The 55646-nt window shown below is 71.2% G+C and carries 59 protein-coding genes (1 of these 59 running past the window's edge); 30 read left to right on the top strand and 29 right to left on the bottom strand.

From position 1 onward, the window contains the following. A protein-coding gene (locus tag IEZ03_RS30030; protein ID WP_184879477.1) for a pyruvate dehydrogenase crosses the window boundary here: on the bottom strand, positions 1-503 show its start. Its footprint begins 1231 nt before the window's first position; only the first 503 of its 1734 coding nucleotides appear in the window; the start codon lies at positions 501-503; its stop codon lies off the left edge, out of view. Between the two features lie 151 nt (positions 504-654). Here IEZ03_RS30030 and IEZ03_RS30025 point away from each other — a divergent pair, with 151 nt between their 5' ends. The 4 genes from IEZ03_RS30025 to fahA all read left to right on the top strand — a co-directional run bounded on the left by IEZ03_RS30025 (position 655) and on the right by fahA (position 4505). Next, entirely contained in the window at positions 655-1179 is a 525-nt protein-coding gene (locus tag IEZ03_RS30025) for a MarR family winged helix-turn-helix transcriptional regulator (protein ID WP_184879475.1), read from the top strand. A gap of 121 nt (positions 1180-1300) precedes the next feature. Beyond that, positions 1301-2509, top strand: a complete 1209-nt coding sequence (locus tag IEZ03_RS30020) for a homogentisate 1,2-dioxygenase (protein ID WP_184879473.1) — start codon at positions 1301-1303, stop codon at positions 2507-2509. Next, positions 2506-3348: a hypothetical protein gene (locus tag IEZ03_RS30015; protein ID WP_184879471.1), complete on the top strand. Its 843-nt coding sequence runs from the start codon at positions 2506-2508 to the stop codon at positions 3346-3348. Before IEZ03_RS30020 ends, IEZ03_RS30015 begins: the two co-directional genes overlap by 4 nt. Then, positions 3345-4505: a fumarylacetoacetase gene (fahA, locus tag IEZ03_RS30010; RefSeq protein WP_184879468.1), complete on the top strand. Its 1161-nt coding sequence runs from the start codon at positions 3345-3347 to the stop codon at positions 4503-4505. Before IEZ03_RS30015 ends, fahA begins: the two co-directional genes overlap by 4 nt. Before the next feature lie 4 nt (positions 4506-4509). On the opposite strand, the gene IEZ03_RS30005 is transcribed toward fahA, so the two are convergent. Beyond that, complete coding sequence (locus IEZ03_RS30005; RefSeq protein WP_184879465.1) at positions 4510-5547, bottom strand: LacI family DNA-binding transcriptional regulator; 1038 nt, start codon at positions 5545-5547, stop codon at positions 4510-4512. Between the two features lie 33 nt (positions 5548-5580). Here IEZ03_RS30005 and IEZ03_RS30000 point away from each other — a divergent pair, with 33 nt between their 5' ends. Both IEZ03_RS30000 and IEZ03_RS29990 read left to right on the top strand, forming a co-directional pair. Continuing rightward, on the top strand, positions 5581-7314 hold the full coding sequence (locus IEZ03_RS30000) for an MFS transporter (RefSeq protein WP_229808680.1): 1734 nt from the start codon (positions 5581-5583) through the stop codon (positions 7312-7314). Positions 7315-7347: 33 nt separating this feature from the next. Then, entirely contained in the window at positions 7348-8265 is a 918-nt protein-coding gene (locus IEZ03_RS29990) for an alpha/beta hydrolase (protein ID WP_184879462.1), read from the top strand. Positions 8266-8352: 87 nt separating this feature from the next. On the opposite strand, the gene IEZ03_RS29985 is transcribed toward IEZ03_RS29990, so the two are convergent. The 3 genes from IEZ03_RS29985 to IEZ03_RS29975 all read right to left on the bottom strand — a co-directional run bounded on the left by IEZ03_RS29985 (position 8353) and on the right by IEZ03_RS29975 (position 9746). Beyond that, entirely contained in the window at positions 8353-8742 is a 390-nt protein-coding gene (locus tag IEZ03_RS29985) for a RidA family protein (RefSeq protein WP_184879459.1), read from the bottom strand. Positions 8743-8753: 11 nt separating this feature from the next. Next, positions 8754-9197 (bottom strand): carboxymuconolactone decarboxylase family protein, encoded by a 444-nt coding sequence (locus tag IEZ03_RS29980; RefSeq protein ID WP_184879455.1) that lies wholly within the window; start codon positions 9195-9197, stop codon positions 8754-8756. 78 nt (positions 9198-9275) lie between these two features. After that, on the bottom strand, positions 9276-9746 hold the full coding sequence (locus tag IEZ03_RS29975) for an RrF2 family transcriptional regulator (RefSeq protein ID WP_184879452.1): 471 nt from the start codon (positions 9744-9746) through the stop codon (positions 9276-9278). A gap of 101 nt (positions 9747-9847) precedes the next feature. On the opposite strand from IEZ03_RS29975, the gene IEZ03_RS29970 reads away from it, so the two are divergent. Then, complete coding sequence (locus IEZ03_RS29970; RefSeq protein ID WP_184879449.1) at positions 9848-10381, top strand: GNAT family N-acetyltransferase; 534 nt, start codon at positions 9848-9850, stop codon at positions 10379-10381. Positions 10382-10435: 54 nt separating this feature from the next. Here the strand turns inward: IEZ03_RS29970 and IEZ03_RS29965 are convergent, their stop codons facing one another. Next, positions 10436-10651 carry a hypothetical protein gene (locus tag IEZ03_RS29965; protein ID WP_184879447.1) on the bottom strand — a complete coding sequence of 72 codons (216 nt, stop codon included), beginning with the start codon at positions 10649-10651 and terminating at the stop codon, positions 10436-10438. 55 nt (positions 10652-10706) lie between these two features. Here IEZ03_RS29965 and IEZ03_RS29960 point away from each other — a divergent pair, with 55 nt between their 5' ends. From IEZ03_RS29960 to IEZ03_RS29950, 3 genes are all read left to right on the top strand, one after another. Beyond that, positions 10707-10973, top strand: a complete 267-nt coding sequence (locus IEZ03_RS29960; RefSeq protein ID WP_184879444.1) for a hypothetical protein — start codon at positions 10707-10709, stop codon at positions 10971-10973. A gap of 77 nt (positions 10974-11050) precedes the next feature. Beyond that, on the top strand, positions 11051-11551 hold the full coding sequence (locus IEZ03_RS29955; protein WP_184879441.1) for an ArsR/SmtB family transcription factor: 501 nt from the start codon (positions 11051-11053) through the stop codon (positions 11549-11551). 18 nt (positions 11552-11569) lie between these two features. Then, the gene (locus tag IEZ03_RS29950; RefSeq protein ID WP_184879438.1) at positions 11570-12424 is read left to right on the top strand and encodes a M23 family metallopeptidase; all 855 of its coding nucleotides are present in this window, start codon (positions 11570-11572) and stop codon (positions 12422-12424) included. 25 nt (positions 12425-12449) lie between these two features. Here the strand turns inward: IEZ03_RS29950 and IEZ03_RS29945 are convergent, their stop codons facing one another. Next, positions 12450-13040: a TIGR03086 family metal-binding protein gene (locus IEZ03_RS29945; protein ID WP_184879435.1), complete on the bottom strand. Its 591-nt coding sequence runs from the start codon at positions 13038-13040 to the stop codon at positions 12450-12452. Between the two features lie 74 nt (positions 13041-13114). Here IEZ03_RS29945 and IEZ03_RS29940 point away from each other — a divergent pair, with 74 nt between their 5' ends. Then, a complete protein-coding gene (locus tag IEZ03_RS29940) occupies positions 13115-13885 on the top strand; it encodes a DUF6597 domain-containing transcriptional factor (RefSeq protein ID WP_184890284.1) in 771 nt (256 codons plus the stop codon). A 5-nt stretch (positions 13886-13890) separates the two neighbouring features. Here IEZ03_RS29940 and IEZ03_RS29935 read toward each other — a convergent pair whose 3' ends face one another. After that, positions 13891-14571: a class I SAM-dependent methyltransferase gene (locus tag IEZ03_RS29935; RefSeq protein ID WP_184879432.1), complete on the bottom strand. Its 681-nt coding sequence runs from the start codon at positions 14569-14571 to the stop codon at positions 13891-13893. 416 nt (positions 14572-14987) lie between these two features. Between IEZ03_RS29935 and IEZ03_RS29930 the strand changes: the two genes are divergently transcribed. Continuing rightward, positions 14988-16148 carry a hypothetical protein gene (locus IEZ03_RS29930; protein WP_184879430.1) on the top strand — a complete coding sequence of 387 codons (1161 nt, stop codon included), beginning with the start codon at positions 14988-14990 and terminating at the stop codon, positions 16146-16148. Positions 16149-16216: 68 nt separating this feature from the next. Here the strand turns inward: IEZ03_RS29930 and IEZ03_RS29925 are convergent, their stop codons facing one another. Continuing rightward, entirely contained in the window at positions 16217-16417 is a 201-nt protein-coding gene (locus IEZ03_RS29925) for a DUF6243 family protein (protein WP_184891026.1), read from the bottom strand. A 243-nt stretch (positions 16418-16660) separates the two neighbouring features. Between IEZ03_RS29925 and IEZ03_RS29920 the strand changes: the two genes are divergently transcribed. Both IEZ03_RS29920 and IEZ03_RS29915 read left to right on the top strand, forming a co-directional pair. Further along, entirely contained in the window at positions 16661-17731 is a 1071-nt protein-coding gene (locus IEZ03_RS29920; RefSeq protein WP_184879427.1) for a quinone-dependent dihydroorotate dehydrogenase, read from the top strand. Between the two features lie 81 nt (positions 17732-17812). Beyond that, the gene (locus IEZ03_RS29915) at positions 17813-19096 is read left to right on the top strand and encodes a calcium:cation antiporter family protein (protein WP_184879424.1); all 1284 of its coding nucleotides are present in this window, start codon (positions 17813-17815) and stop codon (positions 19094-19096) included. On the opposite strand, the gene IEZ03_RS29910 is transcribed toward IEZ03_RS29915, so the two are convergent. The 4 genes from IEZ03_RS29910 to IEZ03_RS29895 form a co-directional block, all read right to left on the bottom strand. Next, complete coding sequence (locus IEZ03_RS29910; RefSeq protein ID WP_184879421.1) at positions 19093-20547, bottom strand: DUF7059 domain-containing protein; 1455 nt, start codon at positions 20545-20547, stop codon at positions 19093-19095. The two genes, IEZ03_RS29915 and IEZ03_RS29910, sit on opposite strands and share 4 nt — an antisense overlap. Positions 20548-20628: 81 nt before the next feature. Next, positions 20629-21468: an N-acetylmuramoyl-L-alanine amidase gene (locus tag IEZ03_RS29905; protein WP_229808679.1), complete on the bottom strand. Its 840-nt coding sequence runs from the start codon at positions 21466-21468 to the stop codon at positions 20629-20631. An 89-nt stretch (positions 21469-21557) separates the two neighbouring features. Continuing rightward, complete coding sequence (locus IEZ03_RS29900) at positions 21558-21794, bottom strand: hypothetical protein (protein WP_131956627.1); 237 nt, start codon at positions 21792-21794, stop codon at positions 21558-21560. Positions 21795-22083: 289 nt separating this feature from the next. Next, positions 22084-23190: a LacI family DNA-binding transcriptional regulator gene (locus IEZ03_RS29895; RefSeq protein ID WP_229808678.1), complete on the bottom strand. Its 1107-nt coding sequence runs from the start codon at positions 23188-23190 to the stop codon at positions 22084-22086. 269 nt (positions 23191-23459) lie between these two features. Between IEZ03_RS29895 and IEZ03_RS29890 the strand changes: the two genes are divergently transcribed. Beyond that, entirely contained in the window at positions 23460-24149 is a 690-nt protein-coding gene (locus IEZ03_RS29890; protein WP_229808677.1) for a TetR/AcrR family transcriptional regulator, read from the top strand. A gap of 195 nt (positions 24150-24344) precedes the next feature. On the opposite strand, the gene bldC is transcribed toward IEZ03_RS29890, so the two are convergent. Then, positions 24345-24548 (bottom strand): developmental transcriptional regulator BldC, encoded by a 204-nt coding sequence (bldC, locus tag IEZ03_RS29885; RefSeq protein ID WP_012850682.1) that lies wholly within the window; start codon positions 24546-24548, stop codon positions 24345-24347. A 273-nt stretch (positions 24549-24821) separates the two neighbouring features. Then, complete coding sequence (locus tag IEZ03_RS29880) at positions 24822-25772, bottom strand: DUF8083 family protein (protein WP_221480526.1); 951 nt, start codon at positions 25770-25772, stop codon at positions 24822-24824. 83 nt (positions 25773-25855) lie between these two features. On the opposite strand from IEZ03_RS29880, the gene IEZ03_RS29875 reads away from it, so the two are divergent. Together IEZ03_RS29875 and IEZ03_RS29870 are read left to right on the top strand one after the other, a co-directional pair. Next, entirely contained in the window at positions 25856-26989 is a 1134-nt protein-coding gene (locus tag IEZ03_RS29875; protein WP_308428008.1) for a Leu/Phe/Val dehydrogenase, read from the top strand. Between the two features lie 323 nt (positions 26990-27312). Continuing rightward, positions 27313-27519: a DUF3073 domain-containing protein gene (locus IEZ03_RS29870; protein WP_131987069.1), complete on the top strand. Its 207-nt coding sequence runs from the start codon at positions 27313-27315 to the stop codon at positions 27517-27519. A 359-nt stretch (positions 27520-27878) separates the two neighbouring features. Here the strand turns inward: IEZ03_RS29870 and purM are convergent, their stop codons facing one another. Together purM and purF are read right to left on the bottom strand one after the other, a co-directional pair. Continuing rightward, positions 27879-28922, bottom strand: a complete 1044-nt coding sequence (purM, locus tag IEZ03_RS29865; protein ID WP_184879413.1) for a phosphoribosylformylglycinamidine cyclo-ligase — start codon at positions 28920-28922, stop codon at positions 27879-27881. Next, the gene (gene purF, locus IEZ03_RS29860; protein ID WP_184879411.1) at positions 28922-30373 is read right to left on the bottom strand and encodes an amidophosphoribosyltransferase; all 1452 of its coding nucleotides are present in this window, start codon (positions 30371-30373) and stop codon (positions 28922-28924) included. The genes purM and purF overlap by 1 nt, the downstream gene beginning before the upstream one ends. A 128-nt stretch (positions 30374-30501) precedes the next feature. Between purF and IEZ03_RS29855 the strand changes: the two genes are divergently transcribed. Beyond that, positions 30502-30891: a DUF4190 domain-containing protein gene (locus IEZ03_RS29855; protein WP_132053404.1), complete on the top strand. Its 390-nt coding sequence runs from the start codon at positions 30502-30504 to the stop codon at positions 30889-30891. 6 nt (positions 30892-30897) lie between these two features. Here the strand turns inward: IEZ03_RS29855 and IEZ03_RS29850 are convergent, their stop codons facing one another. Beyond that, the gene (locus IEZ03_RS29850) at positions 30898-31536 is read right to left on the bottom strand and encodes a LamG domain-containing protein (RefSeq protein ID WP_184879409.1); all 639 of its coding nucleotides are present in this window, start codon (positions 31534-31536) and stop codon (positions 30898-30900) included. 152 nt (positions 31537-31688) lie between these two features. Continuing rightward, positions 31689-32177: a sterol carrier family protein gene (locus IEZ03_RS29845; protein WP_184879407.1), complete on the bottom strand. Its 489-nt coding sequence runs from the start codon at positions 32175-32177 to the stop codon at positions 31689-31691. 224 nt (positions 32178-32401) lie between these two features. Here IEZ03_RS29845 and IEZ03_RS29840 point away from each other — a divergent pair, with 224 nt between their 5' ends. The 3 genes from IEZ03_RS29840 (at position 32402) to IEZ03_RS29830 (ending at position 36724) form a co-directional block, all read left to right on the top strand. After that, entirely contained in the window at positions 32402-34312 is a 1911-nt protein-coding gene (locus tag IEZ03_RS29840; protein WP_184879405.1) for a serine/threonine protein kinase, read from the top strand. A 136-nt stretch (positions 34313-34448) separates the two neighbouring features. Next, entirely contained in the window at positions 34449-35612 is a 1164-nt protein-coding gene (locus IEZ03_RS29835; protein ID WP_229808676.1) for a S8 family peptidase, read from the top strand. Positions 35613-35764: 152 nt separating this feature from the next. Then, on the top strand, positions 35765-36724 hold the full coding sequence (locus IEZ03_RS29830) for a coiled-coil domain-containing protein (protein WP_184879401.1): 960 nt from the start codon (positions 35765-35767) through the stop codon (positions 36722-36724). A gap of 227 nt (positions 36725-36951) precedes the next feature. Here IEZ03_RS29830 and purL read toward each other — a convergent pair whose 3' ends face one another. The 4 genes from purL to purS all read right to left on the bottom strand — a co-directional run bounded on the left by purL (position 36952) and on the right by purS (position 42230). Beyond that, a complete protein-coding gene (purL, locus tag IEZ03_RS39025; protein ID WP_506269206.1) occupies positions 36952-39246 on the bottom strand; it encodes a phosphoribosylformylglycinamidine synthase subunit PurL in 2295 nt (764 codons plus the stop codon). A 1256-nt stretch (positions 39247-40502) separates the two neighbouring features. Beyond that, positions 40503-41183, bottom strand: coding sequence for a phosphoribosylformylglycinamidine synthase subunit PurQ (gene purQ, locus IEZ03_RS29820; protein WP_184879398.1), 681 nt, complete (start codon positions 41181-41183; stop codon positions 40503-40505). A gap of 98 nt (positions 41184-41281) precedes the next feature. Further along, a complete protein-coding gene (locus tag IEZ03_RS29815; protein WP_221481016.1) occupies positions 41282-41725 on the bottom strand; it encodes an ATP-binding protein in 444 nt (147 codons plus the stop codon). A gap of 262 nt (positions 41726-41987) precedes the next feature. After that, positions 41988-42230 carry a phosphoribosylformylglycinamidine synthase subunit PurS gene (purS, locus tag IEZ03_RS29810; RefSeq protein ID WP_184879392.1) on the bottom strand — a complete coding sequence of 81 codons (243 nt, stop codon included), beginning with the start codon at positions 42228-42230 and terminating at the stop codon, positions 41988-41990. A 95-nt stretch (positions 42231-42325) separates the two neighbouring features. Here purS and IEZ03_RS29805 point away from each other — a divergent pair, with 95 nt between their 5' ends. The 5 genes from IEZ03_RS29805 (at position 42326) to IEZ03_RS29785 (ending at position 48268) form a co-directional block, all read left to right on the top strand. Then, a complete protein-coding gene (locus IEZ03_RS29805; RefSeq protein ID WP_184879389.1) occupies positions 42326-43945 on the top strand; it encodes a hypothetical protein in 1620 nt (539 codons plus the stop codon). A 246-nt stretch (positions 43946-44191) separates the two neighbouring features. Beyond that, a complete protein-coding gene (gene pdhA / locus IEZ03_RS29800; protein WP_184879387.1) occupies positions 44192-45322 on the top strand; it encodes a pyruvate dehydrogenase (acetyl-transferring) E1 component subunit alpha in 1131 nt (376 codons plus the stop codon). Further along, a complete protein-coding gene (locus IEZ03_RS29795; RefSeq protein WP_184879385.1) occupies positions 45319-46296 on the top strand; it encodes an alpha-ketoacid dehydrogenase subunit beta in 978 nt (325 codons plus the stop codon). Before pdhA ends, IEZ03_RS29795 begins: the two co-directional genes overlap by 4 nt. A 141-nt stretch (positions 46297-46437) precedes the next feature. Continuing rightward, positions 46438-47859 carry a dihydrolipoamide acetyltransferase family protein gene (locus IEZ03_RS29790; protein WP_184879383.1) on the top strand — a complete coding sequence of 474 codons (1422 nt, stop codon included), beginning with the start codon at positions 46438-46440 and terminating at the stop codon, positions 47857-47859. Between the two features lie 121 nt (positions 47860-47980). After that, positions 47981-48268 (top strand): YrhK family protein, encoded by a 288-nt coding sequence (locus tag IEZ03_RS29785; RefSeq protein ID WP_184879381.1) that lies wholly within the window; start codon positions 47981-47983, stop codon positions 48266-48268. A gap of 19 nt (positions 48269-48287) precedes the next feature. Here the strand turns inward: IEZ03_RS29785 and IEZ03_RS29780 are convergent, their stop codons facing one another. Next, positions 48288-49685, bottom strand: coding sequence for a hypothetical protein (locus IEZ03_RS29780; protein WP_184879379.1), 1398 nt, complete (start codon positions 49683-49685; stop codon positions 48288-48290). A gap of 117 nt (positions 49686-49802) precedes the next feature. Beyond that, positions 49803-50339, bottom strand: a complete 537-nt coding sequence (locus IEZ03_RS29775) for a hypothetical protein (protein ID WP_184879377.1) — start codon at positions 50337-50339, stop codon at positions 49803-49805. A 311-nt stretch (positions 50340-50650) separates the two neighbouring features. On the opposite strand from IEZ03_RS29775, the gene IEZ03_RS38275 reads away from it, so the two are divergent. Both IEZ03_RS38275 and IEZ03_RS29765 read left to right on the top strand, forming a co-directional pair. Next, a complete protein-coding gene (locus tag IEZ03_RS38275; protein WP_229808675.1) occupies positions 50651-50830 on the top strand; it encodes a hypothetical protein in 180 nt (59 codons plus the stop codon). Then, positions 50827-51177, top strand: coding sequence for a helix-turn-helix domain-containing protein (locus IEZ03_RS29765; RefSeq protein WP_184879375.1), 351 nt, complete (start codon positions 50827-50829; stop codon positions 51175-51177). The genes IEZ03_RS38275 and IEZ03_RS29765 overlap by 4 nt, the downstream gene beginning before the upstream one ends. Positions 51178-51265: 88 nt before the next feature. Here the strand turns inward: IEZ03_RS29765 and IEZ03_RS29760 are convergent, their stop codons facing one another. From IEZ03_RS29760 to IEZ03_RS29745, 4 genes are all read right to left on the bottom strand, one after another. Then, positions 51266-51508, bottom strand: coding sequence for a DUF6458 family protein (locus IEZ03_RS29760; protein WP_184879372.1), 243 nt, complete (start codon positions 51506-51508; stop codon positions 51266-51268). 91 nt (positions 51509-51599) lie between these two features. Next, positions 51600-52991, bottom strand: a complete 1392-nt coding sequence (locus tag IEZ03_RS29755; RefSeq protein ID WP_184879369.1) for an OmpA family protein — start codon at positions 52989-52991, stop codon at positions 51600-51602. 93 nt (positions 52992-53084) lie between these two features. Beyond that, entirely contained in the window at positions 53085-53270 is a 186-nt protein-coding gene (locus IEZ03_RS29750; RefSeq protein WP_184879367.1) for a DUF397 domain-containing protein, read from the bottom strand. Then, positions 53261-54049 (bottom strand): helix-turn-helix domain-containing protein, encoded by a 789-nt coding sequence (locus IEZ03_RS29745; RefSeq protein WP_229808686.1) that lies wholly within the window; start codon positions 54047-54049, stop codon positions 53261-53263. The genes IEZ03_RS29750 and IEZ03_RS29745 overlap by 10 nt, the downstream gene beginning before the upstream one ends. A 212-nt stretch (positions 54050-54261) precedes the next feature. Between IEZ03_RS29745 and IEZ03_RS29740 the strand changes: the two genes are divergently transcribed. Both IEZ03_RS29740 and IEZ03_RS29735 read left to right on the top strand, forming a co-directional pair. Further along, positions 54262-54660, top strand: a complete 399-nt coding sequence (locus IEZ03_RS29740; RefSeq protein ID WP_184879363.1) for an ATP-binding protein — start codon at positions 54262-54264, stop codon at positions 54658-54660. Continuing rightward, on the top strand, positions 54639-55004 hold the full coding sequence (locus IEZ03_RS29735; RefSeq protein ID WP_184879361.1) for a hypothetical protein: 366 nt from the start codon (positions 54639-54641) through the stop codon (positions 55002-55004). The genes IEZ03_RS29740 and IEZ03_RS29735 overlap by 22 nt, the downstream gene beginning before the upstream one ends. The last annotated feature ends 642 nt before the right edge of the window (positions 55005-55646 follow it).

Raw genomic sequence — 55646 nt, 5'->3', positions numbered from 1 at the left:
GCGACGTCCTTGCCCGCCGTGTCGCCGGGCAGCGTCAGCACGGCGACGCCGCCCAGCCCGATCGCGTGCTGGATCGCGGTCCGCAGGATGCGCGGCATCTGCTCCGGGGTGACGATCGGCTCGCAGTAGTGGCTGCACTCGGCGAAGAGCCGCTCGGGGTGGGTCTCCTGGAAGTAGCCGCTGCCGATCTGCGCGCTGGGGATCTGCGACGCCAGCGCCAGCACCGGCGCGCCCGACCGGTGCGCGTCGTACAGGCCCTGGACGAGGTGCGTGTTGCCCGGGCCGCAGCTCCCCGCGCACACGGCGAGACGTCCCGTGGTCTGCGCCTCCGCCGCCGCGGCGAACGCGCCCGCCTCCTCGTTGCGGACGTGCACCCAGTCGATGCCGTCGGTGCGGCGGACCGCGTCCACGATCGGGTTGAGGCTGTCGCCCACCACCCCGTAGACGCGCCGGACGCCGGCCTGCCGCAACACCTCGATGAACTGGTCGGCGACCGTCGCCATCGTCCCTCCCGCTCCCGATTACGCTGCCTTGTCCCGAGAGATGCCCGATGATCTCTTCCTGACACGCACGTCTCCAGCGGGTTAAATAGTTAATCCATGAACCACTTCACCGGACGCGACACGGCTGCGGGCCGCCGAGCGGAGCGAGGCCATGAGCACTGATGAGCCGGATTTCTGGTCGTTCGTCGATCTCGCGGGGCGCCGGCTGTCCGAGGAGTTCGGTTTCCCGCACCCGCTCGCGACGCGGCTGCTGCTGACCCTCAACAGGGCGTCCGCGATCGTCACCTACGACCTGGAGTCCACGGTGCACCGGCCGCGCGGGCACTCGTGGGCGGGTTTCCGGCTGCTGTTCGTCACCTGGCTCGCGGGGCCGCTGGAGCCGGGCCGGGCCGCCACGCTGGCCGGGATGAGCAGGGCCGCGGTGTCCAACCTGACCAAGACCCTGATCGCGGACGGCACGCTGGAACGCACCCCCGGCGAGCGGGACGGCCGGTCGGTGATCCTGTCGCTGACCGAGCACGGCCACCGCGCCATGCTGGACGTCTTCGCCGAGCAGAACGAGCGCGAGCGGCAGTGGGCGGGCGTGCTGACCGAGACCGAGCAGCGGATGCTGATCATGCTGCTGGACAAGCTCATCGACGGCCGCACCCGGTTCGACGTGCGCGAGCGGAGCTAGCCGCCGCGTCCGATGGCGGAACACGCGCGGCCGAACACGGTTAGGCCCTTCCCTGGGCGGCAGATGAGTCGTAGGGTCGCGACAAAGTAGTTTATGCGTTAACCATCGGAGGCGATGGAGCATGGCCCACTACCGCCGGGTCGGCCGCGTGCCGCCGAAACGCCACACCCAGCATCGCCACAGCGAGGCCGGGCACGGCAAGCGGCGTCTGTACTTCGAGGAGCTCATGGGCGAGGAGGGCTTCTCGTCCGACTCGTCCCTGCTGTACCACCGGGAGATCCCGTCCGCGATCGTCGACTCGCAGGCGTGGGACGTCCCGGACGCCTCCACGACGCCCAACCATCCGCTGAAACCGCGCCACCTCAAGCTGCACGAGCTCTTCCCCAAGGAGACGTGGTCCGAGACCGACGTCGTCACCGGGCGGCGCCTCATCCTGGGCAACGGCGACGTCCGGCTGTCGTACGTCGTGTCCGCCGCCGACTCGCCGCTCTACCGCAACGCGACCGGCGACGAGATCGTCTACGTCGAGTCCGGCACCGCCACGGTCGAGACGGTCTTCGGGACGCTGTCCGCGCAGGAGGGCGACTACGTCGTCATCCCGGCGTCCACCACCCACCGGTGGCTGCCGACCGGCGACCAGCCGCTCCGCGCGTACGCGATCGAGGCGAACGGCCATGTCGCGCCGCCGAAGCGCTACCTGTCGCGCTACGGCCAGTTCCTTGAGCACGCCCCGTACTGCGAACGCGACCTCCACGCCCCGGACGACCCCCTCCAGATGGACGGCGCCGACGTCGAGGTCCTGGTGAAGCACCGGGACTCGCGCGGCATCACCGGGACCCGGATGACCTACGCGCACCACCCGTTCGACGTCGTCGGCTGGGACGGCTGCCTGTACCCGTTCACGTTCAGCGTCCACGACTTCGAGCCGATCACCGGGCGCGTCCACCAGCCGCCGCCCGCGCACCAGGTGTTCGAGGGGCACAACTTCGTCGTGTGCAACTTCGTCCCCCGCAAGGTCGACTACCACCCGCTGTCGATCCCGGTGCCCTACTACCACTCGAACGTGGACTCCGACGAGATCATGTTCTACTGCGGCGGCGACTACGGCGCCCGCAAGGGCTCCGGCATCGGGCCGGGCTCCGTCTCCGTCCACCCGGGCGGCTTCGCGCACGGCCCGCAGCCCGGCGCGTACGAGCGCAGCATCGGCGTCGAGTTCTTCGACGAGCTCGCCGTCATGGTCGACACGTTCCGCCCGCTGGAGCTCGGTGAGGGCGGTCTGGCCTGCGAAGACCCGGACTACGCCTGGACGTGGGCGAGGGGGCGGGCATGATGGTCCCGACGTTCGCCCGCGGGCTGTGCGACGACGCGGCCGTCTTCCCGCCCGGCCTCGCGCCGCTGACCGAGGCCGTCCCGGCCCACCGCGCGCACCGTGCCGCCCCGTACGCCGAGCTCGTCGGCCCCCTCGTGCTGCCGGCGAGCGCGCTGCGCGACCTCGACCGCCTCCTCGACGACCGCGGCCCGCTCGACCTGTCGGTGACGGCGCCGGGCGGCCCGTGCGAGGCGGCCAAGGCGCTCGTGACGGCCGCCGACCTGCCCGTCGACCTGCGCGGGCTGGAGGTCGCCGTCCCGCCCGGCATGCGCCCGGACGAGTTCTTCCGCGTGCTCGGCCGCGTCGACCTGCCCCTCTATGTCGAGGTGCCGAGGGACGAGCGCCGCCCCGCGATGATCGCCGCGATCGCCGCGCGCGGGCACCGCGCGAAGTTCCGCACCGGCGGCGTGAAGGCCAACCTGTACCCGACCCCGGAGGAGCTGGCCGCCGCGATCCAGGCGGTGGCGGGCGCCGGCGTCCCGTTCAAGGCGACCGCGGGGCTGCACCATCCCGTCCGCAACACCGACCCGGAGACCGGCTTCCACCAGCACGGCTTCCTCAACCTGCTGCTCGCGGCCGACGCGGCCCTGAACGGCGGCCCGCTCGGCGACCTCGCCGCGACCCTCGCCGACCGCGACGCCCGGTCCGTCGCGCACCGCGTGGCCCGGCTCGGCGAGTCCAGGACGGCCGCCGCCCGCGCCCTGTTCCTGTCCTTCGGAACGTGCAGCATCACCGACCCCGTCACCGAACTCACGGACCTCGGGCTGCTCGAACCCGTGCTCCAGGAGACCATCCGATGACCCGCGTAGAGATCCCCGAGGACTCCCTCTTCGGGCTCGCCAACCTCTCCTACGGCGTGTTCTCCGCCCCCGGCGCGTCACCCCGCGCGGGCGTCCGCGTCGCCGACTCCGTCGTGGACCTCACGGTCGTGGACCCCGTGTTCGCGACGTCGTCCCTGAACCCCTTCATGGCTCAGGGGCACGCACGGTGGGTGGAGGTGCGCGAACGGATCCTGGACCTCGTCGCAGGAGAGATACCGGACGCGGCCGTGCATCCGGTGGACTCGGTCACGATGCACATGCCATTCGAGGTCGCCGACTACGTCGACTTCTACGCGTCCGAGCACCACGCGTCCAACCTGGGCCGCCTCTTCCGGCCCGACTCCGAGCCGCTCATGCCCAACTGGAAGCACCTCCCCGTCGGCTACCACGGCCGCGCGGGGACGGTCGTGCCGTCGGGGACCGGGATCGTCCGCCCCACCGGCCAGCGCAAGGGCGAGGACGTCCCGACCTTCGGCGAGAGCCGCCGCCTGGACATCGAGGCAGAGGTCGGCTTCGTCGTCGGCACCCCCTCTCCCCTGGGCAGCGCCGTGGGCGTGGACGACTTCGACGAGCGGGTCTTCGGCGTCGTCCTGGTGAACGACTGGTCGGCGCGTGACATCCAGGCGTGGGAGTACGTGCCCCTTGGCCCGTTCCTGGGGAAGAGCTTCGCGACGTCCATCTCCCCTTGGGTCGTCCCCCTGCTGGCCCTGGAAGCCGCCCGCGTAGCCACCCCTCCGCAAGACCCCGAACCTCTCCCGTACCTGCGCGAGAAGAACCCGTGGGGCCTCGACCTCTCCATGGAGATCGCGTGGAACGGGCAGGTGGTCTCCCGCCCGCCCTACCGCGAGATGTACTGGTCGCCCGCCCAGATGCTCGCGCACATGACGGTGAACGGCGCCTCGTCCCGCACCGGCGACCTGTTCGCGTCCGGCACGGTCTCCGGCCCGGACAAGGACCAGCGCGGCGCATTCATCGAACTCACCTGGGGCGGAAAGGAGCCCGTGGCCGTCAACGGCGAACCCCGCACGTTCCTGGAGGACGGCGACGAGGTGACCATCTCCGCCACCGCCCCGGGCCCCTCCGGCACCCGCATCGGCTTCGGCGAGGTCACCGGCCGCATCCTCCCCGCCCGCTGACCGCTCAGGGCCGGGTGCTGCTCCGGCGGACGATCGACCACGGCGCGGTCCGGGAGGCCGGTTCCCGGCCGAGCGCGGCGTGTGCGCAGGCCGCTCCCTGGTCGCGTAGGGACTGGGCCACCGTCGTCAGCCCGAGGTCCGCCGCGACCGCCGCGTCGTCCCAGCCGGTCACCGCCAGGTCGCCGGGGACGGCGCGGGCGGCGGCGCGGGCGGCGCGGAGGACGCCGGCCGCCTGCCGGTCGCTCATGGCGGCGATCGCGTCGGGCGGCTCGGCGGAGGCCAGCAGGGTCGCGGCGAGCCGCTCGGCCTCGGCCGCGTCGTTGCGCGCGCACACCGCCACGGTCACCTCGCGCCAGGCGAGGCCGGCGCCCTCGGCCGCGCGCCGGTAGCCCTCCAACCGGTCCCGCGTGACCGGGAACGACGCCGCCCCGATGTCCACCCCGGCGGTGATCGTGCTCGTCCGCTCGCGGGTGAGCGGAAGGCTCAGCACCGCCGGACGTGCGGCGCCGGCGAAGGCGAGGGCGCCCACCGCGGCCGCCGCCGCGCGATTGTCGATGCTCACCAGGCCCATGCCGCGGACGGCCGGGCCGCCGTGGACCACCGCCGGACGCCGCATCGCCCGGACCGCAGCCAGGACGGGATCGTCGTCGTAGGTGGTCCAGATGACGAACCCGTCGACGGCGGCGTCCCTGATCCGCGTGACGTCGTCGGCCGCGCCCGAGATCGGCAGGATCGTCACGCCGTAGCCGTGGCCGGCGCAGACATCGGCGACCCCGGCCAGGAAGGACACCGCCTCCGGGTCGTCGAACGCGTAGCTCAGGTGCTCCCCCAGGACCACGCCGAGCGTGCGGGTGCTGCCGCGGCGCAGCGACCGGGCGCTCGGGTCGGGTCCGGCGTACCCGAGGGCGGCCGCCGCGGCGAGCACCTTCGACCGGGCCTTCTCGGAGACGCGGTCCGGCCGGTTGTAGGTGTAGGAGGCGGTCATGACGGAGACGCCCGCCAGTTCCGCCACCTGCGCGAGGGTCACCCGCTTCGGTTCCATGGGCACCAGCCTAGGTTGTGTATCGTTACACCTATGCCGTGGAGATCCGCCGGGACGCACCGCCCACTGATCGTTTCGGCGATCGTGGCCTTCGCCGCGTTCGGCGCGTTCTGGGGCGCGTGGGGCGCCTCGGTCCCGCGGGTCCAGCAGCAAGCGGGCATCGGCGACGGCCGGCTCGGCTTCGCGCTGCTGTTCGTGGGCGCGGGCGCGCTGCCCGCGATGCTGCTGGCGGGCAGGGCGCTCGACCGCTGGGGCCTGCGGGTCGCCGCGCCGGCCGTCGCCGCCCTGGGGTGCGCGGGCGCCGGAGTTGCGGTGACCGCGGTGAACCTGGCGGGCCTGTGCGCCGGGCTGGCCGCCGTCGGCGCCGCCAGCGGAGCGGCGGACGTGGCCATGAACGCGGTCGCCGGCCGGGCCGAGAAGATCGCCGGCCGTCCCGTCATCACCCCGGCCCACGGCGTCTTCTCCGCGCTGGTGGTCGTCGCCAGTCTCGGCACCGGCCTGGCGTCGGCCGCGTCGCTGCCGCTCGCGGCGCCGTTCGGGGCGGTGGCGGTGCTCTCCCTGGTCGCCGGTGTCTTCCTGCTGAGGACGCTGCGCGCCGAGGTCGTCACCGCTCGGCACGTCCCGGCGGCGAGTGCGTCGCCGTCCGGCCGGCGCGGCATCGTCCCGTTCCTGAGCATCGGGATACTCGGCGCGCTGGCGTTCGCCAGCGAGAACGCGCACCAGAGCTGGAGCGCGGTCTTCGCGCAGGGCGAGCTCGGCTCGGGAGACGGGCTGAGCGCCGTCGCGCCCGCCGTGTTCGCCGGGACGGTCGCGATCACGCGGTTCTGCGTCGGCGGCGTGAAGGCCGCCCACGCGCGCACCGTCCTCCTCACGGGGGCGTCGGCCGCCGCGACCGGCGCGGTGCTGATCGCCGCCGCGCCCACCCTGCCGGTCGCCGCACCGGGTCTCGTGCTGGCCGCCGCCGGGACCGCGGTGCTGTTCCCGACCCTGCTCGGCATCGTCTCGCGGAACGTCGACGAGTCCCGCCGGGGCCGGGCGACCTCCGTCGTCACGACCGTCTCCTACCTCGGGTTCCTCGCCGGTCCCGGCTACGTGGGCCTGTGGGCCGAGGCCGCGGGACTGCGCGGAGCCATGGTCGCGGTCGCCGCCCTCGCGGCCGTCCTGCTCGTCCTCACCCCGCCGCTGCTGCGCCTCCCGTTCACCGGGACACCGCTGGACGGCGCTCCGCCCATGCCGGATGGTCGAGCCACCATGCCGCAGCCACCGGGTCCCGACCTCGCCGAGCGCATCGCCCGGCTGGAGGCCGTCGAGGAGATCAAGGCGCTCAAGCACCGCTACCTGCGGGCCTGCGACGCGAAGGACCCCGCGGGGTTCCGCGCGTGCTTCATCGCCTCCGGCGCGTCGATCGACTTCGACCGCCTCGGCGCCTTCGACGACGCGGACGGCATCGCCAAGGTCTTCGAGCGCATCGCCCTGCAGCAGGTCGACGGCCGGAACGCGATCCTCGACATGCACCACGCGATGCATCCGGACATCACCGTCCACGGCGCAAACAGCGCGTCCGGCCGCTGGACGCTGAAGTTCCGCCAGGTGAACCTGCTGGACGGCACCGAGACGGTCAGCACCGGCGAGTACGACGACGAGTACGTGGTCGAGGACGGCCGCTGGAAGATGTCCAAGTGCCACTTCCGCCGCCACTGGTCGATCACCCGCCCGATCGGCGACGACTGCCGCGTCGACCAGCCGGGGCTCACCCGAGCCGTATAGCGTCGGTGGCGGCCCCGACCCTGAGGAGCGCGCGTGCGGTTCGCGCTGGACGATCTGCTCACCGACCTGCCGGCGCAGCAACTCGATGAGGCTCGCGACTTCTACGCTTCGAGGGCGGCCGGACGCGGCCCCGGCACCCTGGAGGAGCTGGCGGAGGCACGCGCGAAGAGGTCCGCGCCTCCCCCCGCCGATCCGCCCGGCATCGAAGAGGTGGCCGAAGCCGGCGGAGCCCGTGTCCCGGTACGGATATTCACTCCCACCGGCGGGCGAGCACGAGGCGTCTACCTGGACATCCACGGCGGCGGTTTCTACATGGGCTCCGCTGCGCAGGGCGACCTGCGCAACCGCCGCCTCGCGGACGCCCGCCACCTGGCGGTCGTCAGCGTCGACTACCGGCTGGCCCCCGAGCATCCCTGGCCCGCCGCACCCGACGACTGCGAGACGGCGGCCCGCTGGCTGCTGGCACAGGCCGGTGATCGTTTCGGCACGGCCCGGCTGGCGATAGGCGGCGACTCGGCGGGAGCGACACTCGCACTGGCGACCCTGCTCCGGCTGCGGGACGGCGGGGCCGTCGACGGCTTCTCAGGCGCCGTGCTCCAGTTCGGCACCTACGACCTGAGCGCGCAGACCCCGGCCGGGCGCCGGATCGCCGACGAGTACTTCATCCAGACCTACGTCGGCCACGTCGCCGACCGCACCGTCCCGGACATCTCCCCCATCTACGGCGACCTCCGCGGCCTCCCTCCGGCCCTCATGGTCATCGGAAGCGCGGACATCGTCCTGGAGGACAACCTCGCGATGGCGGGACGCCTCGCCGCCGCCGGCAACCGCGTCGACCTCCAGATCTACCCGGAGGCCCCCCACGGCTTCACCGGCCACCCGACGACGATGGCCGAAACGGCGCGCGACGGCATCGAGACCTGGCTCCTCGACCGGATCGCGCATCCGTAAGGCCCTCCATCGCGAGCGGTTTGCCGGGCGGCCGCCGCTACTGGCCGATGGGCGCCGGGCGGCGTATCGGCCAGTAGCGGCGGGGAGTCAGGGGCGGGCGGCCACCGCGTCCACCTCGAACAGCATGGTCGGGTAGGCCAGTGCCGCTACGCCGGAGAGGGTCTGGGTCGGTGGCTCGTCCTTCCAGATCTCGCGGATGTGGTCGGCGAGGACGGCGAGTTTGCCGGCGTCGTGCGCCACGATGTGCGTGCGCAACTGGACGACGTGCTCGAAGTCCAGCCCGGCCGACCGCAGGGCGGTGCGCAGGTTGGCGAAGGACTGCCGGACCTGGTCGGCGAAGTCCGCCGAGACGACTTCGCCGTCGCCGTCCGAGGCGAACTGGCCCGCGATGAAGACGAGCTCGCCGGAGACCGTCGCGACGTGGCTGTAGGTCGTGGGCCGGTAGAGACCGGCCGGGTTGGTGATGGAGTGGGGCAACGTGCTCCCTTTCAGGCGGCGGGGTTGCGGACGGTGACGCTGATACGGTTCCAGGCGTTGATGGCGGCGATCGCCATGACCAAGCCGGCGAGGGACTTCTCGTCGTAGTGGTCGGCGGCCTCGTTCCAGACGTCGTCCGGGACACCGGCCGGGTTGTCGCCGATCCGCGTGGCCGCCTCGGCGAGCGCCAGGGCCGCGCGCTCCTCGTCGGTGTAGAAGGGCGCCTCGCGCCAGGCCGCCACCGACCAGAGGCGCTCGTCGGTCTCGCCCTCGGCCTTGGCGTCGCGGGAGTGCATGTTGACGCAGTACGCGCAGCCGTTGATCTGGCTGACCCGCAGCTTGAGCAGCAGCAGCGTGCTGTGCGGTACGCCGCTCTCCCCGAGGTACGCCTCCAGCGCCAGCATGGCCTTGTACCCGCCCGGGGCGGCCTTCGTGACGTTCATCCGTGCCTGCATGGTGACCTCCTTAGATCTGGATATTCAATGTCTAGAATTAGGGCCGACGACTCCCCCGATGGCAGGGGTGGTGCGAAGTCAGGTCCGCAGGCCGCGGAGGATGGCGCCGGGCGAGGCCGGGTGCCGGCTCTCGACGATCTCCTTCAGGTCGGCGATGGTCACCGCGGCCAGCTCCCTGCGCCAGGCGAGCTCCGCCCGGCGCATGGACTGGGAGATGATGCAGGACTTGCGGTAGTCGGCGCCCTCGTGGTCCCCCGGGCTCCGCCGGAGGACCTCCTCGCAGCGGAACGCGCCGTCCGGTCCCTCGATGGCGGTCACCACGTCCATCATCGTGATGTCCTCCGGGCGGCGCGCGAGCCGGAACCCGCCCCGCGGGCCGGGCGTTGAGTCGAGGATCCCGGCGCGGGTGAGGGCTTGGAGCTGCTTGTTCAGGTAGGCGGTGGGCAGCTCGTAGTACTTCGCCAGGCGGGCGGCCGTCACCGCCTCCCCCGGCTCCAGCCAGGTGAGGTTGAGGCACTCGTGGAGCGCCCACTCGACGCCTTCGCTCATCCGCACAATCTGGATACTAAACATCCAGATTGTCGCGCGCAACCGCGTTCGGCCGCGGGCGGGTCCGGGGCGTTTTGGGTGCTGCGCTAGCTTTTGTTCCGATGGATCCCGCGAAGCCGACATTCCGTGCCGCCACGAAGGCCGACGTCCCCGCCCTGGTCACGCTCATCGAGCGGGCCTACCGGGGCGACGAGAGCCGCGCCGGGTGGACGACCGAGGCCGACCTGCTCGGCGGCCAGCGCACGGATCCCGACATGGTCGCGGCCGTGGTGGACGACGCGTCCGGCCGCCTCCTGGTCGCCGAGGCGGACGGCGTCCCGGTCGCCTGCTGCCAGCTCGAGAACCGCGGCGGCCACGCCTACTTCGGCATGTTCGCCGTGGACCCCGGCGTCCAGGGCGGCGGGCTCGGCCGGCGGGTCCTCGCCGAGGCCGAGCGCGTGGCGCGCGAGGAGTGGGGCGCGGACGAGATGCGCATGACGGTGATCACCGTCCGCGCGGAGCTGATCGCCTGGTACGAGCGGCGCGGCTACGTCCGGACGGGGGAGAAGCAGCCGTTCCCGTACGGCGACGAGCGGTTCGGCCTCCCCAAGCGCGAAGACCTGGAGTTCGAGCTCCTGGTGAAGAAACTCGCCTAAGGCGCGCGTCGCGCCCGGCCGGAGGCCGGCCGGGCGCGACTCGGAAGGGTCGGGTCAGGCGATGTTCTTCGGGCGGTACGCCTTGTACTCGCTGCCGCTCGACAGGCCGTAGGACCGCGTCCGGTAGTCGGTGCCGTAGCCGCCGCGCTGCTCGTACGCCCAGTACGCGGTGTGCGCGCTGTCGGCCCACTTCTCGAAGATCACGACGTGCCGGGTGGTGTTGCTCCCGATCGCGTCGATGATGACGTCGCCCTTCTTGAGCTGGGACATGGTGATGCGCGTCGTGTAGGTCGAGGACGCCAGGCCGACCGTGTTGGGGCCGGGCTTGGCCCTGGAGTCCTCCTACTGCCGGCACGCCCCGTCCTCCCGGCTGCGGCCCGGCGACCTCGTCATCAAGTCGAGCGGCGGCGCCGGCGACCGCGAGGTGCTGATCTTCGACCGGTGGACGGGCGGCGACCGCACCGCGTACTGGGCCTACCAGCAGCGCCGCGGCTACGGGACCGACCACCTGGTGCTCCGCGCCGGGCTCGCGTCCGGCAGCGGCCACCACGGCTGCCGCCCGTTCCACGTCCACGAGGACCAGGTGGGCTGACGCGCCGTCCGGCGGCGAGCACCCTTCCCGGGGCGACCTGTTTGATGGATATTACGTAGTTACGTAGTATTGGAATCGTGGAGAACGAGGAGCTGGCGGAGCGGGTCGAGCGCCTGGAAGAGCGCGTGGCCCGTCTGGAAGGCGCGGAAGCCCAGGTCGAGAGGCCGAAGGCGGACGGCACCTTCTGGGCGCTGAACGGCCTGAAGGACCGGGTCGACGACCCGGGCGCCGTGCTGTTCACCGGTTCGGTGACGCTGCCGTCCGGCGAGCACTACGAATGGCAGCAGGGCCACACGGTCGAGGACCTGCTCGCCGACGACTGGTCCCAGGCGGCCGAGACGCTGTCGGCGCTGGCGCATCCGGTGCGCCTGCTGCTGCTGCGGGAGATCCTCCACGGCGCCCGGACGACCGCCGAACTGGCCGCCCACGAAGGGCTCGGCACCACCGGGCAGCTCTACCACCACCTGCGCCAGCTGGTCGCGGCCGGCTGGCTGCGGACCCCGGCGCGCGGGCGGTACAGCGTCCCCGGTGAGCGGGTGGTGCCGCTCCTCGCCGTCCTCGCGGCGACCCGCCGCTGAACCCCCCAAGGAGGGAAGATGCACAGGACACTCGCCCGCTTCAGGACGCTGTTCGTCCTGCTCGGCCTGGCACTGGCGTTCAGTACGCCGCTGCACGGCCGCAGCGCGCTGTCGATGGCGGGCATGGCCATGGTCGTCGGCGGGCTGCTGCTGTTCTTCGTGTCCGGCACCGCCCCCGGACGGGAGCCGGTCGTGCTGCGGAGCCCCGTCCGGGGACGGTGGGTGCCGGTCAACAGCCCCGCGGACAAGATCCCCAGCCACGGCACCCACGAGCTGGGGCAGACGTACGCGATCGACCTCGTCCACGTGCCGGAGGGGGCGGCGGAGTGGCAGCCGCTGCGCAAGGGTCCGCTCGCGTCGCGGCCGGAGTCGTTCCCCTCGTTCGGCCAGGAGATCACCGCGCCCGCCGACGGCGTGGTCGTCCAGGCGAGCGGATGGCAGCGCGACCACTGGAGCCGCAACTCGTGGCCCGCGTTCCTCTACCTGGTGGTCGAGGGCGTCCTGTTCCGCGCGCTGCTGTCCTACTTCACGCTGTCGGCGGGGCGGTTCGTCGCCGGCAACTCCGTGGTGCTGGACCTCGGCGACGGGGTGTACGCGTTCCTCGCCCACATGCGGCGGGGGTCGGTCCGCGTGCGGAAGGGCGACCGCGTCCGGGCGGGGGACGTGCTCGGCGAGGTCGGCAACTCCGGCAACTCGTCGGAGCCGCACCTGCACTTCCACCTGATGGACCGGCGGCGGCCCGTGGCCGCCGCCGGGCTGCCGTTCGCGTTCCGCTACGAGAGCGGCGGCGAGGTCCGCACCGGGGTGCCCGGTGGGCGCCGGCCTTTCGTCCCGGTCACCGAGGAGAAGGTCGGCGGCGACCAGGCGGCGTGAACCGGCGCCGGACGGCCGGTGCGGGTCAGCGGGCCGGGGGCCGCCAGCGGGGGTCGCGCCCGGAGGCGGCCACGGCCCGCTCGAAGCTCGACGCGTCCTCCGCGACGGGGGCGGGCGCGGCGAACCCGTCGTACTGGCGGTACATCTCGGCGTTCTTCTCAACGGTCTTGAGAACGAAGCGTCCGGTATCAGCCGAGACCCGGTACTCCTGGCCGGTGGCCTTCGCGACGTCCCAGCCGTGCAGGGCCATCTCCAGGACCAGCATCGCGGCGGTGTCCGCCGCCGGGGTGCCGGAGATCTCCCCGTCCCACACGGCCGGGTCCGCCCAGGCGGCGACCGCGCGGTCGATCTGGTCGGCGTAGTCCCGGGCCCAGGCGTCGTCGGCGGTGAAGTCGCGTCCGGTCAGCTCCTCCGGTAGCTCCTTGCGGAGCGCGCGGTGCTCAAGGCCGTGGGACGTGTAGAGGACGAGGTGGTTCACGAGCGCCCGGAGGTCGTACTCCCCGCATGGGGTGGGGCCCTCCAGCCCGTCCCGCGGGACGCCTCGGGCGATCCGGGCGGCCTCCGCGGCGCATTCCTTCATGTAGGCGTGTTCGTGCGTGTAGGCGTTTTCCTGCATGTCCAGCACGCTACGAGCGCCCGCGGCCGCGCTTCTTGGACAAACGCGCCAACTATCCTGGTCACGTGGCGGATATGGGACGTGGGGTGCTGTACCCGCACGTACAGGCGGGCATCGCCAAGATCGACCGGAGGCCCCCGAGCGCCGCTCTCGCGCCGTTCGTGGAGTTCTACTGGCACGTCCGGTGGCGGACGGACGAGCCCTACGACACGAAGGTGCTGTCCCACCCGAACGTGCACCTCGTCTTCGAGGAGCCCGTGCCGCTTGTCTACGGGGTCGACCGGACGCTCTTCGTCCGCCGGCTGGAGGGGCGGGGGCAGGTCCTCGGTGTGAAGTTCCTCCCCGGCGGCTTCCGCGCGTTCACGGCCGGGCCGGTCATCGACCTCGCCGACCGCCGGGTCCCCGCCTCCCGCGTCTTCGGCCCGGAGGTGGAGGACGCCGGCCGCGCCGTCCTCGCCCACGAGGACGTCGACGCGATGGCGAGGCGGGCCGAGGAGTTCCTGCTGCGCGACCTCCCGGCCCCGGACCCCGTCGCCGGTGAGGTGGCCGCGATGGTCGAGGCCATCACCTCCGACCCCGCCCTGTTCCGCGTCGACCAGGCCGCCGAGAAGCTGCACGTCTCGATCCGCACCCTGCAGCGGCTTTTCGCCGAGTACGTGGGGGCGAGCCCCAAGTGGGTACTGCGCCGGGCACGGCTCCACGAAGCCGTGTCCCGCGCCGATCAGGGCGTTCCCATCGACTGGACGACCCTGGCCGACGACCTCGGCTACTCCGACCAGTCGCACATGACCCGCGACTTCACCGCGACGGTGGGCGTGTCACCGGCCAAGTACGCCGGGACCTGAAGCACTCACGCGGGGATCAGGCGGAAGGCGATGAAGGCCGGGAGCACCTCCAGCTTGGCGTGGTCCTCCGGGTAGCGCACGGCCATCTCCGGGGTCGGACGAGGTTCCAAGAGTTCCTCTATGGCGAACCCCGCCTCGCGGAAGTCGGCGCATACAGCGGTCAAGGGACGGCGCCAGGCGCGGATGGGCCAGTCCCGGTCAGAGTGCAGTGACTCCTCCACGCGTTCCTCGGCGAAGTACGAGCCGCCCAGGCGAACCCAGTGCATGACCGGGTGTTCGGTCGACAGGACAACGGCGCCGCGCCGGGTCAGGATGCGGCGGAACTCCCGCAGGAGGCCGACCCGGTCGTCGATGTAGTGCAGCGCCAGCGCGCAGACGACGAGGTCGGCCGAGTCGTCCGGAACCCAGGTCAGCGGCTCGGAGAGGTCATGGACGCGCAGGTCGGCGAGGCCGTCGCAGCGCGCACGGGCGAGGTCGACGAAGGTGGGGCTCACGTCGCAGCCGGTGACGCGGGCTCCCCGCTTTAACAGTTCGCGGGCGTAGAGCCCTGGACCGCAGGCCGCGTCGAAGACCGCGAGGTCCGCGACGTCCCCGGCCAGCGCGAGCACGGCGGGACGGTCGTAGAGGGCGTTGTAGGCGCTGTCCTCGGCATGGGCGGCGTACTCGTGGGCGAAACGCTCATACATGCCTAGATCGTCCCAGAAAGGTCAACAGGACGTGTCAAGAATCGGGGCCGATCTAGGTCAACCCACCCGCGCACAAGCCTTCACCACCCCACAAACCGTTGACTTGCGGCGTGTTGTTGTTATGGAGCGCTCCATAACAACAACACGCCGCAAGTCAACGAAAGGTTGGGGTCGTGGAAGAAGGCGCGGAGGTATCGCGGACCCCGACCGATCCGCGAGCCCTCCGCGCCTTCGCCTGTGGGGCGGCTCCGGTGCGGACTCGGCTACTCGGCGAACGCCGCCTGTCATGTGACCGCCGTTCCCGTTGAAGAAGTACGGTAAGGCGGCCTGGCGGGTTCAAACCCCCCGGAACCAGACGACGGCGGGACGGGTCAAATGCGCGTGCTTCTCATCGACGTTCCGCGAGGCGGGCGCCCGTGACCCGCGGCGACGGCGCCCCCGCGGACGGCCCGCTCAGCCTGCGCAAGGAGCGGCCGCCCGAGCCGCGTCCGGGACCGGCGTGGCTCGTGGTCCCCGTCCGCGTGGTCGCGCTGGTCGTCCTGGTGCCGCTGCGGCTCGTCCACGACCTGGCCGTGCAGGCCGGGCGGGGCGTCCGGGCGGTCTGGAACAGGCTGATGCGGGCGCCGGGCCGGCTCGCCCGCCTCATCGGCCGGATGCTGCACGCGGTCTGGCGCGGGGTGTACCGGTGGCTGCTCGCCCCGATCGGACGGCTGCTCGCGGCCATCGCCCGGGGGATCGGCGCGGTGCTCGACCTCCTCGTCGTCCGGCCCGTGCGCTGGCTCGCCGTCGTGGTGATCTACGGTTTCCTGCGGTGGCTCGGCCGCGGGACGGCCCATGTGGCCCGCTGGATATACCGCACCCTGCTCGTCCCCATCGGCGCGTTCCTGGCCATGATCGGACGCGGCCTCGCCATGATCGGACGCGGCCTCGCCATGATCGGACGCGGTCTGGCCTGGCTCGCCGACCGGGTACTGCTGCGTCCGCTGCTCGCCCTCGGGCGCGGCCTGCAGTGGCTGCTGACCTTCACCGGCCGCGCGATCGCGCTGCTGTTCGCGGGCATCTTCGCGGCTCTCCGCCTGCTGGCCAACGTGCTCGTCGCCATCCCGGCCCTGTTCCTGTGGCGCTACCTGCTGCGGCCACCGCTCCTCGGCCTCCTGTGGCTGGGACGCGCGATCCAGCACGCCCTCGCCTGGGCGGGACGCGGCCTCCTCGCCGTCCTCGGCGCCGTCGCGGGCGCCGCCGCCTGGCTGGGGCGGGTCCTGCTGCTTCGTCCCGTCCAGGCGGTGTGGCGGTACGTCCTCGCCCCGATCATCGCCGGGATCGTGGCGGCGTGGCGGCTCGCGGGCCGCGCCTTGCGGTGGCTCTGGCGGACGCTCGTCGTCCTGCCCGTCCGGACGCTGGTCGTCGAGCCGGCGCGCTGGGTCGGCCGGAGCGTGCTGCGTCCGGTCGGGCACGGTGTCCGCGGGGTGTGGCGGGCGTCGGTCCGCGACCCGCTCCGCGCCGCCCGCCGGACGGTCCGCGAGACGAGCCGCGACATCCGCCTCCAGCTCCGCCGCACCTTCCGCGGGCAGCAGTAACCGCGCCGGCCCCCTCGCGGGAACCGGCGCGGTCCAGGTGCTGGCCGTTGTCAGTCAGCGGCAGGGCCTCACTCGGAGGCGGCGTCCTGCTCCGGGTCGGCGCGACGCTGGTTGCGTTCGCGCATCTTCCTGAGCAGTTCCTTCTTCTCGGCGGCGGGATCGCCGCCGTTGCCGGCCCCCTGCGGCCCGCCCCCGCGCAGCGCGCGCCGCGAGAGGTTGTTGCGCTGGCCGCCGACGCCGAGCATGCCGTTGCGGCGGTTCTTGGACATGGTGTTCTCCCGTTCGGCTGGGTGTTCGATGCCGCTGCACCCAGGTCCGGCCGTCCGGGAGCGGGAACTCAGGCCCCGATCGCGTCCCGGCCGGACCTGGCGCCGGAACGGTCGCGGTACACGCGCTTGGGAGCCGACCACCACGCGGTGGCCTCGCCGATCATCAACATGCGGCCAGGCTAGGCGGCGGCTCCGCACCCCTCAACGCATTTTCGGGCGGCCCCGGCTGAGATACTGCAGGCGATGTATCGACTCCTGTTCTCACTGGTCATCGCCCGGGTCCCCGCGGAGACCGTCCACCACCTGACGCTGCGGGCGCTGCGCGCCGTCCAGGCGGTGCCCGGGGCGGTGCCGCTGCTGCGGCGGCTCCTCGCGCCCCGCGACCCCGCGCTGGCCGTGCGCGCGCTCGGGCTGGACTTCCCCAGCCCGCTCGGCCTCGCCGCCGGGTTCGACAAGGACGCCGTCGCCTTCGAGGCGCTCGGCGGGTTCGGGTTCGGCCACGTCGAGATCGGCACCGTGACGGGACGCCCGCAGCCCGGCAACCCGCGCCCCCGGCTGTTCCGCCTCGTCCCCGACCGGGCGGTCATCAACCGGATGGGCTTCAACAACGCGGGCTCGCAGGCCGCCGCGGACCGGCTGCGCGGCCGCGGCACCGGGACGGTCGTCGGGGTCAACATCGGCAAGACGAAGGTCGTCCCTGAGGCGTCGGCGACGGCCGACTACGTGGCGAGCACCGAGCGGCTCGCCCCCCACGCGGACTACCTCGTCGTCAACGTCAGCTCCCCCAACACCCCGGGCCTGCGCGACCTGCAGGCCGTCGAGCACCTGCGCCCGCTCCTGACGGCCGTGCGCGAGGCCGCGGACCGCTCGACGGAGCGCCGCGTCCCGCTGCTCGTCAAGATCGCCCCGGACCTGGCGGACGACGACATCGACGCGGTCGCCGACCTCGCCCTCGACCTCGGCCTGGACGGCATCATCGCCGCCAACACCACCATCGGCCGGGACGCCCTGCTCAGCGCGCCCGTCCTGGTCAAGGAGACCGGCGGGCTGTCCGGCGCGCCGCTGAAGGAGCGCTCGCTGGACGTCCTGCGGCGCCTGCGGTCCCGCACCGGCGGCCGGCTCACGCTGATCTCGGTCGGCGGGGTCGAGACGGCCGACGACGTGTGGGAGCGCCTCCAGGCGGGCGCCGCCCTCGTCCAGGGCTACACCGGCATGATCTACGGCGGCCCCCTGTGGGCGCACCGCGTCAACCGGGCGCTGTCCCGGCGCGTCCGCGACAGCGCCGCGAAGTCCCTTCCCGCACCCCGTCCCTGACCGGCTCCCTCCCCGGCGGCTTTGCCAGTTGGTTGCCTCGGGGCACGGCATCGGCGGATCGGGGCGGGGCACGGTGCAGGTATGTCCGGCGAGCCGAGCGTGCGCGAGCCGCCGCCCGTGTCCCGCCAGACGCTGCTGGTCCGGGTCACCGGGACGCTTGTCCTCGCGCTCCCCGCGGTCGTGACATGGGCGGGCGGCCTGCGACCGCCGGTGCTTTCGGCGGTCCTCATCTTCGGCGCCGGGGTGCTGGCCGCGGCGATCCTGCTGATGTGGGCGGCGGAGACGGCGCAGGCGGACATGTCCGGGGCGCTCGCCGTCGCGCTGCTCGCGCTGGCCGCGCTCCTGCCGCAGTACGCGCTCGACCTGTACTTCGCGCATGCCGGGGCGACGAAACCGGGGTACATCGCGTTAGCGGCTGCCACCATGACGGGCGCGAACCGGCTGCTCGTCGGCGTCGGGTGGGCGCTGGTCGTGCTGGCGTTCGCGCTCGGCGTGCGGCGGCCGGCCGGACGGTCCGGAGGCGGCTCCGGCAGGCACGCGGCGCGCGGCACCGGGAGGCGCACCCTCCGGCTCGCCGCGCGGCACCGCATCGAGCTGGGCTTTCTCGCGCTCGCGACCGTCCTCGGCTTCATCCCGGCGCTGACCGGGGAGATCGGCTGGTACATCGCGGTCGTGCTCATCGCCGTGTACGTGCTGTACCTCGTCCGGCTCGGACGCGGCGCCCGGGACGACACCCGGTTGGTCGTCGGAGTGCCGGGACGGCTGGTCGCGCTGCCGCGGCGGAAGCGCCGGGTCGCCGCCGGGGCCGGGTTCGCGGCCGGGGCGCTGATCGTCTACGTGTCCACCGCACGGTTCGGAGACGCGCTCGTCGCCGCCGGGACGTCGCTCGGGGTGGACGAGTTCCTGCTGGTGCAGTGGCTGGCGCCGGTCGTGTCCGAAGCGCCGCTGCTCCTCGCGGCGGCCATGCTCGCGTGGCGGCTGCGCGACGCCGACGCGATCGGGACGCTGCTGTCCGGCAAGGTCAACCAGTGGACGCTGCTGATCGCCCTGCTGCCGCTCGCGTACCGGGTGGGCGGCGGCTCCTGGTCGCTGCCGCTGGACTCCAGGCAGATCGAGGAGGTGCTGCTGACCGCCGCGCAGACCGTCCTCGGGCTCGCCCTCCTCATCGACCTGGTGTTCCGGCGGTGGGAGGCCGCGGTGCTGTTCGTGCTGTTCGCGGTGCAGTTCCTGCTGCCTGGCGAGGACGGCCGGCTGGTCCTGTCGGGCGTGTACCTGGCGATCGGCTTCTCCGTGCTGATCGCGCGGTACCGGGAGCTGGGCGAGGCGATGGGGACCGTCGTCCGGCCGCGGCCGCGGAGGGGCTAGCCGAAGAAGCCGTCGGCGACCAGTTCGGGCAGGACGGCGTCCGCGTGCGCGCGGACCTCGGCCGGGTCCATCCCGGTGAGCTGGGCGATGGCGTCGAGGAGCGGGGCGAGGGGCATGGTGCCGTCGCAGACGCCCGCGAGCGCGGCCTCGACCGTCCCGACGCCGGCCGCGCGGCGCAGCCGTCCGGTCTGGCGGAGCACGATCCGCTCGGGGTCCTCGGCACCGGGCGGGCCTATCTGCTCCTGGACCAGACCGGGGGCCGCACCCAAGGCTCGTCCACAGGCTGTGGAAAACTCCGCGCCCTTGGTGAGGCCGTCCAGGATGTCCGCTACGTAGGCTCCGACGGGCTGCTCGACGGCGTGCCGGAGCTCCTCGATCCGGACGGCCGGGCGCTCGCTGCGCCGGAGGGTGATCCAGCCGAACCCGATGCCGGTGACGCCCTCCCGCTCGAAGTGATCGAGCCACGCCCCGTACCGCGCCCGGTACTCCGGCGTCCCCGCCTCGCAGGAATCCCGCAGCCACAACTCGGCATATTCCGCCGGATCCTGGACGTCCCGCTGGACGATCCACGCGTCGCACCCGGCCACCCAGGAGCCGACGCGCTCCTCCCACGGGACCCCGTCCACATGCAGCCAATTGGCCAGGAGCTGGCAATATCCGCCGTCGGTCAGGTGCTCGGGCGCGCCCTGGACGAGCCGCCGGCAGAAGTCGTCGCCCGGCAGCCCCGACTCGCGGTACGTGAACCGCGGACCCCCGGACGGCGCGACCACGAACGGCGGATTGGACACGATCAGATCGAACCGGCGGTCCCGGACGGGCTCCAGCAGCGACCCCCGCAGCAGTTCGGCGCCGTCCACCCCGGAGAGCGCGAAGCTCATCGCGGCGAGCTCCAGCGCCCGCGGATTGACGTCCGTCGCGGTGACCCGGCCGGCCGGCGAGCGCCCCGCCACGTGCACCGCCTGGACGCCGCATCCCGTCCCGAGATCGAGCATGTTGTCCACAGGCCTGTGGACAACCAGCCGCGCCAGATTGCCGGACGCCCCGCCCGCGCCCACCACATGATCGGCCGCCGGAACGCGCCCCGACCCCGGCCGGACCGTCAGATCCGACACGGCATATCCGGCATGCCCCGCGCCGCTCACCGCCTCCAGGGGCTCGACGCGCAACCGCGCCCGCGCCTCCCCGCCCGACACCTCGGCGAGCCCGGCGGCCACCAACTCGTCCACCCCGCCGACCGCCGCCGCCTCCACGGGCACCTGCAACCAGAACAGCCGCGTCAGCACCCCGATCGGCGAGCCGCCCCCGGTCGCCCGCAACGCCGGCACGATCTCGTCCCGGGCCAGCGCGCCGCCCGCGACGGGACCGAGCAGCTCCCGCACCCCCGCAACCGTGTAATCCGCCCCCGACAGGACGTCCCGAACCCGAAGCAAAGCCTCCCGAAGACCACCCACGCCCCCATCCTCCCGCCTCCCCGGTCCCCCGCGGCACACCAACGCGAGCCCACCGGGTCGCTCGGGTAGGTAGGGCGGTGGTCACTTGAGGTAGGTCTTGAACCCCTCGGTCAGGGCCTCGGCTATGCGCTGGCGGAACGGCGCGCTGGCGAACTTGGCCGCGTCGCCCTTGTTGCGCATGTTCCCGCACTCGATGAAGACCTTCGGAACCCGCGACATGTTGAGACCGCCGAGGTCGTCGCGCCGGTCGCGGCCCTCCTCGCCGAGGTAGTTGGAGTAGGGCATTCCGGTGCCGTCGCGGTACGCGTCACGGAGGGCCTTGCCCAGCTTCTGGGAGCCCGGCACCATCCCGGCGTTGCTGCCGATCGAGACCGGTTCGATGATGTGGAAGCCGTGGGCGGACGCACGCGAGTTGCCGTCGGCGTGGATCGAGACGGCGGCGTCCGCGTCCAGCCGGTTCGCGATCGCGGCCCGCTCGGTGATGCACGGGCCGACGCCCTTGTCGTCCTTGCGCGTCAGCGTGACCTTGGCGCCCTCGGCGCGCAGCAGCTTCGCGAGTCGCTTCGAGACATCCCAGGTGAAGGCGTGCTCCGGGTAGCCGTCATTGGACGCGGTGCCGGTCGTGTCGCATGCCTTGCTGCCGTTGCCGATCCGGACCTTCTTGTTGATCTCCCTGGGGTGGTCGGCGTTGCCCCCGTTGTGCCCGGGGTCGATGATGATCACCTTGCCGTCCAGGCCCTGCGCGTCCCGCTCGGCGGCCGCGGGCGTCCGGTCCTCCTGCTGGGTGGGCGCTCCCGCCCGCGGTGGGTTGACCGGCGCACTCGGGCCGTCGGACGCACCGGAGGTCCCCCCGCACGCGGTGAGCGCGCCGAGACACAGCGCGATGCCGGCGGCCCACGGGCCGCCTCGATGGACTCGCACTGACGGTTTCCTCCGTGACGGGTTCGTTATCGACCCACACAGTTTGCACGCCGCCGGCGCCGCGTCAAACGAACTCCGGCAAACCGGTGTCAGCCGAGGGGGTCCTCCTTGCCGAGCAGCGCGGCCAGGGCGCGCGCCTCGTCCGCGTCGAGGCCGAGCACCACGCGGGGACGGCCCCACGGGTGGTCGATCGAATGGGCGACGTAGCTGGCGACGGACTCCGAGACCTCCTCGGCCAGCCCGCGCGCGTGGCGCCACTCCGACCACGCGCGTTCCAATTCGCTCGCCGCGCGCTGCGCGCACGACACCAGTTCCGGGTCACGCACGGGACCCACCCCCCTGATGGACATGTCCTTCCCTGCCCGCGCGGCGGTGTCCCCGTCCGGGCGGCCTCGGGGGGCCGCCCGGACGGAACCGCCGGACGCTGGGTCCCATTAACCCGCCGGCGGGGCGGTACGGGCCGGCGAATGCGGCAGGCTTGGCCGGCCCCTTACCCGGTGCACACCGGATCGAGGCACGATCGGCCGTCTCCGTTGCCCCGGGCATGACCGGGCACGGCGGGAAGGTGGGGCTTGGCGGGAGCGAGATGAGGCGGGGGGACGTGTCGGCGGGGGGTCAGGCGGCGGGGGCGGGTCCCGTCGTGGAGCGGACCACCAGGTGCGGGACGACCAGGTTCTGCCGCGCCGCGCGGGACGGGTCCCCGATGCGGGCGGTCAGCAGCTCGGCGGCCACCCGTCCCATGTCCCGGCGCGGCTGGTCGACGCTGGTCAGCGAGATGTGCCGGATGGCGGCCAGGTGGGTGTTGTCGTAGCCGACGATCGACAGGTCCTCCGGGATCCGCAGCCCGAGCTCGTCGGCGGCCGACAGCGCGCCGGTCGCGACGAGGTCGTTCGGCGCGAAGATCGCGGTGGGCCGGGGGGCGCGGCGCAGCAGCGCGAGGGCGGCACGGTACCCGCCGTCCTCGGTGAAGTCGCCGGGCTCGACGAGGACCTCCCGCCCCAGCCCGTGGCGGCGCATCGCCCGCTCGTACCCGGCGCGGCGGTAGCGCGCGGTGGTGGAGCGGGCCCCCTCGATGTGCGCGATCCGCCGGTGGCCCAGGTCGACCAGGTGGTCGACGGCGAGGCTGGCGCCGAGCTCGTCGTCGTCCACGACGATGTCGACGCCGACGACGTCGCGCTCCCCGACGACCACGACGGGCACGCTGGCGGCGGCTTCCTTCAGCGAGTCGGGGACGACGCTGAGCAGGACCAGCCCGTCCACCCGCATCTCCAAGAACGCCTCGACGGCCTCCGCCTCGAACATCGGGTCCCAGCGGCCGCTGCCGACGAGCATCCGCAGGCCGGCGCCGTGCAGGCTCTCCTGCAGGCCGTCGAGGAACTCGGCGAAGAAGGGGTTGTGCAGGTCGGCGACGATGGCGCCGATCAGCCTGGTGCGCCCCTCGACCAGGCTCCTGGCCACGGCGTTCGGCCGGTAGCCGAGTTCGCGGGCGGCCTGCAGCACGGCCTGCCTGCGGCGTTCGCTCACGTGCGGTGACCCCCGCATCACCAGGGAGACGAGCGATTTGGAGACGCCGGCGCGCTCGGCGACGTTGCGGATCGTCGGTTTCGGCGCGGGGACCGGCCTCCCCTCGTCGCGGGCGGCGGGAGACGGTTCCTTGCGCGGCCGGGGTACCGCGCCTTCTCCTTGCCTGTCGTGCGGGGGATTCGCTTGCTCAGCTGACATGGCACTCCGTCCAGGGGGACCTGCAGGACCTGCCGCGGCGGCGCGCCACGGGGGGTCGGCGCGCCGGCCTCCGCTCGGGAGGAGATGCCATGATGCCGCGCTCGCGGCTCAACCCGCCGCAACAGCGAGTAACGGGCATCCGACAATGGTGGTTCGGGCCTGTGGTGTTCCGGATCACAGCGGTTCGTACTTGATCACGACCCGGTGAAATGTCCGGCCGGTGCCGCCGGTACGGCCTGTGCCGTCCCGGCCTCGGATACGCTGCCCACGTGGGAGATCGTGCGGTGACCGGCGGCAAGGCGCGCGGCCGGCCGAGCGGCGGACGGGGCCGTCGCAGGCTCAGCGTGGACGAACGGCGGGACGAACTGATCGCGGCGGCGCTGCAGCTGTTCAGCACGCGCTCGCCGGAGGACATCTCGATCGACGACGTGGCGGCTGCGGCGGGCGCCTCGCGCGCGCTGGTCTACCACTACTTCGGCGGCAAGTACGAGCTGTACCTCGCGGCGCTCGGCAGCGCGGCCAAGCAGCTGTCGGTCCTGCTGGAACCGCCCACGGAGGGCAAACCGCTGGACCGGCTGCGGATCTCGCTCCGGCGCTACTTCGACTTCGTGGAGAGCCACGCGGCCGGTTACACCGCGCTGCTGCGCGGCGGCCCGGCCGACCGGTCGGGCGAGGTCGGCGAGATCGTCGACGGCATCAGGCAGCTCCTGCTGGACCGGATCCTGCATTCGCTGGAGGTCGAGACGCCGCCGCCCGTCCTGCGCATCACGCTGCGCTCCTGGATGGCGGCCGTGGAGACCGCCGGCCTGGACTGGCTCGAGAACCGCGACGTGCCGCGCGCCGACCTGGAGTCGCTGCTCGTCGACCACCTGGTGGTCGTCTTCCACGCCGCGGGCCGGCACGACCCGCTGACCGCCAAGCTCTTCGACCGGCTCTCCCAGGAAGAGCTGAGCGCCTGAGCGACGTGCGTGGATTTTGGGACACACGAGGCGAATTGTCCACATGAGGACACCACCTCCATCCCCCGGACAAAGCCTCCATAGGAACTCTCCAGTCCCAGAGACCCCACCGAGCACACCCGCACCCGCAAGCGCCGCCCTCGGTGCCGGGGTGCCATCGGACTCCCGACGCCGGGGGCGGCGCAGCGGACACGGTTATTCCGACCGCTGCTGCGGGATTCCCGCGAGCAGCGCCCGCACCTCCGCTTCGCGATAGCGGCGGTGCCCCCCCAAAGTCCGGATGGACGTGAGCTTTCCCGCCTTCGCCCACCGTGTGACGGTCTTGGGGTCGACGCGGAACATCGTCGCCACCTCCGCCGGCGTCAGCAGGGGCTCGGCCTCTGGCGTACGTGCTGACATGTTTGCGGCCTCTCCTCCGTGGACCGATGACAGCGATCCTGCGATTGATCCTCGCGCGGTCACTGATGTCCCCTATGGCCCGAAAGAGCCACTATGACATCACAACGTGTAACCTTGCCACCACTCAGCGCAACAAGCAAGTTCCTGGCGGTAGTTGCGTGCAAACATCCCCCCGGATGCGGCGTGCCGCCCCTGCGCGATGGCCATCGAGTCACGCTGAGTGATTCTAGCGACACGTATAGTCGTATCGCGCAGGGATTCGGGAAATTTGTTTTAGTTCGCCGTCTCAAGTGCGCGGACGGGCCGCCAGCGGGCGAGGAGGCGCTTGTACATCGCCACGGTCAGCTCGGCCTCCCCGCGCTCCATCCCGGTGAGGGCCACGGCCATCTCGGCCACCGACTCGTCCGCGCGGAGCGTCCGGTCGTCCAGCAGGTGGACGAGGCCGCCGTAGTCGAGCTCGACGAGCGCGCGGGGGTCGAAGCCGCCCAGCCACCGGGCCAGCGTCTCCAGGCGCCCGGCCGAGAGGAGGTACACGTCGCCCGTGCCGTCGCCGAGGTTCTCCCGCACCACGGGGAGCGCCGCCGAGACCCGCCTGCGCGCCTCGCCCATCGAGGTGACGTAGAGGAGGGTACGGACCGGCGCGGCCGTCGCCGGGCCATTGCCCCCGTGCTCCTCCGGCCCGTGCTCCTCCGGCGCGTGCTCCCCCGACGTGTCGTCGGCCTTGCGGTAGCCCGTCTCCGGCGTGCCGAGCATCAGGGACCGCTCGGTCCGCGCGAACGGCACGAACCAGTCCAGCGGGACGTGCCAGGTGCTCGTGAGTATGTGCGGCTGCAGGGACCGGCCCGCGCGCTTCCACTGCTCGAAGTCGCTCATCACCCGCTCCGACAGCGGCGGGGGGACGAACGCCGCCGCCACACCGGCGGCGTGCTCGTTCCTGAAGCGCTCGAACGCCAGCCAGGAGCGCAGCCGCGTCTCCCAGGGGCACACGTAGATCATGTCTTCGAGGCGGCGGACGTAGGCGTCCCTGCTCTCGCGCTCTGGCACGACCTCCGGCGGTGAGCCGGTCATCCTCAGCGCGGCGTCGCGGTGCTCCACGCCAAGCGCATGGATTCGCCGCGGGCGCCGCCTGGAGTCGGCGTAGACCGTCCATAAGGTCCGCGCGGGCTCCGGGAAGGCGGTCACCGGTTCATAAACCCGTAGGTACGCGGCGTACGGAAGCACCATCGCATCGTCACATGAGATTCGTCCGGGCGGGGCGGCATCCCGCGCCCTACGCTGATCTTAGAGACAGAGAGGAGGGCACTACCGTGCCTAATGTCTTCGGGGCGCCCCACAAGGGCACCGAACCCGCAATTCAGGGGGGCGACCCCCCTGTACCCCCCGGCGCTTCGCGTTTCGGGGGACACGAGCAGGTCGTCTTCTGCCAGGACGAGGCCAGCGGCCTGCGCGCGATCATCGCGATCTACTCCACCGCGCTCGGCCCCTCCCTAGGAGGTACACGCTTCTTCCCGTACGAGTCCGAGGAAGAGGCCCTCGCCGACGTGCTGAACCTGTCCCGCGGCATGGCGTACAAAGCCGCCTTGGCCGGGCTGGACCTCGGCGGAGGCAAGGCCGTCATCATCGGCGACCCGGCCACCGACAAGACGGAAGCGAAGCTGAGGGCGTACGGACGGTTCGTCCAGTCGCTGAACGGCCGCTACTACACGGCGTGCGACGTCGGCACGTACAGCGAGGACATGGACGTCGTGGCCCGCGAGTGCAAGTTCGTCACCGGGCGGACGGTCGCGCACGGCGGCGCCGGCGATTCCTCCATCCTCACCGCGTTCGGCGTGTACCAGGGCATGCGTGCAGCGGCGGAGACCAAGTGGGGCTCGGCCACGCTGCGCGGCAAGCGGGTCGGGGTGGAGGGCGTCGGGAAGGTCGGCCACCGGCTGGTGGAGCACCTGCGCGAGGACGGCGCGGAGGTCGTGATCTGCGACGTGAACGAGACCGCCGTCGACCGTGTCCGGTCGCTGCACCCGGAAGTGGAGGTCGTCGCAGATAGCGACGCGATGATCCGCGCCGACCTCGATGTGTACGCGCCGTGTGCACTCGGCGGTTCCCTCAACGACGAGACGGTGCCCACCCTGAAGGCGAAAGTGGTCTGCGGGGCCGCCAACAACCAGCTCGCCCACACCGGCGTGGAGAAGAGCCTCGCGGACCGGGGCATCCTGTACGCCCCGGACTACGTGGTCAACTCCGGCGGCGTGATCCAGGTCGCGGACGAGATCGAGGGCTTCAACTTCGACCGCGCGAAGGCCCGCGCGAGCGGCATCTACGACACCACCCGGAAGATCTTCGCGCTGGCCGCCGACGAGGGCGTCCCGCCGGCGGTCGCCGCCGACCGGCTCGCGGAGCGCCGGATGTCGGAGATCAGCCGATTGCGCGGCATCCTGCTGTGAGCCTGCGCGGACACCGCGCGGGCGCCGATGCGACGGAACGGTCCCACGACCCTGTTTAGACCGTTGCAAAACCGTTGCTAGAGCCGCCGTGGGGCGCTGTACGACCGTCCCACGGCGGCTTTGGCGCGTACCCGTGACCACGGGATACACTGTTGTTATCAGCAGCAGAAGCGCCGCCACGTACCGTCGATGTACCGAGCCGGGCGCAAAACGGGTACGGTTGTACCCGTGACTGACGCATGGCTCATCAGGCACCGGTTCGTGTGGTACACGCGCGCTTGGATGGGCCCACGAAAGCCCTGACCATCGAGGGGGTCGAGCCAATGGGTCGCGGCCGAGCCAAGGCCAAGCAGGTTAAGGTTGCCCGACAGCTCAAGTACAACAGCGGCAACACGGACCTCGACCGCCTGAAGAGCGAACTTGGAGTCAGCGACTCCGGTGAAGACTCCTATGACGAGCTCGCCGAGAAGTACGCCGACTTCGCGGAGGACTACGGCACCGAGGACCGCAAGGACGGCACCTCCGGTTGATCGGCAGACAGTGCGCCACCGCCCGTAGCACGGGGCGGTGGCGTTTGTCGTGACCTCTGGATGTTCGCCGAGGTGTTCGTCATGGAGGTGTGTTCGTCATGGTCTCCGAGAGCCGCCGAGGTCGCCCGCAGGGCACGTTCGGCGGCTGATGGTACCCGTGTGACCCCCGGGGGCTGAGAGGCGCTCTGCGGCCGTCTCAGCCCTCGGTGTGTCATCCGCGTCGGCTGCCGTGCGCGGAGGACCTGTATCAAGGCCGGTCGTATCACCGCCTCATCCCTTCCATTGCAGCAGCGAGCCCGCTCAGTGCCCTGCCCGCTAATAATTGCCCGCTCGTGCTTGCCCGCTCGGTGCGCGCCCGCTCAGTGCAGGGCCGCCGTGCCGTCGCCGGGGACGATGTCGCCCAGGTGCCAGGCCGGGACACCCCGGGAGGTCAGCAGCCGGAGGGCTTCGTCCGCGCTGTCCGGGGCGACGATGGCCGCCATCCCGACGCCCAGGTTGAACGTCTTGTCCATCTCGGCCTGGGGCACGTCCCCGTGCCCCTGGAGGACGCGGAACACAGCCGGTGTCTCCCAGGACGAGCGGTTCAGGACGGCGTCCACGGTCGCGGGTAGCGAGCGCGCCAGATTCGCGGCCAGCCCTCCGCCCGTGATGTGAGCGAAGGCACGTACCCCACCGGCCTGGATCAGAGCCAGGCAGTCCTTGGCATAGATGCGCGTCGGTGTGAGAAGCACCTCACCGAGGGAACGGCCGAGCTCGGAAGGCTCGGATTCGAGGGTCAGGTCCGTCGTGGCGAGGATGTGGCGGACGAGCGAGTACCCGTTCGCGTGGATGCCTGACGAGGCCATGGCGAGCACCACGTCCCCCGGGCGGACCCGCTCGGGGCCCAGGGTCTCGTCCGCCTCCACGACGCCCGTGCCGGCGCCCGCCAGGTCGAACTCGTCCGCCTCCAGCAGGCCGGGATGCTCGGCGGTCTCGCCGCCGACGAGGGCGCATCCGGCCAGGGCGCAGGCGTCCGCGATGCCTCCGACGATGTCGGCGATCCGTTCCGGGACGACCTTGCCGCAGGCGATGTAGTCGGTCATGAACAGCGGTTCGGCGCCGCACACAACGAGATCGTCGATGACCATGCCGACCAGGTCGTGCCCGATCGTGTCGTAGACGCCGAGACGACGCGCCAGGTCGACCTTGGTACCGACACCGTCCGTGGACGTGGCGAGCAGGGGACGCTCGTAGCGCAGCAACGCCGAGGCGTCGAAAAGCCCGGCGAAGCCGCTCGCATCGTCGACCACTTCGGGACGCCGTGCACGCGCCACGCGGGACTTCATCAGCTCCACGGCACGCTCACCCGCCGCGATGTCGACCCCGGCGGCCTCGTACGAGGTGGGCGTGGGGCGACCGGCCATCAGGTGACCTCCAGCAGATGCTTGCCGCGTGCGGCGTCCTCCACCGGGATGGGGTACTCGCCGTCGAAGCACGCCCGGCACAGGTTGTCCTTGGCGATGTGCGACGCGGAGATGAGCTCGTCCAGGGAGATGTAGCCGAGGGAGTCGGCGCCGATCGAGTCGCGGATCTCCTCCACCGACCGGTTCCCGGCGATCAGCTCGGCGCGGGTGGCGAAGTCGATGCCGTAGAAGCACGGCCAGGCGACGGGCGGGCTGGAGATCCGGACGTGGACCTCGGCGGCGCCCGCGTCCCGCAGCATCGTCACGATGGCGCGCTGGGTGTTGCCGCGCACGATGGAGTCGTCCACGACCACCAGCCGCTTGCCCTCGATCGCCTCGCGCAGCGGGTTGAGCTTGAGCCGGATGCCGAGCTGGCGGATCGTCTGCGACGGCTGGATGAACGTCCGGCCGACGTAGGAGTTCTTCACCAGGCCCTGGCCGTAGGGGATGCCGGACGCCTCGGCGTAGCCGATCGCGGCCGGCGTGCCGGACTCGGGGGTCGGGATGACCATGTCGGCCTCGACCGGGTGTTCGCGGGCCAGCCGGCGTCCCACCTCGACCCGGGTGGCCTGGACGCTGCGTCCCGCGATCGTCGTGTCGGGCCGCGCCAGGTAGACGTACTCGAACAGGCAGCCCTTCGGCCGCGCCTCGGCGAACCGCTCGGACCGGACGCCGGCGCCGTCGATCGCGACCATCTCGCCCGGTTCGATCTCGCGGACGAAGCGGGCGCCGACGATGTCGAGGCCGGCGGTCTCCGACGCCACGACCCAGCCCCCGTCCTGCAGGGCGCCGAGGACGAGCGGGCGGACGCCCTCGGGGTCGCGGGCGGCGTAGAGCGTCCCCTCGTCCATGAAGACCAGGGAGTACGCGCCGCGCGTGGCCGGGAGGACCTCCCGTGCGGCCGCCAGCGGGCCGTCGTCGCCGCGGGTGGCGAGGAGGGCCGTGAGGACCTCGGTGTCGGTCGTGGCGGTCAGCACGCCCGGTTCGAGGCGCGCGGCCAGCTCCGGGGTGTTGATCAGGTTGCCGTTGTGGACGAGCGCCAGCCCGCCCGCGTCGCTCGACCGGAACGTGGGCTGCGCGTTCTCCCACGTCGGCGAACCGGTCGTCGAGTAACGGCAGTGCCCGACGGCGATGTGGCCGCGGAGGGTGTTGAGCACCGATTCGTCGAACACCTGGGCGACGAGCCCCATGTCCTTGAACACGACGATGCGTGACCCGTCGCTGACGGCGATGCCCGCCGACTCCTGCCCGCGGTGCTGGAGCGCGTACAGGCCGTAGTAGGTGAGCTTGCTCACTTCCGCCTTTGGCGCCTGGTCAGCGGGGACCCAGACGCCGAACACCCCGCAAGCGTCCTGCGGGGGGCGGTCTGTGGGATCGATGTCGTGGCTCAGACGTCCGTCACGGAGAGGCACATTTGCCAGTCTAGATGCCCGGTTCAGCTGCTCCGATCGGTGGCATGTACTTACCGGACCTTTGCTCACCCGAAACAGAGGCATCGCGCACCTCGGGGGAGTCTGGTGACCGACACGTGGAGGAAGTCATGACGCTGCCCGGGTACCAGACGTATTCGCCTCCGTCTCCTCCCAAGAGGAGCACGCTGGCGAGGGCCTCGCAGGTACTCGGAATCGTCGGCCTGGTGGGGCTCGTCCTGTGTCTGGTGGGGATCATCCCGGCGCTCGTGGGGCTCGTCCTGGGGGCGGTGGCACTCGTGCGGGGCGACGCCGACCGGCGGCCCGCGATCGTGGGCGTCGTCTGCTCGGCCCTGGCCGTCGTCGTCGGCGCCGTGGCGCTCGTCTGGCTGCTGAGCAAGGCGGCCGAGTGCGGTGACGAGACGCGCTACCCGGACGATTCGTCGCGGCGCGGCTGCGTCGAACGGGAGTTCCCCTTCGCCGATGGCAGCGCCGCTAGGGACACAGCCATCACTCCATGAAGGCGGCTAGGAGCCCTGGTAGTCGGCTAGAGAGCGGACGGCCTCTTCGTCGAGCGCGGAGGCGTAGACGCGGAAATCGTCCATGAGGCCGCCGAATCCAGGCTTGGTGGGTTCGCTCCCCAGGTAGATGGGGCCGGCCGGGGTGACGACGGCGTGTTCGAGCGGTACGGCCAGGTCCAGCCTGCCGTTGACGTACAGGGACATCCCGGCGGTGTCCACGACGAACGCGACGTGCGTCCATTCACCGACGGTGAGTCTTGTGCGGCTGTCGGCGTAGTCCGGGCCCTTGACGGTGAAGAGCTGGGCCCGAAGCCGCATCTCGTCTGGGTAGAGCCAGAGACCGAGGCCCCTGGCATCGTTCTCGGTGACCGGCTTGTAGACGAGGCTGCGCCACTCGCCGATCGGTTCCTCGGTCACGCGGACGAAGAACGCCACGCTGAATCCGAACACCTGGCTGAGGACGAGCTGAGGTGTGGCGGGAATCACGGCGCGGCCCGTCCCGCCGAGCGACAGCGCCTCCCCTGCCCGGCCCGGGACGATCTCGGCGGTCTCGTCCAGCTCGGCGGCGGGTCCGGCCCCGGCGGTGTCGGCGACCCGGCGGCCGTCCACGGTGGCCACGTCGAACGTCCAGTGCGCGATCAGCACGGGATCACCTCCAGTGTGGCGGCGCATGCACCCGTGCCGTGTGCTGCCGCGCCGCCTTCCAGGTCGTGCCCCGAACGGACGGTGGTGCCCACGCTGGCAGCGCCGGGCGGTCCAGGCAAGGCCCGGATCGCGCCAGGGGCCGGCGGCCCCGCTCAGCCCGGCTCCGCGGCCTCCCTGTCGGCGGGCGGGTCGGCGGGCGGGTCGATCGGCAGGGGAAGATGGTCCGACAGGTCCGCACGGGCGCCGCTTGCGCGGACCCGTCCGTCCGCTACTGCGTCGGCCCAAGCCAACCGGCCTGTGGCCAGGGCGATCAAGGCGGCGGCATCCATCTCCACCACATTCGGGGGTGTACCACGGGTATGGTGCGGCCCGTCAATGCACTGAACCGCGGCATGAGGAGGAACGCGAACCTCCACGGAACGGCCGGGCGCCAGCTCGGCGAGCCGGTCCAGCAGGAACCGCACCGCTCCCTTGACGACCGGCCTGGACGGTTCGGCGCTCCCCGCCTCGATGCAGGCGAGGACGGTGTCCAGGGCCGCGCGACGGAGCGCGGCCGGCTCGTCCGCGCCGGTGTACGCCGGCAGGCCGAGCGCGGTGCGCTGCTCGTTCAGGAGGGCAAGGGAAAGCGACTTTCGCGACATCGCCACTGACGTTACCGGGTCGTGGCCCACGGTGACCTGCTCCGGGCAGTGGCGTCCGGAGGACCACTCAGACGGTAGAAAGGACCCGGCGTCAAGCCGGGGAGCGCTTTTCGTCCGGCGAGCGGGAGGAGCCCTCCACGCCCGTCAGCGAAGATGAGGAATGCTCATAGAAGGGAACGGGGAGGCCGGGGACGCGGTCCCCGGAGGACACGGAGGTTCATCAGATGCCCGAGGCGCTGCCCCTGCAGCCGGGTGACCCGCGGAGACTCGGCTCGTACGAGATCACGGGCCGGCTCGGCGTCGGTGAGCAGGGTGCCGTCTTCCTCGGCAGGGACCCTGCCGGCGGCCTGGTCGCCGTGAAGGTCCTGCACGTGCGGCTGAGCGGTGAGCCCGTCGCCAGGTCCCGGTTCGCGGGTTCGTTCACCGCCGCCCGGAAGGTGTCCGGCTTCTGCACCGCGGCGATCCTGCACGCCGACGTTGAGGGCGACCGTCCCTTCGTGGTGAGCGAGTGGGTGGACGGGCCGTCCCTCCAGCAGCTCGTGGACGAGGAAGGGCCGCGCGGTGGCGCGGTCGTCGAGCGCCTTGCCGTCGGTATGGCGATCGCCATCGCGGCCGTGCATCGAGCGGGCGCGGTCCATCACGACCTGAAGCCGGGCAACGTCCTCCTGGGACGGGACGGGCCCAGGCTGGGCGACTTCGGCATCGCCCACGCTCTGGAGGCGGTGAACGTGGCCTTCTCCGGGCACATCACCGAGGACCCCTCCTACAAGTCCCCGGAGCAGCTCAGCGGCAGGGGCATCGGACCCGCCGCGGACGTGTTCGCCTGGGCGTCGACCATCCTTTTCGCCGCGACGGGCAGGTCGCCCTTCGGGACGGGCTCTCCGTCAGAGGTGATGCAGCGCATCGTCTACGACGAGGTCGACCTGACCGGGCTTCCCGCTTCGCTGCACGCGGTGCTGACCGACGCGTTCGCCAAGGACCCGGCCAGCCGCCCGACGGCCAAGGATCTCCTCCAGCGGCTCCTGGACGAGAACGGCCCGCTCGCGGTCCGCATGCCGCCCGCGATGGCGGCCGAGGGCCGGGCCCTGGCCTCGTCCACGCCTCCGCAGCGGCCCGAGCCGCTCGTCGCCGGGTCACCGCCGCCCGTGCCCACCCCGGCGCCTTCCCCGCAGCTACCGCCTTCTGTGCCGCCGCAGGCTCCCCTGGGCGGCCACCCACCCCCGGTACCGACCGACCCCACGTTCACCCCCGGTATGCCCGGACCGGGCTTCCCGCCGGGCCCTCCCCCAGGCGTCCCCTCGCCTTCTGCAGAGGAGACCGCTCCGTCGCCTGCCCTCCCCCTTCTGGGAAAGCTCTCGCGCGTGCGTCGTTCACGCCCGCAGGAGTCCGAGCCTGAGCCCGCACCCCTCGCCGCGGATCTCGACCCGTCGGCCTTCGAGGAGACCGCGACGTTCGACGCGTTCGCACCGCGGCAACCTGACCGGAGCGAGCAGACCATGCGGATCGACGCGGTCGGCCCAGACCCGACAGCCACTTTCGACGCGATCGACCTGGACGACCACCCGACCACCACCGACCCGGCCCCGCTCATCCCCGGCCTCGGGTCGGGACGTGACGAGGGTGGACGCGGATCCTCGCCCCTGGCGTCCCTCGCCAGGATGCGGCGGCCCAGCAACCACGTCCTCGGTGTCGCGCTCTCACTCTTCATAGGCGTCGGCGTGGGAATCGCCATCATCGCGCTGGTGCTCTGGCCTCAACTCAAGGCCGATGACGGGCCGCCTCCGGACAGCGCCAACGCGTCCAACAACCGCCCGGTAACGACGATCCCGTCGTCCTTCGGGGGGACCTGGAAGGGAACCCTGGTCAACACCAGCCGCAATGCCTCGTTCCCCGTCGAGGTGACGTTCGAGGTGGGCGGCACCACGGGACGCGCCATCTACCCCAGGGAGGGCTGCGAGGGCACGCTCAGCATGACCAGGGGCACGGAGAGCGCGCTGAAGATGTCCCTGGCCGTCGGAAAGCCGTGCACGCCCGGGGTCGTCCAGGTCACCCGGCAGCCGGACGGGACGCTGCAGTACACGTGGAGCCGGCCGGGGACGAACCTCGGCTACGGAGGCAGGCTGATCCGCAGCTGAGCCCCGGCGCTACCGGGGAAACCGTCCGATTTACCGTCCTATATCTCAATAGTTCCGCTAAGGTTCTTCCGCATTCGAAGCATCGATCATGTGGTGGGGCCGCCGCGCGCGGGCTCCCGGTGAGAAGGAGACCGCCTTGCGGGTTGTCCACCGAAGGCTGCTGCTGGCCGGAGTCGTCGCGACCTGCCTGGGAGGCGCCGCCGCGTTCCCCGTGCTCGCCGCCAGCTCAGAGTCGCTCGTGGAGGTGACGGCGGCGCAGGGCACCCCGGTCCCCGGCCAGTACATCGTCACGTTGAAGGCGGGCGCGTCCACCGACGCGGCCGCCAAGAAGGTCGACGCGGCCGGCGTCAAGCGCTTCGACGGCGTCCTGAACGGCTTCTCCGCCCGCCTCAACGGCGAGCAGCTCGGCAAGCTGCGCCGCGACGACCGCGTCGCCGCGATCGAGCAGGACCAGATCGTCTCCATCAGCGGCACCCAGCGGGCCCCGCTTCCCTGGGGCCTCGACCGCATCGACCAGCGGTCCCGGAACTACTCCAAGACCTACACGTACAAGTCCACCGGCAGCGGGGTCAACGCCTACGTCATCGACACCGGACTGGACGTCACGCACAAGGACTTCGGCGGCCGCGCCTCCATCGCCTGGACGGCCCCCAGGTTCAACGGCGACGGCCGTGACTGCAACGGCCACGGAACCCATGTCGCAGGGACCATCGGAGCCAAGACCTACGGCGTCGCCAAGGGAGTCAGGGTCCGAGCCCTCCGCGTCCTGGACTGCAAGGGCGACGGCTCGATGTCGGACCTGGTCGCCGCCGTCCAGTGGCTGCGCACCAACGCCGCCAAGCCCGCCGTGGCGAACCTGTCGCTCGGCGGACCGAAGTCGGACGCCCTCAACACGGCGGTCATGAACCTGTCCAAGTCCGGCGTGTTCGTCTCCGTCGCCGCGGGCAACAGCAACGCCGACGCGTGCAAGTTCTCACCGTCCGGGGCGGGCTGGGTCATGACGGTGGGCGCCACCACCAAGTACGACAACCGCGCCACGTTCTCCAACTGGGGCAAGTGCGTCGACATCAACGCGCCCGGATACGGCATCTACTCCACATGGCCCGGAGGCGGCCACAAGGGCCTCACAGGGACCTCCATGGCCGCCCCCCACGTCAGCGGAGTAGCCGCCCTGTACCTGTCCACCTACAAGACCGCCACGTTCCCGCAAGTGCAGAAGTGGCTCAACGACAACTCCACGCGTAGCCTGAAGCGCCTGCGCCAGCAGGCCAACCGGCTCGTCTACAAGGCGAACCTGTGAGTCGGGTCACGTAGGATAGCCCGGCTCCCAGGCAAGGACCGGGCATCCAGCGCTTCGCACCGCCTCACCCGCCTCGGCGGTCTAGCCTTGGCGAGGCAACAGACGGTTCTTTAAAGTTCATTGACCTTCGGCCGTGACGAGAGGAGATGCACGTGGAGACCCCCGCCTCCACTGGCAGGCGTTCCGGACGACGCGCCGCCCTGGCTCTCGTGGCGATCGCGACCGCGCTGCCGCTGCTCGGTACCGCCACACCGTCCGCCGGCGCCGCGGCACCCGCCGCCGCGCCGTTCGACCCGGGCGACGCCGCCAAGTTCGCCAAGCTGAACAAGCAGATCGAGCAGCTCGAGAAGGAGCTCGGCGGAGACCTCGCCAAGCTCAAGGACGCCCAGTACGCCGCCAAGAAGGCGCACCTCAAGTCGAGGGTCCTGGAGAAGGACCTGATCGAGGCCCGCGACGTCGTCGCCCGCTTCGCCGCCACCAAGTACATGATGAACGGCGAGGACCCCACGGTCACCTTCCTGTCGTCCGCCAACCCGAGCGAACTCCTCAGCAACGCCAGCCTCGTCAGCCACCTCGCCCAGAACCAGGCCACGAAGGTCGAGCAGATCCAGAAGCTCGTCAACGACCAGGTCCAGGCGAAGAAGCAGGCCGAGGCGAAGATGGCCGAGGTCAAGAAGGAGATCCAGGACCTCCGGAGCCGCAAGACCAAGATCCAGTCCCTGGTCAAGCGGTACAAGCCCGAGTCGCCGAGCACCGGCATGGGCGGCGTCACCCCCCGCATGCTCAAGACCAAGAACACCCTCGACCTCGAGTTCGGCCCCTTCCCCACCATCGGCTGCGTCCGCAGCACCGGCGACCCCCAGGACCACGGCACCGGCCACGCCTGCGACTTCATGGTCACGACCGGCGGCGTCATGGCCGGCGGCAGCGCCCGAACCCAGGGCGACCAGGTGGCCGAATACGCCATCTCCCACGCCGGCGCCCTCGGCATCAAGTACGTCATCTGGCGCCAGCGCATCTACGACATGCGCAGCCCCGGCTGGCGCATGATGGAAAACCGAGGCGGCAACACCGCCAACCACTACGACCACGTCCACATCTCGGTCTTCTAGCCGCAAGGCCCCTCCGACCGGGCTCGTTAGGGGTAGGGTGCGGCGGGTTGGAGACCGGTCTGAGTACCCGTTTGGGTCCGCGGCTCAGGGAGGGTGGGTACGGAACCGCTCCCGGATACGTCTCGGAGTCGGCAGAATCCCATGGCCCCACCCTCCTCCGCCGGGGATCTCCACCAGAAGCGCGAAGGGCGCCCGCTCAGTGCGGGCGCCCTTCTTTCGTTGTGGGGTTAGTCGGCGTAGCTGGGGAGGGTTCGTTCGTGGGATTCGCGTAGTTCGTACAGGGGGATGCTGAAGAGTTCCTGTTGGTCGCCGTCTGGGCCGTGGCCCGTTACGGTCAGGGAGTCTCCGCCCGCCACGCCGATCTGGGTCACGGGGATGCCCGCGGACTCGCAGAGGGCCGCGAGGCGGGCTTCGGCGCCGGGGCGGACGGCGACCATGGCGCGGGCCACCGACTCGCTGAACAGGGCTACGAACGGGTCGCCCGGCAGGGTGATGCGGGCGCCGAGGCTGCCGCGGAGGCACGACTCCACCAAGGTCTGGGAGAGGCCGCCGTCCGACAGGTCGTGGACGACGGTCACCAGGCCGTCGCGGATGGCGTTGACGAGGACGGAGGCCAGCGCGGTCTCGGCCTTGAAGTCCACGAGCGGGGGCAGGCCGCCCAGGTGCCCGTAGACGACGTGGGCCCATTCCGAGCCGCCGAACTCCTCGCGGGTCTCGCCGAGCAGCGCGAGCGTGGCGCCGTCGGTGGTGAGGCCCATGTTCACGCGGCGCCGCACGTCGTCGTGGACGCCGAGGACGCCCACGACCGGGGTCGGGTTGATGGGGGCGGAGCCCGTCTGGTTGTAGAAGCTCACATTGCCGCCCGTGACCGGGATGCCGAGGTACTGGCAGCCGTCCGCCAGGCCCTCGACCGCGCGGGCGAACTGCCACATGACGCCCGGGTCCTCCGGGGAGCCGAAGTTGAGGCAGTTGGTGACGGCCAGCGGCCGCGCGCCCGTGGCGGCGACGTTGCGGAACGCCTCGGAGAGGGCCAGCTGCGCGCCCGCGTACGGGTCGAGGCGGGTGTAGCGGCCGTTCCCGTCCAGCGACAGCGCGATGCCCAGGCCGGAGTCGTCGTCGATACGGACCACGCCCGCGTTCTCCGGCATCGCCAGCACGGTGTTGCCGAGGACGTACCGGTCGTACTGGGACGTCACCCACGTCTTGCTGGCGAGGTTCGGAGAGCCCGCCAGCCACAGGACCGTGCGGCGCAGTTCGTCGCCGTTGGACGGGCGGGTGAGGCGGCCCGGTGTGTCGGACTGCAGCGCGCCCAGGTCGGCCGGGGGCTGCAGGGGCCGGTTGTAGACGGGGCCCTCGTCGGCGGCGGTGGTCGGCGGGAGGTCGACGATCGTCTCGCCGCGCCACGTCATGACCAGGCGGCCCGTGTCGGTGACCGTGCCGATCACCGTGGCCGGGATCTCCCAGCGGGCGCAGATCTCCATGAAGCGGTCGACCTTGTCGGGCGTGACGACCGCCATCATGCGCTCCTGCGACTCGCTCATGAGGATCTCCTCGGGGAGGAGCGTCTCGTCGCGGAGCGGGATGGTGTCGAGGTCGACGTGCATGCCGCCGGTGCCGGCCGCGGCGAGCTCCGTCGTCGCGCAGGAGACGCCGGCCGCGCCGAGGTCCTGGATGCCGACCACGAGGTCCTCGTTGAACAGTTCGAGGCAGCACTCGATGAGCAGCTTCTCCATGAACGGGTCGCCCACCTGGACCGACGGCCGCTTCTGGTGGGACTCCTCGTCGAACGTCGCCGAGGCGAGGACGGACGCGCCGCCGATCCCGTCCGGACCGGTCAGCGCCCCGAACAGGATCACCCTGTTGCCGGGGCCCGGGGCGACCGCGCGCTGGATGTCCTCGTGCCGCATCACGCCGACGCACAGCGCGTTGACGAGCGGGTTCTGCCCGTAGCAGGCGTCGAAGACGGTCTCGCCGCCGATGTTGGGCAGGCCGAGCGAGTTGGCGTACCCGCCGATGCCCGCCACCACGCCGGGGAGGACGCGCTGGGTGTCGGGGGCGTCGGCAGGGCCGAACCGGAGCGAGTCCATGACCGCGATGGGACGGGCGCCCATCGACATGATGTCGCGGACGATCCCGCCTACGCCGGTCGCGGCGCCCTGGTACGGCTCCACGTAGGAGGGGTGGTTGTGCGACTCCACCTTGAAGGTGACCGCCCAGCCCTGGCCGACGTCCACGACGCCGGCGTTCTCCCCCATGCCGACGAGCAGCTTGTCGGTCTTCGGGGCCTTCTCGCCGAACTGGCGGAGGTGCACCTTGGAGCTCTTGTAGGAGCAGTGCTCGCTCCACATCACCGAGTAGATCGCCAGCTCGGCGGACGTGGGGCGGCGCCCGAGGATCTCGCGGACGCGCCGGTACTCCTCGTCGTTCATCCCGAGTTCGGCGTACGGCTGGGGGCGCTCGGGGGACGCGGCCGCGATGGCCACCGTGTCGGTCCCGTAATAGGCCGGGCCGGTCGCCTCGATGGCGGGCTGCGGGCCCGTTCCCGCTCCGACGGTGGGCTGCGGGCCCGTGCCGGGACCGACCGCGGGGATCGGGCCGCTGTCGAGGCGGAGGACGTGCTGCGGGCCGGAGCCGGGGCCCACGGCGGGCTGCGGGCCGGTACCCGAACCGACCACGGGCATCGGGCCGGTGCCGGGGTGTGCGAACGGCTGGGGGCCGGATCCGCCGGGGCCGACCGCGGGCTGCGGGCCCGGGCCGGGGTGTGCGAACGGCTGGGGGCCGGATCCGCCGGGGCCGACCGCGGGCTGCGGGCCCGTGCCGGGACCGACGGCGGGCTGCGGGCCCGTCCCCGGGCCGACGGCGGGCTGCGGGCCCGTACCGGGGCCTACGGCGGGCTGCGGGCCGGTGTTCGGGCCGACCGCGTGGATCGGGCCGGTGCCGGGGCGGATGACCGGCTGCGGGCTCGTTCCGGGGCCGACGGGGCCGACGGCGGGCTGGGGGCCCGTCCCCGGGCCGACGGCCTGCTGGGGACCCGTGCCGGTGCCGACCGCGGGGAGCGGGCCGGTGCCCAGCGCGGGCAGCGGGCCCGTGCCGGGGTTGACGGCCTGCTGCGGGCCCGTGCCGGGGCCGGACGGCCGGGGGCTCGCCGCCGGGTCCACCGCGGGGATCGGGCCGGTGCCCAAGACGGGCTGCGGGCCGGAGCCGGGGCCGACCGCGGGCTGCGGGCCCGTCCCCGGGCCGACCGCCGGCTGCGGGCCGGTGCCCGAGCCGACCGGCGGCGGCGCGTACTGGTTCAGGTCGTACTGGTTCAGGTCGTACTGGTTCAGGTCGTACTGGTTCAAGCCGGGGTTCGGGAGCGTCACCGGGTCCGCCAGGGTGATGGCGGGGTCGGCGGGGCCCTCCTCGGCCAGGGCGCGGGCGAACTCCTGCTCCGGCCCCTCCGTCTCGGCCGGGAGGGGCTGAGCGGCCCGGAGCGTGGCCTGGACGGCCGGGTCCACCTGGATGACCGGCTGGGGCTGGGCGGGCGCCTCAGGGACGACCACGGGCGGCGGCACCAGTGGCTGCGGAGACGCCTGGGGCGCGGGCGGGGCCGCCCCGGGCTTGGCCGGCTTGGCGGGCTTGGCCTCCTCCAGCATGGCCTCGAAAGCCTGGGTGACCGAGGGGTCGACCGGCTGGAGCTCGGGGTCGTCGGCGTCGGACTTGAGCTCGCCGAGCCACTCCATCGACGGCTCGTCCGAGGATTCCCGTGTCGCGCGCCCAGAGGCGTGAGGTTGCTCGCTCATGCGTTGACCAGTCTCTTGACGATGGACGTGAAGAAGCCGAGACCGTCCGTGGACGGCCCGGTCAGTGACTCCACGGCGTGCTCGGGGTGCGGCATGAGCCCGACCACGTTGCCGGCCTCGTTGCAGATTCCGGCGATGTCGTCCTGGGAGCCGTTGGGGTTCAGGTCGAGGTAGCGGGCGACGATCCGTCCGGTGGAGGCCAGTTCGGCCAGCGTCTCCCGGTCGGCGGTGTAGCGGCCGTCCCGGTTCTTGATCGGGATGACCAGTTCCTGGCCCTCCCGGTACTCGGTCGTCCAGACGGTGTCGGCGTTCTCCACCCGCAGCCGCTGGTCGCGGCACACGAAGTGCAGGCCCGCGTTCGGCAGCAGCGCGCCCGGCAGCAGGTGCGACTCGCACAGCACCTGGAAGCCGTTGCAGATGCCGAGGACCGGCAGCCCCGCCTCGGCGGCGGCCACCAGTTCGGTCATGAGCGGGGCGAACCGGGCGATCGCCCCGGCGCGCAGGTAGTCCCCGTAGGAGAACCCGCCGGGCAGGACGACGGCGTCGACCCCCCGCAGGTCATGGTCTCCGTGCCAAAGGGCGACCGGCTCGGCGCCGGCAAGTCGCACGGCTCGCGCGGCGTCCTTGTCGTCGAGAGAACCGGGGAAGGTGATGATCCCGACCCGGGCAGCATCCATCTCTTCTGTTCCTCCGAATGAGGGGCACCGGAACGGGCGGTATCTCCTCCGCCGATCACCCCGCTGCGCGTCGCTTTCCCCCGCGCGCGGCTTCCAATCTACCCGGCGCTGTGCATGAGTTTGCGGTCGAGGCGCCGGACCAGTGCCTCGTCCCGCCAGCTCAGCCGCTTCCGCAGGTGAACGACGGTGCCCCGGTCGGACGAGGGGTCGATGTCCAGTTCGTCCACAAGGGCCCGCATGATCCTAAGCCCGCGGCCGGACTCGCTCAACATCCCGCGATCGACGGGGGCCGCGGTGCGGGGCCCGCGGCCGCGGTCCATGATTTCGAGCACACAGTCGGCCTCGTCCACGTGCATTGTGACCTGGTACTCACCGGACCCGCGGGCGTGCTGGACGGCGTTGGTGCACGCCTCGGAAGTGGCGACCAGAATGTCGCCGACGCAGTCCTCGGTGACGCCCAATCCGCGCAGCGCGTCCCCCGCCACCCGCCGGACGACCGGGATGCTGGGCGCTTCGCGTGGGAGCGAGAGCGAGAACCGCATATCCACCCGGACACCTCGTGTCATGCCCCGGGCTTCCTGGCCGTTCCCCCGGTCCCCGGAGCGTGCTCGACGACTCGACGCAGCTAACACTTCCCCGGCGGAATCTTCCGTAATCGCTATACTCACGGGTCGCTTCGCCAAATCCCGTCCGCCCGGCGCAATGGCGCACGGGCCCCGGAAAGCCCGCACGAACGGATGGAACGCGCCAAATCAGCGCGCCGGATAGGCCCCGAAGCCGATCGACATTCCAGGCCATTTCCGGTCAGAGAACGCGAACCTCGTAGTTCTCGATGACGGGGTTCGCGAGCAGGGTCTCGGCGATCTTGGCGACCCGCTCCAGGGCCGCCTCGTCGGCCTCCCCCTCCAGCTCCACCTCGAACCGCTTGCCCTGCCGGACCGCGACCACCCCGTCGAAACCCAGCTGCGGCAGTTTCCGGGCGATCGCCTGCCCCTGCGGGTCGAGGATCTCCGGCTTGAGCATGACGTCCACGACGACACGCGCCACGACCGCCCCCTCACTGGTCTGCGCTTTTCCTTACGATCCTGAAGCGTACGGCACCATTGCCCATCACGACCCATCCGCACCCCCCGGAGCCGCCGATGAACACCGAGGACCTGACCCCCTCGGAACGCCGCCTTTGGGACGCGTTCCCGAAGGGCGAATCCGTCGACCTGTCGTCGGGCGACCCCGCCTACGACGACATCGCGCAGGCCGACCGCTGGGGACGCGAGCGGACGGTCAGGGCCGAGGTCCTCGTCGCGCTGCTCGTCGGAGCGGTGGAGCCGCAGCCGGGCGAGGTCGCCGCGGTCCGCCTCTCCGGCGCCCGCGTCATCGGCTCCTTGAACCTGGGCCATGCGGAGGTCAGCGTCCCCCTGGCGCTCACGGGGTGCTCGTTCGACGAGGCCCCGCACCTGTACTGGGCGAGCATGAACAGCGTCCACCTGATGCGGTGCCGCCTACCGGGTCTCATAGCGTCCGGTACGCGGGTCGACGGGCACCTGTGGCTGGAGGGCAGCCGCATCACGGGCGGCCTGTGGCTGGACGGGGCGAACATCACCGGCATCCTGAACATGTCGGGGGTCCAGCTGTCCAACCCGGGCGGGGACGCGCTGCTCGCCGACCGCCTCACCGTCGAGGCGAACGTCTACTGCGACCAGGGGTTCGCGGCCAGCGGCGAGGTCCGGCTGCCCGGCGCCCGGGTGGGCGGCCAGCTGATCTTCCGGGGGGCGCGGCTGCACAACCCGGCCGGCGCCGCCCTGTACGCGAGCCGCCTGGACGTGGCCGCGAACGTGTTCTGCGACGGCGGTTTCAGCGCCGAGGGCGAGATCCGGCTCCGCGGCGCCCGCGTCGGCGGCTACCTGTCCTTCGTGGGCGCGCGCCTGTCCGCGCCGGGGAAGACCGCCCTGAACGCCGACGACCTCGCCGTCGAGACCGACATCTACTGCTCGGACGGCTTCACCGCCGTCGGCGCCGTCACCTTCTCCGGCGCACGGGTGACCGGCCAGCTCAGCCTCCGCGGCGCCCACCTGCGCAATGAGGAGGGAACGGCGCTCAGCGTGCAGCGCCTCCAGGCGGAGGAGCTGCTGCTCCGCACCGCCGAGCCGATCAGGGGCATCGCCGACCTGTCCTACGCGCGGATCAGCCTGCTCCGCGACGACGCCGCCTCCTGGCCGGAGCGCCTCCAGCTCGACGGGCTGCAGTACGAGACGCTCGAACCGCCGCTGACGGCCCGCGAGCGGCTGGACTGGCTGCACCGCGACACCGACGGGTACGCTCCGCAGCCCTACGAGCGCCTGGCGCTGGCCTACCGGTCCCTCGGCCTGGACTCCGACGGCCGCTACGTGCTGCTCGCGAAGGCCCGGGACCGCCGCGGCACCCAGGGGCTGCCCCGCAAGATCGTCGGCTGGCTGCAGGACGTCCTCGTCGGCTACGGCTACCGCCCGTTCCGCGCCGCGAGCTGGCTGATCGGGCTGCTCGTCTTCGGGACGGTCGTCTTCTCCCTGGAGAACCCGCCGGTGCTGAACGCCGACGACAGCCCGCACTTCAACGCGTTCTTCTACACCCTCGACCTGATCCTGCCCATCGGCGACCTCGGCCAGGAGAGGGTGTTCGCGCCCAAGGGCGTCCACCAGTGGATCGCGAACTTCATCGTCGTCGCCGGCCTGATCCTCGGGCTGACCGTCGCCGCCGGAGCCAGCCGGGCGCTCTCCCGCGAGTGAGGCCCCGTCCCCCTCGGGCGGGTGGCGCGAATCACGTCCGGGTGCGGGGCGTGCCTGGCCAGGGCTCGTTCGGATCAAAGGACGGCGCTCGGGGTAGGACCTGCATGGCGGGACTTGCATCGTAAGGTGTGATGTCTGCCACGATGGCATATGCGGCGTTCGTCCCTTACCGGGGCCCGGAGGCCGCGGACATCGGCCGAACGCGCGGCGATCCCGCGTGACGGCCCCGAACGAGGAGTGTCATCGATGACGATCGACTCCGTGCGCGGCGCGCCCGACACGACCGAGGCGGCCGAGCCAGAGCTCGTCCAGCTGCTCACCCCCGAGGGCGAGCGCGTCGAGCATCCCGACTACCCCCTTGACCTCAGCGCCGAGGAAGTGCGCGACCTCTACCGCGACCTGGTCATCGTGCGGCGGATCGACCTGGAGTCCGTGGCGCTCACCCGGCAGGGCGAGCTCGGCATCTGGGCCTCGCTGCTCGGGCAGGAGGCGGCGCAGATCGGCTCGGGCCGCGCGCTCACCGAGCACGACATGGTGTTCCCGACGTACCGGGAGCACGGCGTGGCGTGGTGCCGGAACGTCGAGCCGCTGAATCTGCTCGGCCTGTTCCGCGGCGTCAACCACGGCGGGTGGGACCCCGCCGAGCACGGCTTCCACCTGTACACCATCGTGATCGGCAGCCAGACGCTGCACGCCACCGGGTACGCGATGGGCGTCCAGCGTGACGGCGTCCTGGGCACGCCGTCGGCGGGCGCGACGATCGCCTACTTCGGCGACGGGGCGACATCGCAGGGCGACGTGAACGAGTCGTTCGTGTTCGCCTCGGTGTTCAACGCCCCCATCGTGTTCTTCTGCCAGAACAACCAGTGGGCCATCTCCGAGCCGCTGGAGCGGCAGACCAGGATCCCCCTCTACAAGCGGGCACAGGGCTTCGGGTTCCCGGGCCTGCGCGTGGACGGCAACGACGTGTTCGCCTGCCTGGCCGTGACCAGGAAGGCACTGGAGAACGCCCGCACTGGGCAGGGCCCCACGCTCATCGAAGCGTTCACGTACCGGATGGGCGCCCACACCACCACGGACGACCCCACGCGCTACCGGCTCAAGGCCGAAGAGGAGGCGTGGAAGCTCAAGGACCCCATCGAGCGCGTCAAGTCGTACCTGGTGCGCAACGACCTCGCCGACTCGGGGTTCTTCGACAAGGTGGAGGACGAGGCCAAGCAGCTGTCCAGGGAACTGCGCGAGGCGTGCCTGGCGCTGCCGGACCCGGACCCGATGACGATGTTCGACCACGTGTACGCGGAGCGGCATCCGCTGATGACCGAGGAGCAGGAGCAGTTCGCCGCCTACCTGGCGTCGTTCGAGGAGGAGTCGAAGTGACCACCCTGACCCTCGGCAAGGCGATGAACGAGGGCCTGCGCAAGGCCATGGAGAACGACCCGAAGGTCCTCGTGATGGGCGAGGACGTCGGGAAGCTCGGCGGGGTCTTCCGGATCACCGACGGGCTGATGAAGGACTTCGGCGAGGAACGCGTCATCGACACGCCGCTCGCCGAGTCGGGCATCATCGGCACGGCGATCGGGCTGGCGCTGCGCGGCTACCGGCCCGTCTGCGAGATCCAGTTCGACGGGTTCGTGTTCCCCGCCGCCGACCAGATCATCACCCAGCTCGCCAAGATGCGGATGCGGTCGCTCGGCGCGGTGTCGCTGCCGGTCGTCGTCCGGATCCCCTGCGGCGGCGGCATCGGCGCGGTCGAGCACCACTCCGAGTCCCCCGAGGCGTACTTCACGCACACCGCCGGGCTGCGGGTGGTCGCGTGCTCGAACCCGGTGGACGCCTACTCGATGATCCAGCAGTCGATCGCGTCCCCCGACCCGGTGATCTTCTTCGAGCCGAAGCGGCGGTACTGGGAGAAGGCCGAGGTGGACGTCGACTCGTCCGACTGGACGCCGCTCCACCAGGCCAGGGTCGTCCAGCCGGGCGACCACGTGACCGTGCTGGCGTACGGGCCGTCCGTGAAGACCTGCCTGGAGGCCGCCGCCGCGGCCGCCGAGGAGGGCCGCTCGCTGGAGGTCATCGACCTGCGCTCGCTGAACCCGCTCGACCTCGGCACCGTGGTCGACTCGGTCAACCGGACGGGACGCTGCGTCGTCGTCCACGAGGCCCCGGTCTTCAGCGGGTTCGGCGCCGAACTGGCGGCGCGGATCACCGAGAACTGCTTCTACCGGCTGGAGTCGCCGGTACTGCGGGTCGGCGGGTTCTCCACGCCGTACCCGCCCTCGCGCGTCGAGGACCACTACCTGCCCGACCTCGACCGCATCCTGGACGCGGTCGACCGGACCTTCGGATGGTGATCATGACTGTGGAAGTCGAGGGCTCCCCCGCGCTCATTGACGCGGCCGACCGGACCTTCGGATGGTGATCATGACTGTGGAAGTCGAGGGCTCCCCCGCGCTCATTGACGCGGCCGACCGAACCTTCGCGTGGTGACGCCGGTGAGCCAGCCGAAGATCTTCAAACTGCCGGACGTGGGCGAGGGCCTGACCGAGGCCGAGATCGTGAAGTGGCACGTCCAGCCCGGCGACACCGTCGAGATCAACCAGACCATCGTCGAGATCGAGACGGCGAAGGCGATCGTCGAGCTGCCGTGCCCGTTCGAGGGCGTGGTGACCGAGCTGCTCGCCACCGAGGGCGAGACCGTCGACGTCGGCAAGCCCATCATCTCGGTGGACGCCGACGGCGGCGGCAGCGTGGCGACGCCGGTGTCCGAACCCCCGGCGCAGGCCGCGGCGATCAAGCAGGACGCCGTGCCGCGCGTCGAGGAGCCGGGCATGGTGTCGCCGGAGGCGCCGCCGAAGCGCCAGCCCGTCCTCGTGGGGTACGGGGTCAAGGAGGGCGCGACGAAGCGCCGCCCGCGCAAGTCCGCCAACGGCGCCCCGCCGCACGCCCAGCAGGCCCAGGCACCCGCACCGGCGCCGGCGCCGGTCGCGCCGCCCGCGCCTCGCCCCCAGCCCGGGGGCACCGGGCTGCCGCTCGCCAAGCCGCCGGTCCGGAAGATGGCCAAGGACCTCGGCGTGGACCTCGCCACCATCACCGGGACGGGCCCGCAGGGCTCGATCACGCGCGAGGACGTCCTCGCCGCCCAGGCCGGAACCCAGGCCGGAACCCAGGTCGAGCCGCAGGCGCCGCGGGTGCCCGCGCAGGCGGGGCCGCGGGAGGAGCGGAGGCCGGTCAAGGGCGTCCGCAAGGCGACCGCGGCGGCGATGTCCGGTTCGGCGTTCACCGCCCCGCACGTCACCGAGTTCCTCCAGGTGGACGTGACGCGGACGATGGAGACCGTGAAGCGGCTCCGCGAGCTGCCCGAGTTCGCGGACGTGAAGGTGTCCCCGCTGCTGCTGGTGGCGCGGGCGCTGCTCACCGCCGTGGCGCGGCACCCGGAGGTCAACGCGACCTGGGCGGACGGGCCGTCCGGCGCGGAGATCGTCGTCAAGCGCTACGTGAACCTCGGGATCGCGGCGGCCACCGACCGCGGCCTGATCGTCCCGAAGGTGAAGGAGGCGCAGGACCTCGACCTGCCCGGCCTGGCCCGCGCGCTCGGCGAGCTGACCGAGAAGGCCCGCGCGGGCAAGGCGACGCCCGCCGACCTGTCCGACGGGACGATCACGATCACGAACGTGGGCGTGTTCGGCGTGGACACCGGGACCCCGATCCTCACCCCCGGTGAGGCCGCGATCCTGGCGTTCGGCCAGATCAGGGACATGCCGTGGGTGCACGAGGGCGAGCTGGCGATCCGGAAGGTCACCACGCTGTCGCTGTCGTTCGACCACCGCATCGTGGACGGCGAGCTGGGGTCGCGGGTGCTCCGCGACGTCGGCGACATGCTGGAGGACCCCATCCGCATGCTCGCCTGGTCGTAACCGGACTGGTCGTAACCGGATTCGTCGGGGCCGGTGCCGCGCTCGGCACCGGCCCCGCGCTTTGCCGTACTGCGAAGCTCGTTGACCAGGCGTTACGCCGCCTGTCTCGTAGTCTCGCCCCATGGCTGACTCCTCGATCCACCTCCGCATCGGGCCGGACGAACTGGTGATCCGCCGGCGCTACGAGACGCTGTCGATAGCCAACGACTTCGGGGCCGCGCTGCTGTTCCTGGTGGGGAGCGTGCTGTTCCTCTCCGAGTCGACCGTCCGCACCGGGACGTGGCTGTTCGTGGTCGGGTCGGTCATGTTCCTGCTGCGTCCGACGATCCGGTTGAGCCGCCGCTTCCACCTGCAGAAGCGGTACGGGGGCGGCATGGCCGGGTCACACGAGTCGTCGATGGACTTCTGAGGGCCTCTGCCCGACTGGCTCACTGCACGGGAACGTCGTCGAACGCGCCGAAGGGGCCGGCGTCGAAGGTGACGGAGGCGGCATCGCCGGGTGGGGCGGGGAGGTAGACGAAGCCGCGGACGGGCTGGTTCACCTCGGTGGTGAAGACGGCGCGTCCCGAGGCCAGGTAGGAGCCGGGGGCGCCCTGCGTCCCGGGGCCGATCCGGACGGCGCGGTAGACGTCCTTACCTCCCTTTGCCTTGATGGAGAACGCGGTGAACACGCCTCCCGGGTAGTCGGTGTGGGGGTAGGAGGCGTCCGGTGGAGTGGGTCCTGGGCCTTCGTTGACGATGTCGAACACGGCGACGATGTAGGCGCCGTCGCGGTAGAAGGGCTTGACGTCCATGCGCCGCGTGGCCTCGCCGAACTTCGCCGAGCGGCTGGCGACCTTCTCGCCGTCCTCCGGCCGGAAATCCGCGGGCGTACCGGCGGCTCCATCGCTCGCCGCGGCGGACGGACTGGACGTGGCGGACGGACTGGACGTGGCGGACGGACTGGACGTGGCGGACGGACTGGCCGAAGCACTGGACGAGCCGCTGGACGAGGGGCTGGACGAGGGGCTGGACGAGGCGTCCCCGGTCTCCTTCTCGACCACGTCGTGCAACGCGACCGGGTTGGTGGGTCCCGGGGCCGACCCCGGAGACGGCTCCGCGCCCGAGCTCGCCGTGATCGTCGGGGTCCCCGCCCCGGTCGGGGCTCCGGCCGCGCCATCGGTGTCGGTCTCCACCTCGACGCCGGCCTGCGGTCCTCCGGCCTCGGTCCCCTCGTCGGTGCCCGTCTCCACCCCGGCGCCGACCCCCGGCTGGCCGCCGACTCCCGGCTCGGCACCGGGCGGCGTCGAGATGCCCGTCGTCGGCGCGGTGCTGTTCGGCGGCGCGGTGGCGGTCGGCAGCGTGGTGGCCGCGCCGGTAACGGGGATACCGCTGAACTCCCCGGCCGTGCCCGGCGTGAGGACGGTGAGCTTCGTGACGTCCGGTGGGAGGGCCGGGTACTCGGCGGCCATCTCGCGGGTCGTGCCGGGCGCGAAGCCGTCCCCGCTCGTGGATCCGGTCGGCCGGTACAGCCGGCGTCCGACCGGGTCGAGCAGGTCGATGGCGAACATGACGGACTTCGTGGCCGTGTCCATAGATGTCACGCTGTAGCGCAGTACCGACTTGGCGCCCTGCCGCTCGATGCCCTTGATCTCGACGCGCGCGTGCAGCCCGTCCGCGCTGCCGAACCAGCCTTCCTTGGCGAACGTCCCCGCGGAGTTCGCGGGACGGGCGGAGCCGCCTGCCCCCGCCGTCGGCGGATCGACTTTCACCGGCCCGTCATTCGCGCAGCCGGTGAGGAGCAGCAGCCCGGAAAGGGAGGCGGCCAGAGTGGGAACGCGGCGCATCGGTCATCCGTCGAGGAGTGGCGGGCGGGAGACGGAGGCCACAGTAGTCACCGCCGTAGCGCCTCGCCATCTTCGACGGAGGTCACCTCCGGTGCGTCGGACCGGAGGCCGGGCGGGTCAGCAGGAGCCGTCGTTGACGGACGTGCTGATCGAGTGGCTCCAGGGCTCACCGATGCCACCGCCGATGTTCAGGTCGTTGTCCACCGTGACGGTGAGGCAGACGGGGTTCTCGCCGTCGCGGTTCGTCAGCTCGTACTCGCCGCTGCCGGCCGAGCGGATCTTCACGTTGCCGCCGCCGTGCTCGTGCACGGCGTCGTACAGGTCGGACGACGCGCGGACCGACGAACCGATCCCGGACTGCGTCCCCTGGTTCAGGTCGGACGCCGCGGAGGACGCGACGGAGCGCACCTGCGCCGTCGAGTAGGTGCTCGACGCGTCGGCGGCGTTGAGGATGGCGGCGAGGACGAGCATCATGGCCGCGCCGAGGAACAGGCCGATCCGGTTGAAGACGTGCGCGGCCTCGGACGGCTCGGTGGCCTCGGGGCGGCGGTACTGCCAGGCCGCGAGCTTCCAGTAGAGCTTCCGCTGATCCATGCACCCGAGCACGAAGAAGACGGCTGCCAGCACGAAGCACATGACGATCAGAGCGGTCACGGGGGCGCCTCCTCGAAGCCGGGGTCACCGGTTGGATGCGGGCGCACGGCAATCCGTTCAATTCCGGGCGATCGGGACCCGGACGTCAGGAAGGGCGAGCGCTGGTTATAACATCGAATGCATGGGGTTGTTCGAGATCCAGGCCGAACCGGAAGTCGTCGACTGGCTCATGTCGCTCACGCCCGTTCACCTGGCGCGTGTGGACGTCGTATGCGGCTTACTTGCCGCGGAAGGCACCGGCCTGGGCATGCCTCTGTCCAGACCCTTGGGTGACGGCGTGTGGGCTGCGGATCAACCTCCATCCCAAAGACGTGCGGATCACCTACTGGTTTCCGGGGGACAACCGGATCGTGCTGCTGACTGTCTTCCGGAAGACCCGGGGCGGCGAACACGCCCAGGTGCAACGGGCCAAACAAGCGCAGAAGCTGTGCGGGGCCGAACACGACACCGACCAGATCATCAGCGTCATCGAGACTCCGGAGGGATCATGAGCAGCCGACGGACCAGCCCACACGTTCCTCTCGGCGACCACCCTGGCCTGGCCGCCAAGCGTGACACCGACGAGTACCGGCGTGCCCACGAAGAAGCGCGCCTGGCGATCGCCCTCGGCCGTGCCGTCTACGCTCGGCGAACCGAGTTGGGCATGTCCCAGACCGAACTCGCCCGCCGCGCGGAGATGCGTCAACCCGCCGTGTCCCGCATCGAGTCGGGCGGCGGAGGTGTGCCGACCCTGGCCGTGCTGAACCGGCTCGGACACGCCCTCGGCTTGCGGTTCCGTGTCGTCGTCGGCGAGAGCGATGCCCGCGCGGCGGAAACCGAACTGCGCGCCACCGCCTAGGTCGCCAGCCCCCGCCGTTCGATCACCAGGTGCGGATACCCGGCCGCACACCCGCCCCGGGCGTCAGGAAGGGCGAGGGGGCGTCGCCTCAGGGACGGGGCGGGTTGTCGCCGTCGTAGGTGCGTTCGTCCCGTCCCGATGGGAAGCGGGGCTGACGCTGCTGCATCCGGGACATCATCAGGAGCTGGAGCGCGAACGTCACCCCGCCGACGATGATCAGGATGACGCCGATGACGTGAATGTCCACCGGGTCCGTCATCGCATCCGGTTGGATCGCGAACTTGAGGATCAGTCCGAGCGTGATCAGGAAAACACTGACGCCGACACCCATGCGATGACCTCCGCCGGACGATCCGTGGCCGTGTTCTTTAACTATCCGTTTCGATCACCGGTCACACGTCGGCGGGCGCGCGGGATCGTCCTCAGCCGCTTTGCCGTACCGGGACCTTGCCGACTTTTCCGAAGGGCCCGGCGTCGAAAGCGACGGAAGTGACCTTGCCGGGCGGGGCGGGAAGGTAGGTGAAGCCGCGAACGGCCTCGTTCGCCTCGGCCCCGCCGACGACGCGTCCTGGGCCGACGTAGGCGCCCGTGGCCCTGGGCGTCACGGTGCCGATCCGGACGCTGCGGTAGACGTCCTTGCTCTCCGGCACCCGGACGGAGAAGGAGGTGAACACGCCTCCCGGATAATCCCGGTGCGCGTAGGACGCGTCCGGCGGTGTGGGCCCCGGACCTTCGTTGACGATGTCGAACACGGCGACGATGTAGGCGCCGTCCCGGTAGAAGGGCTTGACGTCGATGCGGCGCTTGGCGTCTCCGAACTTCGCCGAGCGACTGGCGACTTTCTTCCCGTCCCACCGCCGGAAGTCGGCGGGCGCGGTTTTCGTGCTAGCCGTCTCCGGCCGCTTCACTTCGTACGTGATCTCGACCCGGCGGTTGCGCTCGCGGGCCTCGGCATCGTCCTCCACGGAGATGGGCTCCGCCGCTCCCCTGCCACTCGCCGTGTAGGAGAACCCGTCCCCGAGCCGGGACTTCATCTCCCGCATCACGGCCTCAGCGCGCTCTTTCGACAACTCCACGTTGGCGGCGTCATCCCCGCCACTGTCGGTGTGCCCCTCGAAATTCAGCGAGCCAACGGCCTTCGCCTTGAGCTCCCGCGCGATCTCGTCCAGCAAGGCCCCAGCACGCCTGGACAAATCAGGAGAGCTCTTCTCGAACAGCGCATCCGCGCGGAGACCGACCGTCACCCGCTGGCCACTCGTCACGGTGTCCCTGACCTCACCCTCGGTGATGCCGTACAACTCCACGGGATTGCCGCGCAGCCGCGCCAGTGACGCGGCGGACGCATCGTCGGGACCGGTCACGGGGATGCCGGTGAACTCGCCGGCCGTACTCTGTGTGATCGCGGTGACCCTCGCGACGCTCCGCGGAATGGCCGGGTACTCGGCCGTCATCTCGCGAGTTTCACCGGGCTCGAAGCCTTCCCCACCCGTGTCCCCGGTTGACTTGTAGAGCAGGCGCCCGACCGGATCGATCAGGTCGACCGCGAACGTCAAGAACTTTTTGGACGAGTCCAGGGACGTCACGCTGTACCGCAGCACCGATTTGTCACCCCGGCGCTCAACACCCTTGATCTGAACACGAGCGCGCATCAACTCGCCCGCCCCACCGAACAGCCCCTCCTTGACGAACCCCCCATCGGCGGCAGGCCGCCCCCTCTCCGTCGGCAGCCCATCCTCGACCGGCCCACCACCCGTACACCCAACAAGCAGCACAAGCCCGAAGAGGAACGCAGCAAAGGACAGGACGAGCCGCATCGGCCTCCGCCGCGATGCCTTGCGCCATACCGCCTTACTTAGACCCACCTCTCGCCATTGCCCTTCCGATCAGTGCTCACACACAGAAGCAGATCAAAGGCTCTTGAGCACGTTGGCGAATTGGCGAAACTCCCTGTGGCCGATGAGGAGCGTGGGGCCGTCAGCGTCTTTACTGTCTCGAACTGCAACCATCTCCCCGTTGGATGCCAACTCGATGCAGGCATCCCCCGATTCATTGCTGCGTGAAGCTTTCTTCCAGACCGCCGTACTTACGTCCATCTTTCTTCGATCACCTTTCTGATCAGCGCTCTCGTATCCGATGCGTTCAGCGCTTCCGCTTGAAGCGTGGCCATGGCTTCGTTCACTAGAGCGACTTCGACCGGGGAGGTAGAGGTCTCACCGCCATAAGCTTTCGCCGTGTACACTACCTGCCGCTGATCCGGCAAGGTGGCGATGACGAAGGTCGCCCAGACGTTGCGGATATATTTGATCGGCGCAATTTGTATGTTTATTTTGTCTCGATAAGACAAGTCAATCAGGTGTTCGAGTTGCCTCCTCATCACCTCTTTCCCGCCGACCTCACGGTAAAGAACGGTCTCGTCCATAACGACTGTCACCGCTGGCGCAGGGTCCCGATCAAGGATCTCTTGGCGACGCATCCTGCTCTTGACGGCATCTTCAGAGTTTAAGAGGACTCGCGCATAGTCCTCTATCTGAAACAGGCCGTGGATGACTCTCTCTTCGTAGGCGCGGAGCATACTGGCCGACTGCTCGGCCTTCGGGAAGTTGGCGAAGAACTCGGGGTACTTGTCTGACTTGATTGATTCTAGTAGCTCGTCCCACGCTTCGACGAGGGTCGTGCCGGACTTGAGTGCTCGGTCGAGCCGGAGTGCGAACTCCCGACGACAGCGGGTACGGCCGGATTCGACCTGCGCGATGTAACTCCGCGTCACATTTACCAGGTCAGCAAGGGCCTGCTGATTTAGACCTGCCGCTTTCCGGAGGCGCCTGACCTCCGCACCAAAGCTCAGGAACTCGGGCTTGACCCGGTTGTACATCGTCACGGCAGCCTCCGGGGGATATGGGGGGTTATCGCGGCCGACAGCGTGTGTTGCTGTTTTGTTAGCAGTGCTGCACTACACAAGCGCCGTAGAGCAACTCATGGCCTCATGGTATCCGTCCGATTACACAGGGTGATAGTTCGGGTACGTCCGGCTTGGTGGGCTGGCCCGTTTCGATCAGCCCTTCGTCCAGGTTGGAGGGTTTGCCGATGCCTGCGGTCATGCTCGCGCCAGAGGCGCCACCGCTCGTTCTCGATCCGTCCGACGCGGCGCCCGGGAAAGCGCGCCGCTACCTCACCGACCGGTTCCGCGAGCTGGGGCACGCCGACGACTACGTCGGGCGGCTCGTGGTCACCGAGTTGGTCACTAACAGCTACAAGCACGTCGGGAGCGGGCACATCATCGTCCGGATCTTCCCGGACGCACGCGAACCGCTCACCGTCATCGAGGTCTGGGACGAGAGCCGCGCCCTCCCCGTCGTCCAGGGCGAGGACGACGACGCGGAGAGCGGCCGCGGCCTGCTGCTGATGGCGCAACTCGTCCACGACTGGGGCGTCCGCCTGCTCAACGAGGAAGGAAAGATCACATGGGCTCGCTGCGCCCGCTGAACGTCCGCCTACTGCGGTGGCGGACCCGGCCGGGGCGCGCCACGGCGATCCGGAACCTCGACCTGCTAGCCGTCGCCGTCCAGGCCAAGAGCTACCGCTACGTGAAGCTCTACCAGGCCGACGAACTCCCGGCCCGTCCACCACTGCTCTGGGTGTTCGCACTCAGCCCCGACGACCACGTCCGCGTCGCGGTGAGCGTCCACGCCGTCCCCGGAGGCGGCTGGGCCTACTACGACGCCGGACGAGGGCGGCGCGGCTACCTCTCCCCCTGCGGCGACACCAAGCGAGCCGCCGACCACGTCGACGCCCTCCTCAAACACCGCATGTTCCCGTCCACCTGGTAGCCCGCCGCCGGAGAGCCATCACGATGATCCACCCATCTGAGCCCCGGCACGTCCGACCGCCCGCCGGGCACCCGACGACAACCTCACCACCAACCCCACTGGAACTGGACCTCGACATTGATCAGGCCCTGGACCAACTTCGCCACTGCTTCCCCGGCCTATGTATCTGGCACGGCGAATGGACCGGTTCCTTCTGGGCGCTCCTGCCGAACCGCCTGGTCGAGGCCAAGACCTCCGTCGACCTCGCCCGGCAACTCCGCACCGCCATCGGCGTCCCGCTCGCGCGCCGCCCTGGGACATCCACCCGCAGATTGGACGGCACCTGGACCGCCCCACCCGCCCCCGCGCGGCACACCAGGCGTCCCGCCAAGACCGGTCACCGGCCCCGGTGGCGACTCACCCGCCTTCTGACCGCCTACCGCCGCTTGGCCGCGTCCGCACGACCGACCAGACCCGCCTGGTGAAACAGAACCCACCGAGTCCACCGGACACGGCCGAAGCACCGCCCGGAGCCCCGGCACTCCGGCGGGCTCCTGCGAATCGGATGTGTACGGCGACCGCACTCAGTGCGTGTTTGAGAAGTTGATCTGGGTCGGCGTGGTTACGTGATCTTGTGTGCCGGTTCGTGCAGGGTGGCGCGAT

It is taken from the genome of Actinomadura livida (assembly GCF_014648675.1).
Taxonomy (GTDB): Bacteria; Actinomycetota; Actinomycetes; order Streptosporangiales; family Streptosporangiaceae; genus Spirillospora; species Spirillospora livida.
This window is presented reverse-complemented; position numbering and strand designations above follow the sequence as displayed.

Coding starts and splice junctions, on each gene's coding strand:
- IEZ03_RS30025 (WP_184879475.1), top strand. CDS start 655: ATGAGCACTGATGAGCCGGATTTCTGGTCGTTCGTCGATCTCGCGGGG.
- IEZ03_RS30020 (WP_184879473.1), top strand. CDS start 1,301: ATGGCCCACTACCGCCGGGTCGGCCGCGTGCCGCCGAAACGCCACACC.
- IEZ03_RS30015 (WP_184879471.1), top strand. CDS start 2,506: ATGATGGTCCCGACGTTCGCCCGCGGGCTGTGCGACGACGCGGCCGTC.
- fahA (WP_184879468.1), top strand. CDS start 3,345: ATGACCCGCGTAGAGATCCCCGAGGACTCCCTCTTCGGGCTCGCCAAC.
- IEZ03_RS30005 (WP_184879465.1), bottom strand. CDS start 5,547: ATGGAACCGAAGCGGGTGACCCTCGCGCAGGTGGCGGAACTGGCGGGC.
- IEZ03_RS30000 (WP_229808680.1), top strand. CDS start 5,581: ATGCCGTGGAGATCCGCCGGGACGCACCGCCCACTGATCGTTTCGGCG.
- IEZ03_RS29980 (WP_184879455.1), bottom strand. CDS start 9,197: ATGCAGGCACGGATGAACGTCACGAAGGCCGCCCCGGGCGGGTACAAG.
- IEZ03_RS29975 (WP_184879452.1), bottom strand. CDS start 9,746: ATGAGCGAAGGCGTCGAGTGGGCGCTCCACGAGTGCCTCAACCTCACC.
- IEZ03_RS29970 (WP_184879449.1), top strand. CDS start 9,848: ATGGATCCCGCGAAGCCGACATTCCGTGCCGCCACGAAGGCCGACGTC.
- IEZ03_RS29965 (WP_184879447.1), bottom strand. CDS start 10,651: ATGTCCCAGCTCAAGAAGGGCGACGTCATCATCGACGCGATCGGGAGC.
- IEZ03_RS29950 (WP_184879438.1), top strand. CDS start 11,570: ATGCACAGGACACTCGCCCGCTTCAGGACGCTGTTCGTCCTGCTCGGC.
- IEZ03_RS29945 (WP_184879435.1), bottom strand. CDS start 13,040: ATGCAGGAAAACGCCTACACGCACGAACACGCCTACATGAAGGAATGC.
- IEZ03_RS29940 (WP_184890284.1), top strand. CDS start 13,115: ATGGGACGTGGGGTGCTGTACCCGCACGTACAGGCGGGCATCGCCAAG.
- IEZ03_RS29935 (WP_184879432.1), bottom strand. CDS start 14,571: ATGTATGAGCGTTTCGCCCACGAGTACGCCGCCCATGCCGAGGACAGC.
- IEZ03_RS29925 (WP_184891026.1), bottom strand. CDS start 16,417: ATGTCCAAGAACCGCCGCAACGGCATGCTCGGCGTCGGCGGCCAGCGC.
- IEZ03_RS29920 (WP_184879427.1), top strand. CDS start 16,661: ATGTATCGACTCCTGTTCTCACTGGTCATCGCCCGGGTCCCCGCGGAG.
- IEZ03_RS29915 (WP_184879424.1), top strand. CDS start 17,813: ATGTCCGGCGAGCCGAGCGTGCGCGAGCCGCCGCCCGTGTCCCGCCAG.
- IEZ03_RS29895 (WP_229808678.1), bottom strand. CDS start 23,190: ATGTCAGCTGAGCAAGCGAATCCCCCGCACGACAGGCAAGGAGAAGGC.
- bldC (WP_012850682.1), bottom strand. CDS start 24,548: ATGTCAGCACGTACGCCAGAGGCCGAGCCCCTGCTGACGCCGGCGGAG.
- IEZ03_RS29880 (WP_221480526.1), bottom strand. CDS start 25,772: ATGGTGCTTCCGTACGCCGCGTACCTACGGGTTTATGAACCGGTGACC.
- IEZ03_RS29870 (WP_131987069.1), top strand. CDS start 27,313: ATGGGTCGCGGCCGAGCCAAGGCCAAGCAGGTTAAGGTTGCCCGACAG.
- purM (WP_184879413.1), bottom strand. CDS start 28,922: ATGGCCGGTCGCCCCACGCCCACCTCGTACGAGGCCGCCGGGGTCGAC.
- IEZ03_RS29855 (WP_132053404.1), top strand. CDS start 30,502: ATGACGCTGCCCGGGTACCAGACGTATTCGCCTCCGTCTCCTCCCAAG.
- IEZ03_RS29845 (WP_184879407.1), bottom strand. CDS start 32,177: ATGTCGCGAAAGTCGCTTTCCCTTGCCCTCCTGAACGAGCAGCGCACC.
- IEZ03_RS29840 (WP_184879405.1), top strand. CDS start 32,402: ATGCCCGAGGCGCTGCCCCTGCAGCCGGGTGACCCGCGGAGACTCGGC.
- purQ (WP_184879398.1), bottom strand. CDS start 41,183: ATGGATGCTGCCCGGGTCGGGATCATCACCTTCCCCGGTTCTCTCGAC.
- IEZ03_RS29815 (WP_221481016.1), bottom strand. CDS start 41,725: ATGCGGTTCTCGCTCTCGCTCCCACGCGAAGCGCCCAGCATCCCGGTC.
- IEZ03_RS29805 (WP_184879389.1), top strand. CDS start 42,326: ATGAACACCGAGGACCTGACCCCCTCGGAACGCCGCCTTTGGGACGCG.
- pdhA (WP_184879387.1), top strand. CDS start 44,192: ATGACGATCGACTCCGTGCGCGGCGCGCCCGACACGACCGAGGCGGCC.
- IEZ03_RS29785 (WP_184879381.1), top strand. CDS start 47,981: ATGGCTGACTCCTCGATCCACCTCCGCATCGGGCCGGACGAACTGGTG.
- IEZ03_RS29780 (WP_184879379.1), bottom strand. CDS start 49,685: ATGCGCCGCGTTCCCACTCTGGCCGCCTCCCTTTCCGGGCTGCTGCTC.
- IEZ03_RS29765 (WP_184879375.1), top strand. CDS start 50,827: ATGAGCAGCCGACGGACCAGCCCACACGTTCCTCTCGGCGACCACCCT.
- IEZ03_RS29760 (WP_184879372.1), bottom strand. CDS start 51,508: ATGGGTGTCGGCGTCAGTGTTTTCCTGATCACGCTCGGACTGATCCTC.
- IEZ03_RS29755 (WP_184879369.1), bottom strand. CDS start 52,991: ATGCGGCTCGTCCTGTCCTTTGCTGCGTTCCTCTTCGGGCTTGTGCTG.
- IEZ03_RS29750 (WP_184879367.1), bottom strand. CDS start 53,270: ATGGACGTAAGTACGGCGGTCTGGAAGAAAGCTTCACGCAGCAATGAA.
- IEZ03_RS29745 (WP_229808686.1), bottom strand. CDS start 54,049: ATGTACAACCGGGTCAAGCCCGAGTTCCTGAGCTTTGGTGCGGAGGTC.
- IEZ03_RS29740 (WP_184879363.1), top strand. CDS start 54,262: ATGCCTGCGGTCATGCTCGCGCCAGAGGCGCCACCGCTCGTTCTCGAT.
- IEZ03_RS29735 (WP_184879361.1), top strand. CDS start 54,639: ATGGGCTCGCTGCGCCCGCTGAACGTCCGCCTACTGCGGTGGCGGACC.